We start from the raw sequence: 56983 nt of genomic DNA, 5'->3' as shown, positions 1-56983 counted from the left end.
CGGCGGACGTCTCGGACCTCCGTCGGCGCTCGCGCGGTGAGCCAGTTCGACGGCGGCGAAGGCGGCAGGCGCTGGTGGCGCCGCAGCCCTTGTTAGACGCAATGTATAACAAGGGTCAGTGGCGTGCCTACCCGCGAGTAAGGAAGTTCTGTGCGGGAAGCGTTGGGATGGTCAACCCCAGCCGTACGCGTACGCCGCGACCCAGGTGATGTCGAGCTGTGCGCTGCTTCCGGGCGCCGCCCCCGGCCCTTCCAGGGCGCTCTCGTTCTGCATCACCCACGACAGCGGGCCGTCCGGCACGCCCCGCGTGTCGCTGCCGGTCTCCCGCCCGTCTACGAAGAACCGCACCTTCCCCGGGGTCCATTCCGTGGACACCGTGTGCCACTGCGTCCAGTCGTCGCTGCCGGGGAAGGAGCCCTGCTCGCCGCCGCCGCAGGGATGGTGGAAGGCGGTGAGCGAGCCCGTCCACTCGCCCTCGGGATGGTCCATCTCGCAACCGCCGCCGTAGTGCAGCCAGGCGGACTTGTAGCCCGGGGCCAGTTTCGTCACCTTGATGCGCGCGCTGTACTTGCCGTAGGTCATCTGCATGACCGCTCGCGGTACGACTGCGGCGGCATGCACCGGGCCTCCGTCGGAGGGCCGCCACATCCGGATGAACATCCTCCCGTCGCCATCGGCCGCAGGACCGACGCTCACGGTGTCCTCCGGGTGGTACACACCCACCACGTCGCGGCCCCGGCTGTTGGCCGTGTCGCGCCAACCGGTCGGGTACGCCCACCAGTTGTCCCGGAACTTCCCCGTCAGCCCTTCGCAGTAGGCGCCCGAGGTGTCGACGTTGTGATCACAGTCGCTGAACGAGCCGAGCGGTACCCGGTCGCCGTTGAAGTCCTCCGCGAGGACCTGCCAGAACGGCCCGCAGTCGCCCCGGGGCAGACTCGCGCTCGTCGTGTGACAGGCGTCGGCGGACGCGGGCGCGGCGTCGGCCCGGGGGAGCCACAGCAGTGCGGCGACGAGCATGAGGCCCGCGGACAGAAGCAGACCTCGCCTCCTGTGGTGCGGCGCTGCGTGCGAACCCATCCCAGGCTCCTCGAGGCTCGGCTGCCGGCCGTGTCCGTGCGTCGTCGCGAAGGGACATCGTCGCTCGCGAGGCCGCGCGACGCCATCCCCGGGGAGGACACCGAACCGGACGCCGATGCTCCGACGCACCTACCGGCAGCCGGGTTCACCCGCAGGACAGCAGGCCCTCCTGCTGCTTCGCCGTCAGGACGCGATGGACGCTCCCATTCACCTGGGAGCGGAACGCCGGGCTCTCTGCCATCCGGATCTGAACCGCCTTGGCCATCGTCGGGATCAGGTTCGGGTCGACGGTCAGCACCAGGTCCCCGCCTGCCGACAGGAAGTTCAGGGCCCTCCTGGCCGGGGGCACGGCCTTCACGGCGACCGCCTGGCCGAGGTCGTCCGAGACGACCACGCCCTTGAACCCGAGGTTCTTGCGGAGCAGTCCCTGGATCACCGTGGAGGAGAACGCGGCCTGACGTTTCGGGTCGATCCTGCTGTAGATGGCCGAGGAGATCATGACGAAGGGCGCACCGGCCTTGATGCCCGAACGGAACGGGTCCAGGCTCGAACTCGTGCTCGTCGTCACCGAGTCCACGACGTTCGCCGTGGTGTCGGTGTTGCCGCGGACGTTGCCGAGCCCCGGGAAGTGCTTCAGCGTGGCCAGCACCTTCGACTGGGCCATGCCGGCGGCGAACGCGTTGCTGTGGGGGGTCACCGTCGCGGCCGTGTGGCCGAACTCGCGGTCGTAGAAGCCGATCGGGGCGTTGTTCCTGCCCAGGGCGGCCGGGACGACATCGGCGACGGGTGCGAGGTTCAGATTCACACCGGCCGCCCTGAGCTGCCCCGCCCATGTGGCGGCCTGACTGCGCAGGTACGACGTCGACCAGCCTCCCTGCACCAAAGCGCTCGGCATGGTCGAGAACCCGGGACCGGACAGCACCTGTACGCGCCCGCCCTCCTGGTCGGTCGACACCAGCAGGGGAACGCGACGTCCGGCCACCGTGTCGGCCTTCGCCTGGAGACCGTCGACGAGTGTCCTGATCGCCTGCGTGCCCGCGCTGCTGCGCCCGGCCAGGAACACCGATCCGACGTGGTACTGGCGCATCAGCTGGATCTTGTGCTGGTCGGGCTTCGACGGGGTGACGGCGCCCATGAAGAGCTGACCGACGCGCTGCGGGACCGTCATCGCCCCGAAGGTCTCGTCGACGCAGGTCGTGGCCGCGTTCCTGGCCGCGGGGGCCGGCGCGTGCGGTTCGACGGCGGCGTGCGACGTGCACGCGCCGGCGAGGCTTGTGGCCGCGAGCGACAGCGCCACCACGGGAACGGGCCAGACTGCCCGCATCTTGCCCGACCGACGGTTCTGCGCCTGCTGAGAATTCATGGAAGGTCCCTCGCGGCGCGCCCAGTACGGACCGGGTACCCCTGGGGTGGCCGCCGACGACGGTCTCTCGTCCCGTCCGAGAAACCTACATCCATTCGGCGGTATGCGCCTGCGCGGACGTCGCCGTGAGGAGGGTGGTCGGGCGCCGTTCTCTTCTGCAGGGCCGAGAGCGCTCTCCGGTTTGCTGGGTGCCCGCTGAGTGCCCGCTGAGTGATCGCTGTCGCATGTCTATTGACCTGCGCAGATTGGTTGTGTTTGGCTCAGTGGATCTAGGGGGCGAAGTGAGTCAGGGTATGGGGAGATTCATCCGAATCGTGGGCGCGGTGGCCGGCGTACGCAGGCACGCGCCTCCTCTCGGCGGCCCGTAGCGGCCTCCGTCCGCCGAGCCCGTTCCGTACGTCGAGTACGCCCGCCAGGCCCAGCACGTCCTATGTGTCTGCCTTCGCCGGATTCGCCCGGTGAACAGGGTGCGAACGAGGCCGGAATCGATCCGGAACCCCGGGGTACTTCTTTCCGTCCTACTCGAACGGGTGGGTGGGACAGGTGGGGCGCGTGACATGGCCAGGATCTAGTGAAGCGGTTCGGAATTGATAGACAGACGGTCTCAACTGGGGGCAAGACTCTGGGCCGTGGCGGCGGTCGCGGTTCTCGGATTCCTCATAGCGCTGGAATTCGCCGTGCGCCACTACGGCCTGCCGGGGCCGATCACCGCACAGGCACGCGAGGTCATATGCCCGCCGAAGTCGGGTGGACTGCTGTACGCCGGCATGGCGTTGATGATGGTGGTGCTCACCTGGCGGCAGCGTTTCATGGCGCTCGGCGCGGCGATCGGCATTGACATCGTTATCTGGGTGGTGCGTTGGCTCGCCGACATAAGAGTGACCCATGGCCACCCCTTCGGCAACGGTGCGCTCTGGGTGATCCTGGGCTGTGCGGTTGTCGCCGTCACCCGCCGCACCGGCCCGGAACGCGTCCTGCTGCTGAAGGGTGTCGGACTCGCCCTGCTGCTGGTGGCGGGCCGCAAGACCGGCGACGCCTGGCTGTTCATCACCTCCAAGACCCGTCCCATGGTGCTCGACCAGTACGTGGCGACCGCCGACCACGCGCTGGGCAACCCGTCCTGGCTGCTGGGGCGGATCGTCACCGCCTCCGGCCCCGTCGGCTTCAACTTCCTCGACTTCGTCTACGGCCAGCTCCCGGTGGCCGCGGTCGTGGTCGCGCTGTACCAACTGCGCCATGTGGCCGCCGAGCGCCGCTTCCCGCGCCACCACCTGGTGCGCACGTTCCTCGTGATAGGTCTCGTCGGGCCGGTCTTCTACATGATCTTCCCGGTGGTCGGCCCGGTCTTCGCCTACGGCACCGGCGCCGAACACTGGGAGGGGGTCAGCCTGTGGGCACCGCACATGCCGCCCAGTGCGCCCTGGGCCGTGGCCGACCTGTGGCCGGGGACGCTGTCTCCGATCGGTGCCCCGCAGTCGATGTCGTTCGATGAGATCACCCCGCGCAACTGCATGCCGAGCCTGCACACCGCGTGGGCCACGGCGATCTTCATCCACTCCCGCAAGGGCCCGCGCGCACTGCGCTACGCCGGCACGTTCTGGCTCATCGCCACCCTCGCCGCGACGCTCGGCTTCGGTTACCACTACGGCGCCGACCTCATCGCCGGCGTGGTGTTCACGCTCACGATCGAGGCGGCCCTGCGCGCCTTCGACCACGGCTGGGACCGGTCGGGGGTCCGGCTGGTCGCCTACGGAGCGACCGTCTTCGCCGCCCTCCTGGTGTCCTACCGCTATCTGCCGCTGAAGATGGCCGGACACCCCTGGCTGGCCGGTCCCCTCCTTCTCCTCGCCATGGTGTCGGTCGTCTACGGCTACGTACGGACCACCACGTCATGGGAGCCGGGAATGGTGCGTGGGCCGCGGCCGGCCCCGCAGCCCGAACTGATCTGACGCGACGCCGTATCGGCCAGGGACCGGCAGCTGCCGGTCCCTGGCCGACTCTTGACTGTATTGGTCCAGTCCAATAGCTTCACTTCGCACAGAACCGCACAAGGCACAACACCCCCCACCCGCCACATGGTTGGCGGGACATCCCCCATCCGGGAGGGCCCCTGTGGTTTCGCGACGTTCCTTCCTGGCCGCGGCAGGTTCCGTCACCGCCGCGACTGCGCTCGGCCCGTTCTCGCCGTCGGCCTCCACGGCAGCGGCAGCGGGCGTCTCGCTCCCCGTGAAACTGGCGAACAACTCCGGCCAGGACACCGTCTACGCCTACATCTCAGGTTCCGACAGCAGCGGCTGGCCGGTCTTCGTCTCGGCGAACGGCGCCCTGAACCGGCTGCCCAATCCGTCCTCCCCGGTGACCCCCATCGCCGACTACTCCATCGCGCTGGGCGCCTCAGGCTCGGCCGGCACCACCGTCAACCTGACCGACTACATCATCGGCGGCCGTGTCTGGTTCTCGGTCGGCAAGAAGCTCCAGTTCTTCGTCAACCCGGGCACCGTGCCCGGCGTGGTGCAGCCCGCCCTGGTCAGCTCCGACCCCAACTGGGCCACCAACTGGACGTTCTGCGAGTTCACCTTCAACAGCGCCAACCTCTACGCGAACATCTCCTACGTCGACATGGTCGCGCTGCCGATCTCGATGGCCAGCACCGGCAGCGGCGGCAACCAGTCGGTCAGCCCACTGCCCGCCGGCGCCCTCGCCTCCATCGCCACCGGCCTGCAGACCCAGCACGCCTCCGACGGAGCCCCCTGGGACAGACTGGTGGTCACCGACTCCTCCGGCGCGGTGCTGCGCGTCATGTCGCCCTCGCACGCACCGGTGGACTTCGGCGGCTACTGGGACGACTACCTGAACCGGGTCTGGAGCCACTACGCCTCCACTCCGCTGACCATCAACGGCCAGGGCAGCATCGGCTCCTACACCGGCACCGTCTCCGGGAACGCCATCGTCTTCTCCGGCCTCAACACGAACGGCGTGCCGTTCACCAAGCCGAGCGCCGTCGACATCTTCGGCTGCGCGTCCGGTCCCCTCTACAACTCCGGGGCCGACGCACGCGGAGCGATAGCCGCCCGGCTCGCCGCCGCGCTCAACCGCAGCTCGCTCCTCGTCTCCGGCGGGAACAACCAGCCGGACGGCGTGACGCCCTCGCAGTACTACCAGGACTCGATCACGAACCACTACGCACGCCTCGTCCACAAGTACGCGAACATCGGCTACGCCTTCCCCTACGACGACGTCGGCCCCACCGGCTCGGCCCCCGTCGACGGGCACATCCAGGACGGGGCGCCCACCTCGTGGAGCATCACGCTGGGCGCCGGCGCCTCCGGCGGAGGACCGGGCGGCGGCTCGGGCACCAGCGCCTACGGCACCATCCAGGCCGAGTCCTATTCGGCACAGAACGGGACCACCACCGAGAGCTGCTCCGACACCGGCGGCGGCAGCGACGTGGGCTACATCTCGAACGGCGACTGGCTGAAGTTCTCCTCCGTCGATTTCGGTTCGGCCTCCCCGAGCCAGTTCAAGGCCCGGCTGGCGTCGGGTGCCGCCGCGGGCATCAGCGGCGCCATCCAGGTGCGGCTCGACAGCGCCGGCGGCACGAAGATCGCCGAGATCGACTTCGCCAACAACGGCGGCTGGCAGAACTGGCAGACCGTCCCCGCCAACATCGTCGCCTCCGCCACCGGCGTCCACGACGTCTACCTGGTCTTCTCGGGCAGCACTTCGGACTTCACCAACATCAACTGGTTCACCTTCGCCCGCTGACCCTCCGGCCTCCTGGCTCCCCCCGGCCCCGGCGTCCCCGGCGTCCCCGGGGCCGCCGGAGGACCGACGGCTCTGAACCGCCCTACGCGGCTCAGCCGTTGGGAAGTCAGCCGTTGGGAAGTCAACCATTGGGAAGGATGACCGCCCGGCCGTTGATCTTCCCCGCGTGCAGGCGCTCGTAGGCGAGCGGGGCCTCGTCCAGGACGTAGGTCTCGGTGTGCACCGACACCGCACCCGAGCGGCCCAGGCCCAGCACCTCGATCAGCTCGCTCCGGCTGCCCCAGTAGGGCGCGGTGACCGACACCTCGAAGGGCAGGGACCCGAAGCCGACCGGCAGGGCGCCGCCGCCGATGCCGACGATCGTGACGTCGGCCTCCACGGCGGCGACGGCACCCGCGGTCCGCACGGTGGGCTCGGCGCCGACGAAGTCGAAGACGGCCTCGGCACCGAGCCCACCGGTCAAGGTGCGCACGGCAGCCGCCGCGCCGGCGTCGGAGAGCACCGCCTCATGGGCGCCGACCTCCCTTGCCAGCCGCAGCTTGTCCTCGCTGACGTCGAGGGCGATCACCCGGGCCGGCGTGAGCGCGCGCAGCAGCTGGATGGCGACGTGCCCGAGGCCGCCGGTGCCGATGACCACGGCCGTCGAACCGGGGAGCAGCTTCGGCAGCGACCGCTTGATCGCGTGGTACGGGGTGAGGCCCGCGTCGGTCAGCGGGACCGCGGCGACCGGGTCCAGACCGTCCAGCGGTACGAGGTGGCGCGGGTCGTCGACGAGCAGGTACTCGGCGATGGCGCCCGGCGAGCCGAGTCCCGGCGGCCGGATACCCAGGGCGTCCGCCCGCAGGCAGTAATTCTCCTTGCCCTCCGCGCACTTGGCGCAGGTGCCGCAGCCCCAGGGCCCGTACACCGCGACCGAGTCACCCTCGCTGAGCCCCGTGACGCCGTCACCCAGCGCGGCGACCGTGCCCACGCCCTCATGGCCGAGGGTGAGCGGAAGCTCGTAGGGGAAGTTCTCGGCGGGCCAGCTCATCACCGCGATGTCGGAGTGGCAGACGCCCGCAGCGGTGACCTTCAGCAGGACCTGTCCCGGTCCGGGCTCCGGGTCGGGGACCGTGACCACCTCGGGGGCGGCGCCGATCGTGCGGTACTGCAGTGCCTTCATGATGTGGACTCCTTTCAGCGGCTGCTTCTCAGAGGGCGGTGTAGGCGCCGTCGACCAGGTGGTAGCTGCCGGCCACGAAGGAGGCGCGGTCGGAGAGCAGGAAGACGATCAGCTCGGCGACCTCCTCCGGGCGGCCGAGGCGGGCGATCGGGTGCAGGCCGACCAGACCATCGTGGGCCTCCTGGTCCATGCCCTTCAGCAGCGGGGTCTCGATGAAACCGGGGCCGACGGCGTTGATGCGGATGTTCTTCGCCGCGTACTCGGCGGCGGCGGTCTTGGTCAGGCCGACCACGCCGTGCTTGGCGGCGACATAGGCGGAGGAGCCGGCGAAGCCGACCGAGCCGAGGATGGAGGCCACGTTGACGACGGCGCCGCCCTGGCCGGCCGCCTCGATGGCGGGGAGCTCGTAGCGCAGGGAGTAGAAGACACCGTCGAGGTTGGTGCGGATGACCCGGCTGTAGGCGTCGAGGTCGTACTCGCCGGTCGGGGCGCTCGGGCCGCCGATGCCGGCGTTGTTCACGGCGAGGTGCAGGGCGCCGAAGGTGTCCACGGTGAAGGCGACGGCGGCGGCCACGGACTCGGGGTCGGTCACGTCGAGCTTCACGGCGGCGGCCTTGACGCCCTCGGCCTTGAGGTTCTCGGCGGCCTGCTCGGCGCCCTCGGCGTTGTAGTCGGCGATGACGACGTTCGCCCCGCCGGCTCCGAGACGGCGGGCGGTGGCCAGGCCGATGCCGGAGGCGGCGCCGGTGACCAGGGCGGCACGGCCGGCGAATTCACTGCTGTAGGTGAACTCGGTGCTGGAGGTGGTGCGCATGTGCTGTTCTCACTGTTCGGAAGATGGTTCGGCGGCCGCGGTGGCGGCCTCCGAGATCAGGGCGTCGTAGGCCCGCTCCACCACGGCGGCCAGGTCTGCGGCTCCCGAGTCGTGGTGCTCGCCGCCGCGCGCCCAGACGCGCAGCGCGGCGGTCAGGACTCCGGCGGCGGCGTCCACGACGACGGCCGGGCGCATGTCCCGCACGTCGTCGGTGCCGAGCCGTTCGGCGATGATGCGGATCGACTCCTCCTGGGCGTCGACCCGGATGCGTTCGTAGGCGGCGAACAGGGCGGGCTCGGCGTCCACCAGGGTCAGCAGCCGTCGCATCCGGGGGCGCAGGTGGTGGGCCGGGTTCTCCTGGTCGGCGAGCCACGCGCGTACCGCCCGCCGGTAGGCGAGCAGCGGTGGTTCCCCGGCCGGCCGGGCGCGCAGCAGGTCGTTGATGCGGTCGCCGTCACCCCGGACGAAGTCGAGGGCCGCGTCCTCCTTGCCGGTGAAGTGCCGGCTGAAGGTACGGCGGGTGACGTCGGCCTCCTCCGCGATCGCCTCGACGGTCGTGGCTGCCAGCCCCCGCTCAAGGATCAGCTCCACGGCCGCGGCGGCCAGCGCGTTCCGCGTCTGCTGCGCCTTGCGGTGCCGCCGGTCCTGCGTCGGGGGGAGGGGCTTCGTCACCTTCATGGTGACGAACATACGCCTTGATGTCCCATGGGGACACATGTCGCATTGAGACATAAGTCGCATTGAGACATAAGTGATCGCGGTGTCGTGGACGTCGTAGGGCGGCCCGGGTCAGGAGGAGGCAAGGAATGTTCAACTGGTCGCGCACGGCGCTGAGGTGAGGTTCAGGGGCGAGCTTCGGCTTCGGTGCGGAAGTGATCTGCAAGACGGCGTCGGCCATTCGTAGGCGCGATGACGTCGTGGGTGAGGACGGTCAGGGGAAACTCGAGCACTGCGTGGATACGTACCGGGGTGAACCGGCGCAGCAGCATCAGGCCGAACTTGAGTGCCGAGGGCGGGAGGTGGGTGATCCGAGCGGGTCTGCCAAGGGCCTCGAAGGCGGCTCGGGCGATCTGCTCGTGGGTGAGCACCTCGGGGCCGCCGAGTTCGATGCTCCGTTCCCCGGTGCTGACGGCGTCCGCGAGAGCCGCCGCGACGTCCTCACCCGCGATGGGGTTGATGTCGAAGCCGCCCTTGCCGAAGACGAAAGCCCGGCCCCGGCGCGCCATCCGCAGATAGTCCTCCATGTCCGAGAAGTAGCCGTTCGGGTAGAGGATGGTGTGTCTCATCCCCGAGGCCCGGAGTTCGTTCTCGAAGGCGCGCTTCGCCCGGACGAGCGCCAGGTCCTCCAGCGCGGGCGCGTGGACCACGGAGACGTAGACGAACTTCTGGACGCCAGCCCGTTCAGCCTCCCTCAGCAGGTTGAGGTTGGCGCCGTAGTCGACGTCCCAGCAGCTCAGTCTGGCCGGCTTGCCCACGAGTCCCACGGTGCTGACGAGTACGTCGATCCCGTCGCAGCAGCCGGCGAGGGCGTGGACATCGGTGGCGTCCGCGGTGATCACTTCGTCCACCGTGTCACGGAGCGGGCCCAGCCGGTCCGGGTCGCGCACCAATGCGCGGACCACATGGCCGCGCGCCTTGAGGTCCGGGACAACGTGCCTCCCGAGGTGGCCTGTCGCCCCTGCCACGAGCACCTTCACTGCCGTCCCCCTTCTGGACCGCTTTTGGGACGTCGATCGGTGCGACGCCCGCTCACAGCCTGCCTCGGACCGGGCCGTGCCGCGGCTGCCAGAGTGCGTTTCGGCCGACGGGGACATCGCAGGTGCGCTGCTTGGAAAGATTGTCCCCGCTGTCCCCGCTGTGCCCGTTCGCGTGGCAGCCGGCGCCGTCGGTCGGAGGCCGTGAGGTGAAATCACCAGCTCCGCGGGCGGCCACAGGCCCCTGATCAGCGTCTTTGTGTGTATGGCTGCGGCAGTCGACCGGTCGGCACGGCGGTCCGTTCCGACAGGCGTTGGGTACCGATCCGCCTGGCCCCTGGCCAACGCCCCACCATTGCGTGCCTCTTGATGCCGGCAGGTGGCGTGATGTTGCTGCTTGGGGGCACTCGAGCGCTAACACGGGTCACTAGGAGGTACGTCATGATCGCCCTCGGCATCATTCTGCTTGTCGTCGGTTTCCTTACCGGCATATCGATCTTGTGGACCATCGGCATCATTCTGGCCGTGGTCGGGGCTGTCTTCTGGCTCCTGGGGTCCATGGGGCACGCGGTCGCCGGTCGACGCCACTATTGGTGACGGTGACGGCAGTCGAACGGCACCCGACTCGCGGCCTGGTCCTCAACGACACCAGGCCGCGACGGGTTTTCGGCATAGGCGGGTTCTCCGTACGGGCGCTGCGCCCGCCCTCCACCCACGTCTACATCCTTCGCGGGTACGACGTCTGACGAACAGTCACCGAGTGCGTGGGCGTCCGGTGTGACGGCGTGGATGCGGCGCAACCCCTCGAAGAACACTGTGCAGTCGGGCCGATGGGACCCGGCGCGGGGCCGACCGGCCCTCGCGCGGGCCGTGCCACACCAGGTATGCAGAGAGGAAGCGACGGGCTCCAGGCCGAGGCCCCTCGCGCGAAGCGCCGGCCGCGGGTGCGGAGAAGGACCCCTCACCCGCATCGGCGACCGCCGCTCCGCGTTGTCCGGCACCCTGCCGGCGACCACCGGTGCGCGGCCCGTCCATCCCCGTGCACCGGTCTCGTGCCGTACGGCCTGGAGGTCTGTCACACCAGACCCGCTCCCAGGTGGCCAGGGAGGACACGATGTCCCAGCAGAAATCATGCCGACGGCGACCGGGGGGCCGTCTGCTCCCCTTCATGGCGGCCTCCGCCGCGCTGGCGCTCTACGCGCTGGGGGTCCGGCCGCGGCTGCTGACCTGGGGTGCGACACAGGGCGAGACCGCCCGCGCCTACCCCGGCGACGAACTCGTCCCCGACGCCGACGGCACCTCGACCATGGCGACCACCCTTCCGGCACCGCCCGAGAGGGTATGGCCCTGGCTGGTGCAGATGGGAGTCGACCGGGGCGGCTGGTACAGCTGGGACCTCCTGGACCGCTTCGGCGAAGCCAGCGCGGACCGCCTCGCGCCCGAGTGGCAGACCCTGGAGGAAGGGCAGCGGCTGCAGGCGACGCGGGACGGCCGGTCCTGGTTCACCGTGGCTCGCCTGGAGCCGAACCGGACCCTGGTGCTGCGTTCGGACCTCAGCCTGCCCTCCGGCCACTCCTTCGATCCGCAGTGGGACGTTCTCCCGGTGGCGCGCATGGACGGTGTATGGAGCTTCCACCTGCGGCCGACCGCCGAGGGCACAACCCGCCTGGTGGTCCGCACTCGCGGGCAGAGCCGCCCGCGTGGCCTCACCCGGCCGTTCGACCTGCTTTTGGGTGAACCCGCCCACTTCATCATGCAGACCCGTCAGTTCCACAACCTGCGTACCCGGGTCGCTGCGGCAGCCTGATGGTGGCCGAGCCGCCGGGGTCGGCCGCGAACCCCGGGATGCCGAGGGCCGGCGCCTGCCCAAGCGCGCGTCGGTCCCCGGACGGAAGCCCGCGATGCCTCTGGACAGGGGGCTTCCTCGTGGTCAGTGCGTCGATTCGACGGCTCCGGCGGTGTCGTCGAATTTCTTGTCCCCGCGCATGGGCAGCCGCAGCTTGCGGCCGTCACGGTGTGCCCAGATGTCGCGGAGAACGACCTGAATCATGCCGGCGACCGGAATGGCGAGGAGGGCGCCGAGAATTCCCGCGATTTCGACCGCCAGCAAGATGGAAACGAGGACGGTGAGGGGATTGAGTCTTACCGTCCGGGACAGAATGACCGGTTGCAGAAGGTGATTTTCGATCTGCTGATAAACGATGAAGAAGACGACGGCGGCGATGCCGGCCGGTATGGAGTGGATGAACGCCGCCAGGGAGGCGACGACCGCTCCCAGCGTGGCTCCCACCAGAGGAATGAGGTCGGCGATCGCGACGAACAGGGCGAGCAGGCCGGCGAACGGCACCCCGGCGATCAGCAGCATCACGTAGGTCAGAACGCCGCAGACGACGCTGATCAGCAGGTTGCCGGTCAGGTAGCCGTTGACGGTGCGGGCGCAGGCGGCGCCGACACGGCGGATGCGCGCGGCGCGTGCCTCGTCGGTCAGGGCCAGGGTGCCGTCGATCATCTTGGGGCCCTCGAGGACCATCAAATAGGCCAGAACGAAGATGGCGACGGCTCCTGCCACAGTGGTCGCCGCGCTGCGTACGAACGCCAGGGCGGGTGTGCCGAGTCCGGTCGCGAAGGAGCGGATCTGATCGCGATGCTGCTGGACGTAACGCAGGGCGTGCGTGCGCTGCAGCAGATCGCCGATCGGCCCGCGGCCGGTGCGGGCGTCCTCGACGATCGTGGGCAGACGGCCGGCGAGTCGGGTTCCCTCCTGGGCCAGCGGCGTGACGAACAGGGCGACGAGGGCGCCGATGACCACGACCGTGACCGTGAAGACCAGCAACGTGGCCACGGAACGACGGCAGCGCGTCAGCCGTCGCTCCACCGCGTCGACCGCGGGATAGAGCGCGATGGCGAAGAACAACGCGATCACCATCCACACCAGGACCCGGCGAGTCTGCACCACCAGTTGCAGTGCGACGTAGGCCGTGAGCACCAGAGCGATGGCGGTGACAATGGTCCGTACGGGGACGGGACGCCTCTCCATGGACACTGGGTGCCCGGCGCCTCGTAGAGGAAACGGACCGTGTCCGTCTGCCGGGTGGAGGAAGCGCCCTCTCGGCCGATGACCGGCTTGGCGGACGTTCGGGGCGGTCAACGGCCCCGGCCGTGGCGTACGACTGCCAGTTCGCCCGGGTCGCCTCAGCGGTGTTCTCCCGCCCCATTGTGTTGTGCCTTGTGCCCCTTTACTGTTCGGCTTTGCCTGAGTCTGTTTGACTCTGATCGCTCAGGCGGTATGGAGGGCGCAGTGCGGGGTAATCGGATCGGTCCGGAGATGGCGAGACCCGGGCGCCGTCGGTGGTGGAGGGCGGTCCTCGCGACGGCCGCGACCCTCGCCCTGGCCACGGGCATGACCGCGCCCGCCGCGGCGCGGGAGGCCGGCGGGCGGACATCCGCCACCGCGCCGGCCGCCAGTGCGCGGGCGCACACGGTGACTCTCGACGGCTACTCGTTCCTCGTCGACGGGAAGCGCACCTACCTGTGGTCCGGCGAGTTCCACTACTTCCGGCTGCCGAGCCCGGACCTGTGGCGCGACATCTTCCAGAAGATGAAGGCCGCCGGCTTCAACTCCACCTCGCTGTACTTCGATTGGGGATACCACTCACCGAAGCCCGGTGTGTACGACTTCAGCGGGGTGCGGGACGTCGACAAGCTCCTCGACATGGCCGAGGAAGCCGGCCTCTACGTGATCGCGCGCCCGGCGCCGTACATCAACGCCGAGGTCGACAGCGGCGGCCTGCCCGGCTGGTTGACCACCAAGGCCGGGAACAACCGCAGCGACGACCCGCGGTTCCTGAAGTACGCGGACGAGTGGCTGACGCAGATCGACCGGATCATCGCCCGCCACCAACTGACCAACGGCACCGGGTCGGTCATCGCCTACCAGGTCGAGAACGAGTACTACAACGGCTCGGCCGCCGGCCGCTCCTACATGAAGCACCTGGAGGACAAGGCCCACGCCGACGGCATCACCGTACCGCTGACCGGCAACAACAACGGCACCTTCAACTCCGGCACCGGCGCGCTGGACGTCGACGGCCCGGACTCCTACCCGCAGGGCTTCAACTGCTCCAACCCCGCGAAGTGGAACGGCGTTCCCGACATCAGCTACGACCATCCGGCCGGCAAGCCGCTGTACTCGCCGGAGTTCCAGGGCGGTGCCTTCGACCCCTGGGGCGGACCGGGCTACGACAAGTGCGCCCAGCTGATCAACGACCAGTTCGCCAACGTGTTCTACAAGCAGAACATAGCCGTCGGCGCCACCGCGCAGAGCTTCTACATGACCTACGGCGGCACCAACTGGGGCTGGCTGGGCATGCCGGAGAACTACACCTCCTACGACTACGGGGCCGCGATCCGCGAGAACCGCCAGCTCGACCCGAAGTACGACGAGGACAAGCTGATCGGGTACTTCACGCAGTCGGTCGCCCCGCTGACCAAGACCGAGGCGATCAGGGCCACGCCACCGGACAATGCCGCGGTCGTCGACACCGCACGGATGAACCCCGACACCAAGACACAGTTCCACGTCCTGCGGCACGGGAACTCCACGTCCACGGCCGTCGACAAGACCCACATCTCGCTGGACTTCAACGCCCAGCCGACCGCGGACACCACCTACACCTGGGACGACCCCGACTCCGCGCTGCAGTACACCGGTTCGTGGTCGCACGTGGCCGACCAGAGCTACACCGGCGGCGACTACAAGCACACCGAGTCGTTCTCCAACAAGGCCGGTGACTCGGTCACCGTCCCCTTCGACGGCACCGCGATCCGCTGGATCGGGTCGAAGACCGACAACCACGGCAACGCCGACGTCTACCTCGACGGCACCAAGGTGGCGACGGTCGACGACTCCGGCGGCGAGAACCAGGCGGTCGTCTTCCAGAAGTCCGGCCTGACAGCCGGGGCACACACCCTGAAGATCGTCGTCGACGGGACTCACAGCTCGGGATCGTCGGACAACTACGTGTCCATCGACGCCATCGACGTGCCGACGGCCGCCGCCGCGACGCCGACCTACCCGGTCGTGCCGCAGCAGCCGGGCACCGCGATCACGCTCGACGGACGCGACTCGCACGTGATCGTGGCGAACTACCGCCTCGGGGAAACGCAGTTGCAGTACACGACCTCGGAGATCATGACCAGCGCGACCATCGGCAACCGGGACGTCGCCGTGCTCTACGGCGACCTGGGCAGCGACGGCGAGACCGTCCTGCACTACTCCTCAAAACCCACCGTGACCACCAACGGCGGTACAGCGAAGACCACTTGGGACGCCGCCACCGGTGATCTGCGGCTGAACTACACCCACAAGGGCCTGACCCGCATCAGCATCAGCGGTGGCGGAGAGCGCCCGCTGCTGCTCCTCGTCGGCGACAAGGCCACGGCAAAGAGCTTCTGGCGTCAGGACACGGCGAGTGGCCCGGTGCTCGTACGCGGCACCCACCTGCTGCGGACGGCGACCAGCCTGGACGGCGGCCGCACCGTGGCGCTCACCGGCGACAACGCCGACGACAAGAACATCGAGGTCTTCACCTCCGCCCTCCGCGTCACCTGGAACGGCAGGCCGGTGGACACCCGGGCCACCGACACAGGAAGCCTCACCGGGAAGATCCCGGTGGCTGCGCCGGTACACCTGCCGACACTGACCAACTGGAAGCACGCCGGGGAATCCCCCGAAGCGGCCCCCGGTTTCGACGACACCAGCTGGCAGGTGGCCGACAGGACGAGCACCAACAGCGTCTCCGGCATCAACTCACAGCCGGTGCTCTACGCGGACGACTACGGATTCCACACCGGCAACACGTGGTACCGCGGACGCTTCCACGCCACCGGCAAGGAGAGCGGCATCCACCTGGTCTCGGACTCCGGCGGAAACGCGCAGGCGTTCTCCGCCTGGCTCAACGGCACCTTCCTGGGCAGCTCCACCACCGGCAGTGCCGACTTCACCTTCCCGGCCGGCTCGGTGGACTCCAAGGGCGACAACGTCATTTCCGTACTCACCGTGAACATGGGGCACGAGGAGGACTACAACTCGACCAACGGCAACAAGACCGCGCGCGGCCTGACCAACGCGTCCCTCGTCGGAGCGCCGCTGACGTCGGTCACCTGGCGGCTGCAGGGCGTACGGGGCGGCGAGGACCTCAAGGACACGGTGCGCGGCCCGCTTTCGACCGGCGGTCTGTACGGCGAGCGGGCCGGCTGGTCCTTGCCGGGCTATCCGGACGGCACCTGGAAGTCGGTGTCCCTGCCGACGAGCGATACCCGTCCCGGGGTGTCCTGGTACCGCACCGACGCCGTCCTGGCCCTCCCGCACGGCCAGGACACCTCGCTGGGGCTGACGTTCACCGACGACCCGTCACGCAAGTACCGTGCCACGATCTTCGTGAACGGCTGGCAGGTCGGCAACTACGTCAACTACCTGGGCCCGCAGCACACCTTCCCGGTTCCCAACGGCATCCTGAATCCGAACGGCCGCAACAGCATCGCCATCGCCGTGTGGAATCTGGACGGCAGCACCGGCGGGCTGGGCAAGGTCTCGCTCACCGACTACGGCAGCTACGCCTCCTCCCTGCGCGTCGCGCAGAACGACAGCCCTCGCTACGACCCCCGGACGTACGCGATGCCGAAGCGTCCGGGAGTGGATGTCACCCTGGACGTACCGGACACCGCTCAGTCAGGACGGTCCTTCACGGCCCGGGCGACGGTGCAGGTGCCGAAGGACAGACGGTCCGCCTCCGAGGTGACGGCTTCGCTGTCCGCGCCCGACGGCTGGAGCGTGAGTGCCCCGAGCCCCGCGTCGGTCAAGCGCCTGCAACCCGGCCGATCGGCCACCTTCACCTGGGAGGTCGAACCGCCCACCGGCAAGCTGCCTTCCGCCTCGGCTCTCACCGCCACGGTGCACTACCGGCAGAACGGACGGTCGGCTGCCGCCGGTGACGAGCGCATCGTCGGCGGCATCCCGCCGGCCCCACCGGCCGGGAAGAGCGCCGTGAGCGACCTGCCGTTCCTGTCGTCCACCAACGGGTGGGGCCCGGTCGAGCGGGACAGCAGCGTCGGCGAGCAGGCGGCCGGGGACGGCCGTGGGATCAGTATCGCCGGTGCCGGCTACGCCAAGGGCCTGGGCACCAACTCGGTCAGCGACGTGGAGTTCTACCTCGCCGGCAACTGCTCCCGGTTGACGGCGGACGTCGGTGTCGACGACGAGACAGGTGGTGCGGGGACGGTGACGTTCTCCGTGATCGCCGACGGCAAGACCTTGGTGACCACGCCGACGATCCGCGGCAAACAGGCCGCGGTGCCGATCGATGTCGACGTCAGCGGCGCCCAGGTCCTCGACCTCAAGGTCGGTGACGCCGGCGACGGCAACGGCAGCGACCACGGTGACTGGGCGAAGCCGACGCTGACCTGCGGTTAGCGCCTGCCGGTGCACGGGACGTGCCCTGAGCAGCAACGGGGCCGGACGGACCGCCGTCTCATGGGAGGCGGCGGTCCTGTCCCGCTGGTGGGGGAGTGCGTTTGACGGCGCGACTGACGACCGCCGTCTCGACGTGGGTGATGCCCAGCCCGACCAGGTCGCTTGAGAGGAAGCCGTACAGGGCCGTGAGGTCCGGGAAGTACGCGGCCGCGTGCAGGTTCGAGGGTCCCGATGTCGCGAACGCGCCGTGCACCGAAGGGTGTTCGGCCAGCGCCTTCCCCGCGGCGGCCAGATGGTCGGGGGCGACGTGCAGCAGGAGCTTGGCCTCGATGGACAGCCCGAGGCGGCGCGGATCGACCAGGACCTGGGTGATCAGGCGTCCCTGGGCGGTCAGTTGGGCGAGGCGGCGGCGCACCGTGCTCTCCGGGTGCCCGGTGTGGGCCGCCAGGGCCGCCGCGGTCAGGCGCGCGTCGGGCGTGAGGGCGTCGATGAGGGACTGCTCCAGAGGGTCGGTGTCCACGCCGTACAGGCCGGGAGAACCGGAAGCCGTCGGCGCGATGACCGGCTCGGCATGGCTGAGCGCCGCGCGTTCGGGCGCGGTCAGTACCTGGTGACGCCACTCGGAGGTCAGCCGGAACACGTGCAGGATCGTGGCGCTCTCGACGGACGTCACCGCCTGGGTGGAGGGCAGCTGGCGAAAGACCAGAGGGTCGCGTGAACCCGGCTCGGTGCGGGCGACCGCGAAGATCTCGTCACCCGAGGTGGTGACGTCGATGAACGGGATGTCCTCGCGTGCCGCGAGTGCGGCCACGATCGTGTCGAGCTTTCCCCGCAGGACCCGGATGCGCAGGAACAGGGCCCCGGCCGAGCCTCCGTTGCGTGGTCGCGCGACCGGTGAGATCACCACGCGCACGGTGCCGTCGGCGCTGAGCGCGTGCAGGCGGCGACGCACCGTGGCGGGGTTGAGCCCCAGCACGTGGGCCGCCCGTTCCGCGGTGAGGCGGCCGTCGCACTGCAGCGCGGCCACCAGCCGCTGATCCACGAGACTCAGTACGGAATCCGCCGCTGCGTGCGCCATGAGGACAAGTTTCGCTCATTACGTCGCCGTACGGAGCCCATGTCGGGAACTGCGGACCAACTATGGAGGGCATCCACTCCGTCCCGTCCGTGAGGCGCGTCAGCGTCGGCGGGCCGGGGACGGGCCGGCGACGGGCCTATGGCACGACGACGCCGCAGGCCCGCGGTTTTCGGAGCACCACGACAACGACGGCTCACCATGGAGGTCCATGTGCCCGCGTTCATGCAACGGGAGAAAGTACGCTTCGCCAGCGGTGACACCTCGTGTGCCGCCTGGCACTATCCGGGGTCCAACGGCGGCTGCGTGATCATGGCCGGCGGAACCTCGGTGACGAAGGAGCCGGCCTCGGACCAATTCGCCGCGCGGTTCAACGACGCGGGTTTCGCGGTCCTGGCCTTCGACCACCGACGGTTCGGGGAGAGCGGCGGAGCGCCGCGCCAGATCGTTCGCTTCGACGAACAGGTCGCCGACTGGCATGCCGCGATCGAGTACGCGGCCGGCCTGCCGGACGTCGACCCGGAGAAGATCTCGGTCTGGGGCTTCTCGCTCGCGGGCGGTCACCTCTTCCGTGTCGCGGCCGACCACCCGCAACTGGCCTGCGCGATCGCGCAGACCCCGCTGGTCGACGGCCCCGCGGTCGCGCCCCACGCGCTGCGCTCCATGACGCCCCTCGCGATGCTCCGTCTGTTCGGCCTTGGCATCGCGGACACGCTCGGGGGCCTCGCGGGGCGTCCGCCGCTGCTGGTCCCGACCGCCGGACCGCGCGGCGCGGTCGCCTCGCTCACCACGGCGGACGCCATGGACGGCGACCGGGCCCTCGATCCCGACGGTCGCCACACGAACTGGGAGCAGACGGTCGCCGCACGGATCGTCCTGCAGATCGGCGGGTACCGGCCCGGCCGCCAAGCCTCCCGGATCCGGTGCCCGCTGCTCGTCGTCGTCTGCGACGAGGACCAGAGCGTGCTCTGCGAGCCTGCCGTCCGGGCCGCCCGGAACGCACCCCGGTCCGAGGTCGTGCATCTGACGGGCCGTCATTACGCCCCGTTCCTGGAGTCGCACGAACAGGCCGTGGCCGCGGAGATCTCCTTCCTGGAGAAGCATCTGTTTCCCGCGGTCCCAGGTGAGGCGGAATCACCCGCTCGGTCAACCTGACCACGGGGATCGCCGCAGCCGTCACCGCCGCCTGCCTCGCTGGTATCGCCCCAGGCATGCATGCATGCCTGGCTCCAGCCCGGCATCAGGGGTGTTCGTACAGCTGCAGGAGGCCGCCGGCGCAGAAGCACAGTGCGCCGGCGAGGGTGCCCCAGTTGGCGATGTCGGTGTTGATGAGGCTGCCGGTGGAGTGGCGGGTGTAGGCGGCGAGTGCCGAGACCATGAAGAGGACGGAGCCGAGCTGGTTCACGGCGACGATCCACCAGCCGAGGCTGCGCCGGTGGAAGCAGGGCCGGCCGTGGCAGACCTCGACGAGCGCCAGGTGGCCGGAGATCAGGAAGAGGACGCAGCCCACGATGTCCGGAGTCCAGATCAGCCTGTTGATCTGCTGGACGCTCAGACCCTGCAGGAAGGAGTCCACCAGGTTCACTCCGAAGACCAGGGTGCCGGTGAACAGCACGAACGTGCTCAGCCAGTCGAGTCGCGTCGGCTCGTAACTCCACCAGCGCCAGCGCTGGGTGACCAGTCGGGCTTCGCCGCCGGGGATGTGTCGCGGTGCGTTGACGACCTGAAGCAGCGAGAGGTAGCCGCCGGTGTTGAAGAACAGCCCGCCGGCGAAGTAGATCGAGGCGCAGGTGGTGGCGTCGCCGGAGCCGAACTGGGCGACGGCGGCACCGGCCATGAAGAGGACCCCGCCGATGATGAAGGCGGTGGAGGCGCTGGCGTTGAGCCTGCGCAGCCGAGTGGTGGCGACGTCGTCGGCGCTGGTGTGCCGGCTCGCGGCGGCCCCTGGTGGGTGGACCAGGAGCACACCGCGCCGTCGGGCGAGGCGTGATTCCCAGACCGCGCTGCCACCATCGGGGAGGTGCCAGGTCAACCGGGTGATGAAGGGTCCGGCGCCGTCGGCGCGCTGTTCGGGCTGCCTCACGGATCAACACTAGAGCTCTGTTCGGTCCCACAGCGCGCGGCACACCACGGGACGCGCCTGGGGTGAGCACGGAACGGGAGGCCCGGGCAAGGCGTCAGTCGACGAAGTCGGCGACCAGGGCGGCGAATTCGGCCGGGGTGGCCAGTCGGATCCCTAGGGTTTCGGCCTTGGTCCGCTTGCTTCCGGCGCCCTCGCCGGCGACGACGAGGGTGGTCTTCTTCGAGACGCTGGAGGAGGAGCGGCCGCCGGCGCGTTCGATGAGCTCGTTCGTCTGGTTGCGGGTGAGCTTTTCCAGTGGGCCGGTCATCGTGCCGGTGACCACGACCGTCATGCCGGCCAGCGGCCCGCCTGACGCGTCCGCGCTCCCGTCGCCGTCGCCGTCGCCGTCGTCGTCGGCATCGGTGTTCTCGGTCTGTCCGGCGACCGGTACGGGGGGAGTGGCACCGGGCTCGGTCATGTTCACCCCGGCCGCGGCGAGCTTGTCGATGAGCGGGGCGAGGTCGGCGAGTTCCGCGACGATCGAGGGAGCCTTCTCGGTGCCGATGCCCTCGACGTGCTGCAGGGCGTCGGCATCGGCGGCGCGGATGTGGTCCATGGTGGCGAAGTGGCGGGCGATACGGCGGGACATGGAGCGGCCGGTGCCGCGGACGCCGAGCGCGCACAGCACCCGCGACAGCGGTTGAGACTTGGCCGCGGCGATGGCGGTCAGCAGGTTGTCGGTGCTGGTCTCTCCCATCCGTTCCAGCGCGAGGAGCTGGTCGCGGGTGAGGGCGAACAGATCGGCAAGGTCGGTGACCAGGCCGGCGTCGACGAGCTGGACGATGCGGGTGGCGCCCAGGCCTTCGATGTCGAGCTGGTCGCGGCCGACGGCGTAGGAGAGGGCGGCCACCAGGTGACAGTTGCGGCCCTGTTCGCACCGCCAGCGTTCCTGGCCGGTGTCGATCGCCGATCCGCAGCGCGGGCACACGTCGGGGAAGACGATCGGCTGCTCGTCGCCGGTACGCAGGTGCGCGACCGGTGCCTCGATCCGGGGGATCACGTCGCCCGCCCGGTGGACCATGACGTGGTCGCCCACTCGAAGGTCGCGGCGGGTGATGTCGGCCGGGTTGTGCAGGGTCGCGTACGTGATGGTGGCGCCGTCGATCTCCACCGGTTCGAGTACGCCGCGGGGGGCGATGATGCCGGTGCGGCCCACGTTCCACTCCACCCCCACCAGGCGGGTGATCTTCTCCACGGCGGGGAGCTTGTAGGCGATCGCCCAGCGCGGCGCCCGGCTACCGGATCCGGCGGCCTGCTGGTCGGCGGCCAGATCGGCCTTGATGACGATGCCGTCGATGCCGAACGGCAACTCGGCGCGCAGTCCGGAGATCTCGCGCACACGGTCCAGCACGTCCTCCACGCTCGCGGCGACGATCCCGGGGACCGCGGTGCCGACAGTGGTGTGCACCCCCAACTGCGTGGCCAGGTACATGAGTTCGCTGTGCGCGAGCTCGTTCAGCCGTCCGGCGAGTGCGGGGTCGGTGTCGGTCAGCGGCAGGAGGGCGTAGCCGAAGAACGTCATCGGCACCGTGTAGGCGCGGTCCTTGGCGCGCAAGGTGCCGGCGGACGCGCCGCGCGGGTTGGCGAACGGAGGCCCGCCGTGCTGGGTGCGCACCTCGTTGGCGTGCTCGAACTGGGCGTTCGTCATGAGGACTTCGCCGCGTACCTCGACGGTGACCGCCTCGGACAGCCGAGCCGGCAGGCCCTCCAGGGTGCCGATGGCGTGCGAGACGTCCTCCCCGGCGATGCCGTCGCCGCGGGTGATCAGCCGGGTCAGCCGGCCCTGGACGTAACGGGCCGCGACCGCGAGACCGTCGAGCTTGGGCTCGACACTGAAACGTTCCGCCTCACCGCCGATCCGCCGGGCCAGCGAGGCCGCCCACGCCGTGAGCTCCTCGGGCGAGAACACATTGTCCAGGCTCAGCATCGCCACCGTGTGCGGCACATCGCCCACCACCGCCCCGCCCGCGACCTTCCCGGTCGGTGAGTCGGGCAGCACCTGGCCGGGATGAGCGGCCTCCCACGCGGCAATGCCCCGCACCAGCCGGTCGTAGGCATCGTCATCCAGCGGGGAGGAGCCGCCTGCGTAGTAGGCGGCCGCGGCCGTGACCGCGTCCTCGACCGCCTGCGCGTAGGCGGCGGCATCCACGATCTGCGCAACGGGTGTCGTCATGCCCGCCATCCTGCCTGCCACCACTGACAACGCCCTCGCAACTGCTCCTGATGACTCTCGCGCGCCGGTGAGCCGGTGGTCGCGACCATCCGGTCCGCCAGGCGGCCTAAGCCGATCAGCCGGAGCAGCCATCGACAGGGCACCCCCGTCGTCACGTGACCGTCCAACGATCACTGAACAACGTGGCAAGGCCGTTCGTATCTCCCATAGAGGGCCTCTCCCGGCAGACGCGGACAAGCCCGACGTCTCGTGAGTGGGCTCCGAAGGGGATGAGCCACATGGCAATCTCGGCACATACGAGCCGCGCAGCATTTCGTACGACCGCGGTGGCCTTTTCTGCCGCTCTCGTCCTGGCCGCCTGCTCCAGCGGGGGCGGCGGTCAGGCGAAGGGTTCGGCAAGCTCCGCCGCGAGCAAGGCCGGCTCAGGGACTCGGGTGACGGTCACGGAGACCGAGTACGCGCTGAAGCTGTCCCAGTCGTCCTTCACGCCCGGCACCTACACCTTCGTCAGCGACAACGCCGGCAAGCTCACGCATGCCCTGTCGATCGACGGTCCCGGTGTGCAGGACGCCAAGACCAAGAACATCCAGGGCGGCCAGCACGCGACGCTGACGGTGACGCTGAAGAAGGGCAAGTACGACCTGTACTGCCCGATCCCCGGCCACAAGCAGCTCGGGATGAATCAGCCCATCCAGGTCGGCTGAGCGGGCAGCGATCACTGTCGGCCACCCTCTGCGTACGCAGCCGAGGAGGTGCAGGCCGGGAGGGTCCTCAGCGCAGCAGGAGGCCGACAGCGACCTTCAGGCGGTCGACGTAGAACTCGCGTGATGCGGCCTGATGCTTGAGGCCGATCGAGGCGCTGATCATCGTCTGCGCGACGGCGGAGACCGCCTCTTGTTCCGACTCGAGGGCGATCGCGTCTGTGATCAGTTCCTCGAAACGCCGCGGCGTGGTCTCGACGATCTCTCCGAGAAGGCCGGGGTTGTCCTCGATGACCGCAGCGATGTCACGCGACAGCGGACCGACGTAGCGGCCCGCCCACTGGTCGAACGCCTCCACGAGGCGTTCCGGCAGAGGGCGGCCGGTGTCCGCCAGGACGCGTTCGACTGCTGTGATGTCCCGCTCCAGGGCCTGGGTGACCGCGGCACGGAACAGGGTCTCCTTCGAAGAGAAGAGGAAGTAGAGACCGGGCCGGGAGATGTCCGCCGCCCGCGCCACCTCCTCCATCGAGGTCTTCCGGTAACCGAATCGCGCGAAGGTGACCATGGCGGAGTCCAGAACCAGGGTCCGGCGGTCGGTATCGGCGCCTGTCGACGGCGGACGGTCGGCATCGGGACTGGTCATGGAGCGAGCATACGAGCGCCGTACTATACAAATCAAGTCTAGTTCGTATAGTCGATGTCATGGCCACTCACCAACTCATCACCACGCCCTTCACCGCCTCCAGCACCGCGGACGACGTACTGCGGGGCGTCGACCTCGCCGGCGTCCGCGCGATCGTGACGGGAGCCTCCTCCGGACTCGGGATCGAGACGGCTCGTGCGCTGACCGCCGCCGGGGCGGAAGCGACGCTCGCCGTCCGGAACACGACCGCGGGTGACGCCGTCGCCGAGATGATCGCCGGGTCGACGGGAGGGATCCGGCCCCGAGTCGTCCGGCTCGACCTTGCCGACAGGGCTTCCGTCAAGCGATTCGTCGACGCGTGGGACGGCCCGCTGCACCTGCTGATCAACAACGCCGGTGTGGTCACCGGCGGCCTCGAACGCACGCGTGAGGGCTGGGAGCTGCAGTTCGCGACGAATCACCTGGGGCACTTCGCGCTGGCCACCGGACTTCATGACGCCCTGACGCTGGGAGCGGCCGAGCGCGACGGAGCACGCATCGTCTCGGTCAGTTCGACGGCGCACATGCGTTCCGGCATCGACTTCGACGACCTTCACTTCGAGCGTCGCAGCTACGACCCGCAGATCGCCTACGCCCGGTCGAAGACGGCGAACTCCCTCTTCGCCGTCGAGGCGAGCTGCCTCTGGGCGTCCGACGGCATCGTCGCCAACGCGGTGAACCCCGGCGGTGTCGCGACCGGACTCCAGCGGAACTTCACGCCGGAACAGAAGGAGTCGCTCGACGCGGCCGAGGCCGCCGGAGTCTTCACGTACAAGACGGTCGAGCAGGGGGCCGCCACCAGCATCGTCGCGGCCGTCGCCCCGGAGTTCGCCCACACCGGAGGCCACTACCTCGACGGCGCACAAGAGGCCCACACCGTGCCGGACGACGCCGACCTCGCGCAGCACCCGCACGGCGTCAAGGAATGGGCGCTCGATCCCGCCACCGCCAGGCGGCTGTGGACTGTCTCGGCCGGCCTGCTTCGCACCTGATCTGTCGACACCGCAGCGTCCCGATCAGCGGTCAGGACGCTCCTGACGTCGTCTGTGACGGCTGGGTGGTGGAGCCCGGCGCGTTGGCCGGGGCCTGGGGCTGCTGGTGGCTGCGGGACGAGTGCTCGACGGCGTCGGACGCCAGCGAGGAGACGCTCGGCAGTACGTGGGCGTAGCCCGCTCCGAGCAGCAGAGCTGCGGCCGTCGCGGCGGTGGCGGTCCTGCGGGTTGTGGTGCCTACCCGCAGGAGCCCGCGTTCGCGCTGCCGCACCGGGTCGGGCTCGCGCTTGGGTTGGGACATGGGCCGGGCCTCCTTCGGGTGAAGTCGGTGCCGCGAAGCAGCCGTCCGGGCTCGCGGACGCCATGTTCGTCCGGGCTCGCGGACGCCATGTCTTAAGGGTGCGCCGCTCCGCGTCTGAAGGACGTCCGGGAAAGCTTCAGATGTGGCAAAGCCGGGCGACCGCGGCGGTGTCTGCCGCGCGCGCCCTGTCCTTGAGCCGATCCGGGGAGTCGTCGGCGTCGTCCTACGCTTGGTGCCGTGGAACAGGAAAGCGGCCCTCGGGCCGATCCCGACGCACTCACTGTGCTCATCGTCGAGGACGACCCCGGTCTCGCCGGGTCGCTGCTGCGCGGTCTGGACCGGGCTGGGTACCGGGCCAGCACCGTCGCCACCGCCCGGGGTGCACTCACCCACACGCCGTCGCCCGACGTGGTCCTGCTCGACCTCGGCCTGCCGGACATGGACGGCATCGAGGTCTGCCGCCTGCTGCGGCGCCGCTCGGACATGGCGATCATCGTGGTGACCGCACGCGGCGAGGAGGGCGACCGGGTCGCGGCCCTGGACGAAGGCGCCGACGACTATCTCGTCAAGCCCTTCGGGCTGGCGGAGCTGCTGGCGCGGATCAGGGCCGTGTTGCGGCGTACCCGCCCGTCCGGGCCGGAACTGCTGACCCACGGCCCGCTCGTCGTCGACCCGCGCACCCGCAAGGTGACGGTCGACGGGGAGGACGTCGCGCTGACCCCCAAGGAGTTCGACATCCTCCAGTGCCTCGCCGCCGATCCCGGCCGGGTCGTCACGCGCCAGGAGATCCTGGAGCGTGCCTGGGACGCGCATTGGTACGGGCCCACGAAGGTGCTGGACGTCCATATGGCCGCGTTGCGCCGCAAGCTGGGCGTGCCCGGACTGGTCGAGACGGTCTACGGGCGGGGTTTCCGTCTCGGCGACGGGGGCCGAGTGCGGTGACCCGCCGTATCGCGCTCAGCGTTCTCGCCCTGATCACGGCGATTCTGGTGCTCGCGGTGGTGCCGCTCGGGCTGCTCATGACGGAGCGGGAGCAGACCTCGTTCCGGGACCAGGCGGCCGCCAAGACCAGGTCGATCGCCTCCGCCGCCGAGGAGCACCTGTCGGACCGCAAGTCCGACGCGGCGGCGCGCGCCCTGCTCGAAGAGGCCCACGAGAGGGGCGACTGCGCGACCGTCTACGACAGCTCCGGCCATGTGCTGCTGTCGACTCCGTGCTCCGAAGTGGCCGAGGACGACTCCGCGGGGCTCGTCTCCTCCGAACTCGCCCACCCCGACACCCGGGTACTCCAGGACGATCAGTGGCTGACGACCGCCGTGCCGATCGGTGACGCCTCGGATCCCGTCGGAGTCGCCGTCCTGAGCCGGCCCGCGGATCCGCTGCACGACCGGATCCTGGCGATGTGGGGCTGGGTCGCGTTGATCGGCGTCGGCGGCCTCGGTACGGCCGTACTGATGTCCGTGCTGCTGGCCCGCTGGGTCGGCCGTCCGCTGCGGGTGCTGGACAAGGCGGCACAGCAGCTGGGGGAGGGGGCGCTCGACGCGCGGGCACCGGGTGAGGGAGGACCCCAGGAGGTGCGCCGCCTCGCGGCGACGTTCAACACGATGGCCGCGCGCACCGAGGCCCTGGTGCACGGTCACCGTGCCGTGGTCGCGGATGTCTCGCACCAGCTGCGCACGCCGCTCGCGGCGCTCAGACTGCGGCTCGACCTGCTCGCCGCGGATGCCGAAGGGGACACCGCGACGGAACTGGCCGACGCGCAGGGCGAGATCTCCCGGCTGTCCCGGCTGGTGGACGGCATGCTGGCGGTGGCGCGCGCCGAGCACGCGGTGCCGCGGCCGGTGCCGGTGCGGGTGGACCGCCTGGTGGCCGAACGGGTCGCGGCCTGGGAGCCCGTCGCCGACGCGGGCCGGGTCCGGCTCGCCGCCGACTGCCGGCCCGGGCTCTCGGCGTTCCTCGGCGAGGGCGATCTGGAGCAGGTGCTCGACAACCTGGTCGCCAACGCTCTGGACGCGGTTCAGGAGGGCGGCCGGGTCCTGATCACCGGCAGTCGGCAGGGCGGGACGGTTCAGCTGCGGGTCGTCGACAACGGTCCCGGGATGACGCGGGCCGCGCGGGAGAGCGCGTTCCGCAGATTCGGCAACCACGAGGCGACCGGCACCGGGCTGGGCCTGGCCATTGTCCACCGGCTGGTCACCGCCAACGGCGGCACCGCCGAATTGCTCGATTCGCCCGGTGGCGGGCTGACCGTCGCGCTGTCCCTCCCCGAGCCCCGACGGGGGCGTGACCGCGGAAGCGGCCGGTCCCAGCGCAGCGGCACGGCGACGAGCGACACCTGAATCCTTCGGGGGCGTGCAAAGGCGTGCCGGATCGTGCCGGGCGGTGCGGGTCGTGCCGGGCCGGCCCTTGATCCGTTCCCTCGTCCCCGGAACGCCCGTCGGCTCGCCCGGGACAGCTCGTGACACCTCGTGCCGCGGCCCTGACCTGCGTGTCTGCGGATCTTTGCGGGTTCTGAAGGATTCCTGAACCGGTTCCCGACGTCCGCTTGCGCAGTCTGGAGGGCGGATACCCACAGGTGTGGCCGCCGGAAGCGGAGCGCTTTCCGACGGCTCACCGACGGCCGAGGAGGAACCATGTCCCACCCCGACCACCCCACGCGGGCCGGTGCCGTGCGGCGCCGGGAGCGCGGCCTGAGCCGGGTAGGAAGCACAACCCGCTGGGTGGCCGTCGCGGCCGCGGCCGGTTCCGTGGCGCTCGCCACCGGATACGCCCAGGCACTGCCCGGAAAGTCCGCTCCGGCGTCCGGGCACGCTTCCCGGCCGTCGACGCCCGCGTCCGGCACGCCCAAACCTGCGTCGAGTACGCCCACCGCGTCGCGGCCCGGGGCGCACACGGCTGCCCCGTCCGGGACCCCCCGGCCCTCACGCACGACGCCGCACGCGACCGCGCCGAAGCGGCCGGCGACGACACATTCTGCAAACCCCGCACCCACCACCAAGAGCCCCACACCGACCCCGAAGGCCTCTCACACCACGTCGGGTGCGTCATGACCGCCGCCACGCAACCGGCGTCGGTCTCCTTCCGTGCGCTGGGCACGACCGCCTCGCTGCTCGTCACCGACCCGGGCGCGCTGGACGAGGCACGGCGTGTCCTCGACGCGGAACTGGCCGCGATCGACGAGGCGTGCAGTCGCTTCCGGCCCGACTCGGAGCTGTCGCGTGTCAACGCCGCGGCGGGCGCCGTCCGCCAGGTCGGCGCGCTGTTCGCCGAGGCGCTGGACGTCGCGCTGCACGCGGCCGAGACGACCGGGGGCGTCGTGGACCCCACGGTCGGAAGCGCCGTGAGTGCGCTCGGCTACGACGTGACGTTCGCCGCGCTGCGACCGCAGGATGTGAGCCCCGTCCGCGTGGCCGGACCGTCCGCGGGCTGGCGGGCGGTGGAATGGGACCGCGCCGCCCGGCGGCTGCGGCTGCCCGCGGGCATCTCGCTCGACTTCGGGGCGACCGCCAAGGCCCTCGCCGCGGACAGGGCTTCCCGCCGCGCGGCCGAGGCCACCGGCTGCGGTGTCCTGGTCAACCTCGGCGGAGACCTCTCCGTCGCGGGCCAGGCGCCGGCGGGCGGTTGGCGGATCGCCCTCGCCGACGACCATGCGGCCCCCGACACCGAGGACCGGCCCACGGTGAGCGTCACCGGGGGCGGACTCGCCACTTCCGGCACCACCGTGCGCACCTGGCGCCGCGGAGGACGCCAACTGCACCACATCGTCGATCCGGCGACCGGCGACATTCCCGCCCCGGTCTGGCGCACCGTCAGCGTCGCCGCCGGCAGTTGCGTGGCGGCCAACACCGCCAGCACCGAGGCCGTGGTCCTCGGTGAACGTGCCCTTGCCCGGCTGCGCGGGGCGGGACTGCCCGCGCGTCTGGTCCGCGTGGACGGAAGCGTCGAGCGGGTGTGCGGCTGGCCCGAGGACGCCGTGGGAGGTACCCGGTGACCGGACTCGCGACGCTGGCCGCCGCCGGCCCCAGCCCTCTGTGGTACGCCACCCGGGCGGGCGGCACCGTCGCCCTGGTGCTGCTCACCGCCACCGTCGCGCTCGGTGTCGCCGTGGGCGGCCGGTACGCGCCGCAGCGGATCGCCCGCTTCGAGGTGAGCGCGCTGCATCGCAACCTTTCGGTGCTGACCCTGGTCTTCCTGGCCCTGCACATCGTCACCGCGATCCTCGACACCTTCGTCCATCTGGGCTGGCTGGTGACGGTGGTGCCGTTCACCTCCGCGTACCGGCCGCTGTGGGTGGGGCTCGGCACGGTCGCGTTCGACCTGCTGCTCGCGGTCGCTCTCACCAGCGCGGTGCGGCTGCGCATGGGGCAGCGCCGCTGGAAGGCCGTGCACTGGCTGGCCTACGGTGCCTGGCCGGTGGCGATCTTCCACGCCGCCGGGACCGGCACAGACACCCGGCTCCCCCAGCAGCTCGCCCTGTACGCCGGGTGCCTCGCCCTCGTGGTGGGCGCCGTCTGGTGGCGGCTGTACCGGGCGGGTCCGGGCCGGGTCGCGGCACGGCTGTGGGCGGGGGTCACCGCGGCGGCGGTGCCGGTGGTGCTGGCCGCGTTCATGAACTCCGGCCCGCTGCAGCCGGGTTGGGCACACCGCGCGGGAGACCCCGCGCCCGCGCCCACGGTCGCCGTACACCCGGCGCCCGTGCCGGCCGACGACGGGGAAGGCTCCGAATGACAGACGCAATGACAGACGCGATGACCGACGCACGGACCGCCCTGCCGGTCGGCGACGGGAGCGACGGCAGGCTGGGCCCGTACGGCTCGAGGCTGCTGCACGGGTGGTACGCCACCGGCGGCGCGGCCGGACTGGACGAGCACCTTGGCCGGTACGGCCCGACTCCCCTGCCCGGTAACCCCGACGCGGCCGACCGGCTGGTGCGTGCGGTGGAGGACGCCGGGCTGACCGGCAAGGGCGGCGCCGCCTTCCCCACCGGCCGCAAGCTGCGCACCGTCGCCGCAGGCAAGGGCACCGCCGTGGTGGTCGCCAACGGCATGGAGAGCGAACCGGCCAGCAGCAAGGACGAGACCCTGCTGGATCTCGCCCCCCACCTGGTACTGGACGGTGTCGCACTCGCCGCCGCCGTGGTCGGCGCCGACGTGGCGCACCTGTGCCTGCCACGCACCAGGCACGACCAGGCACGCGCGCTGCGCGAAGCCGTAGAGGAACGCCAGAGGCTGGGCCTCGACCCGGTGCCGGTCCTGGTGCAGGAACTGCCCCACCACTATGTCTCCAGCGAGGAGACGTCCCTGGTGCGCTGGCTCAACGGCGGCGACGCCCGCCCCCTGGCCACCCCGCCACGCCCCTTCGAGAAGGGAGTCGGCCGCCGCCCCACTCTGATCGACAACGTGGAGACCCTCGCCCACCTCGCCCTGATCGCCCGCTACGGCCCCGACTGGTTCCGGGGCGCCGGACGCCCCGACGCCCCGGGCACCACCCTCGTGACCCTCTCCGGCGCGCTGCATACCCCGGGTGTGTACGAAGTGCCGATGGGCCTGCCGCTCGGCGAGGTGCTGGACGTCGCCGGCGGAGCCACCCAACCGCTCGGATCCGTTCTGCTGGGTGGCTTCTTCGGCAGCTGGCTGCCGGCCCAGCAGGCGCTGCGCGTTCCCTTCGCCAAGTCGGACCTGGCGTCGCTCGGCGCGGGACCCGGTGCCGGGGTGCTCGTGGCGCTGCCCGCCCACGTCTGCGGACTCGCCGAGGCGGCCCGGGTCCTCGGCTACCTCGCGGCACAGAGCGCACGGCAGTGCGGACCGTGCCAATTCGGGCTGCCGGCCGCCGCGGCGGACTTCGCGGAACTCGCGCACGGCCGTTGCAGCCCCGGCCGGCTGCAGCGGCTGGAGAGCCGGGTGGGGCTGCTCGCCGGGCGCGGCGCCTGCCGGCATCCCGACGGCGCGTCACGATTCGCCGCGACCGCCTTGCGGGTCTTCGCCGACGACGTACGGCATCACCTGATCCACGGGCCCTGCGCAGCGGCCGGATACGAACCTGTACTGCCGCTTCCACCTGCACCGGCACCGGACGACCGGGACTGGAGGTGATCGACATGACCGCCGCATCCAATTCCGGGGCGCGCACTCTCGGGATCGACCGCATCGCCTGCGACGGCTACGGCCTGTGTGCCGAACTCCTGCCGGAACTGGTCGAGTTGGACGAGTGGGGCTATCCGATCGTGGGATCGGCCCCGCTGACGGGCGAAGCCCTGGCGCACGCGCGGCGCGCGGTGGCGGCCTGCCCGGCACTGGCCCTGCGCCTGGACCGGGCACCTTCCGGCACACGCACCGGTTCGTGACCGTCCCCACCGCGCCACCGCTTCGTCCACCGCTGCCGCGTGACCCCGCGGAGTGGCGCTTTTCACAGGGGACTCTCACTGTCGGCGGAATCTCCGTGTGATGCCACCACTGCAACGCTGGATTCAGAGGACATTCAGAGGTTGACCACAGAACCGACTCAAACGACACACCAAAAGGGGCAACTCCCGGCATTTCCATGGTGTTTGGCTTCTTGAAGACCCGGATCGGCCGTCAGGATTCGTGTAGCGTCTGCCGCCAGCAAGCGCACCGCCTGTGCGGGATCGGGGGCATTGGTGTCACCCCCGCGCGAACGCACTCCTGGTGCGGCGGCTCCGACCGGCCTGCCCGCCCTGTGTGTTCCGCGGGCATGTCGATGCGAGGAGCTCACAACATGCTGAGGGACAAGGTGCCCACCGGGTGCAGTCCTGTCACCGCCCGATATGCCAGGTGGCTGGTCGTGGTCGTGACAGTGCTCGGCCTCACCGCCCTCCTGGCGCCCGAGGCCGTGGCCGCCGCGCCACCGATACCGGGATCACCACTGGACGCGTACCGCGAGCACGTGCCGTACGACGTCGGTTCCCACAAGATCGCACGGCTGGCCGCGCTCATCGCCTACGTGCTGATGGTCTCGACCGTCGTCCTCGGGGTGATGCTCAGGCTGCGGTTCATGCAGCGCGCCGTCAACAGAGCCACGTTCTACGGCGCCCACATGACGCTGGCGCTCTCGGCGATGATCTTCGGCGGCATCCACGGCCTGACCTTCCTCTACCAGCCGATCTGGCGGATCGGCTGGGCGCAGCTGACCCTGCCCTTCGAGGGCGGCGTCCAGCGAATACCGGTGGGCATGGGCATTCTCGGGACGGAACTGGCGATCGCCGTGGCCTGCTCGGTGTGGCTGCAGAACCGCCTCGGCTACCACCGCTGGCTGCGGGTGCACCAGTTCGCCTACGTGTCCTTCGCCCTGATCTGGCTGCATGTTTTCCTGGTCCACCCGGAACCGCGCCATCTGAACCTGGTCGCGGTCGGCGTGGCGTCGGGTGCCGGCACGGTCCTGGTGGCTTTCCTCATCCGCATCTTCCCCTCGCGCTCCAGGCTGCGCCAGCGGGCCTTCCCGAGTGAGGCCGGAGCCGCCAGGTGAACCCCTCTCATGCCGGGCAGCCGGCGGAACACTTCCCACCCAGGGCCCAGGAACACGGTCATGGGGTCGTACCGTTCATTCCCCATCAGGCACAGTCGGGCGTCGTGTACCCGGCGGTGGTGCCGAGCCCGCGGCAGGCTCCGGCCGAGCTCCCGGCCGTACCGGCGATTCCTGCCGAGTCGTTCGATCTGCCGCGTCCCGTACTGGTCCCGGAGGACGAGCCCGTCCGGATCAGCGTGGACAACAACCGCTGCCACATCTACGGGATCTGCCAGCAGGAGGCGCCCGAGGTCTTCCGGATCTCCGAGGGCGGTTCGCTGCACTACACCCGCGCCGTGCCGGCCCAGTTCGCGGCCAAGGCGCGTCAGGCCGCGCGGTGCTGCCCCATGCAGGCGGTCAAGATCGAGGGAGGGCGCACGCGCGCCCCAGGGACCGCCGGCGAGCGGCTTCCGGGACGTCCGCTGCGCAGCGGGGCGTCGGCGCGGGCGAGTCGCAGGCGCATCGTCGTCGCGGGCGCGGGACTGGCCGGCCTCAGCGCGGCGAGCCGGCTCAGGGAACGCGGCTTCGACGGGGAGATCGTCATGGTGGGCGAGGAGGCGCACCGCCCCTACAGCCGCCCGCCCCTGTCCAAGCAGTTCCTCTCCGGTGAACTGGCGGCGGAGCAGCTGGCGTTCAGGGCGGAGGAGGATCTGGACGCCCACTGGCTGCTGGAGACCGGCCTGGTCGGCCTCGACCTCTACGGATCGACCGTGCATCTGCGGGGCGGCGAGCGCCTCCCCTTCGAAGGGCTGGTGGTGGCCACCGGGGTGGACGCCAAGCGGCTTCCCGAGGCGCCGCTGTTCAGCGACCGCATCCGCACGATCCGCACCCTGGGGGACGCGGCCGCCGTCCGGCGGGCGATGGATGCCGTGCAGGCCCGCCACGTGGTGATCCTGGGCGGCGGATTCGTCGGCTGCGAACTGGCCTGCACACTCCGCGACCGCGGCCTGGACGTCACCCTCGTCGTGCACAGCGCGCCACTGCTGCGCAGAGTCCTCGGCGAGCGGGTCGGCACCGTGGTCGCCGACATCCAGGGCCGGGCAGGCGTCGACGTACGGCTCGGCACCAAGATCACCGACTGGCAGGACCACGGCGACATCATCAGGCTGCGCCTGGACGACGGCGATCTGATCGACGCGGACTTCGTCGTCCTCGGCCTGGGCAGCGAACCGCGCACGGAATGGCTGCGCGACAGCGGACTGGACGTCTCCGACGGTGTGCTGTGCGCCCCCACCTGCCACGCGATCGACCACTGGGGCCGGCCGACTCCGCATGTCGTCGCCGCGGGCGACGTGGCCCGCTGGCCCAACCTGCGCTTCGACGCCGAGCCGCGCCGCACCGAGCACCTCATCCACGCCGTGGAGATGGGCCAGCATGCCGCGGACGCGCTGCTGCGCGGTCCGGAGCGCGCAGCCCGCTTCGCGCCGGTCCCGCGCTTCTGGTCCGAGCAGCACGGCACCCGTATCCAAGCCGTGGGCATCCCCTCTCTCGGAACCGACGTGGAGATCACCGAGGGATCGCTGCGCGCCGAACGCTTCGTCGCCCGCTACACCCGCGACACGCCCCACGGCCCGCAGATCGTGGCAGCCGTCGCTTTCGACATGCCCCTGGAACTCCTCGACTACCGCGACCAGATCGGCCGCTCCCGTCCGCGCTCGCGGGCCTTGAACAGAAGGAGCCGACGATGAGCCGAGCCGGACGTTCTCGCAGCCGCCGCGCAGGCAGCCCGCCATCGGGTGGGCTGCTCCGCTGGTTCCTGAGCCTGCCCGCCCGCCTGCATCTGCGCTGGCTGGTGATCATCGTCGTGACCGCGGCGGTCATGGGCGCGTACGCCAGAGTCCTGGTCACCGCCGCGCCGATGCCACCGAGCAAGGCGCCGACCGCCCCCGCGGCCGCCGGGGAACACTCCGGCGCGGGCACCCCGAAGCCGACGAGGACGGGCCGGGACCACACCAGGCGGTGAGCCGTGTGCCGCGCCTCATCAAGCCGACGTCCGAAGCCCTGCCGGCCGCTCAGGTGGCCCGGCAGGGCCGGGAACAGGCCCAGCCCCCTCTGCCGCGGCCCTGGGCAGACGGAGGATCATCCGCGTTCCGCCACCCGGCCCGGGTGCCGCGGTGGCCGTGCCGCCGTGGGCGGTGACCAGTTCCCTGACCACGGCGAGGCCGATGCCGCTGCCGCCTCCCGATCGAGCGCGGGCGCCACGCCACAAGCGGTCGAAGACGTGCGGCAGTTCGTCGGAGGGGATGCCGGGACCGGTGTCGGCCACTTCTACGAGGGCTTCGGTGGGCGTGGCTGACGTGGTGACGGTGACGGTGTCGCCGGGGCGGCAGTGGCGGGCGGTGTTGCTCAGCAGGTTGCCGAGGGCCTGGTGCAGCCGGTCCGCGTCCGCGCGGACCGGCAACGGAGTGGGACCCGGGAGGGTGTGCACGGTCAGCCCCGCGGTGCGCAGCTCGGCTCCACGTTCGGCCACGGCGGCGACGGCCAGCGCGGTCAGATCGACCTCGGTCAGGTGCAGGGACAGCCGCGCCGACTCGGCCTCCGCCAGTTCCCCGAGGTCGCCGACGATGCGGCCCAGCCGCAGCGTCTGGTCGTGCAGGATGCCCAAGCGCTCGGCCGACGGCTCGGCATAGCCGTCGCGCAGCTCCTCGAGCCCGGCCTGCAACGAGGCCAGAGGCGTGCGCAGCTCGTGGGCGACGTCCGCGGCGAGCCGGTGGCGGGCCTGCTCGACCCGGCCGACGTCGTCGGCCATGGCGTCGAAGGCGCGGGCGAGGTCGCCCAGTTCGCCGGGCGCGTCGATCCGGGCACGCGCGGTGCGGTCGCCCGCGGCCAGCGCACGGGCCGAGGCAGCGACGCGGATCACGGGAGCGGTCAGGCGCCGCGTGACGAACCAGCTCACGGCCAGCGCCAGAGCCAGCGCACCGACGGCGGCCGCGGCCACCCAGCCCCAGGCGACGGACAGACCCGCGGACCCGGAGCCGGACGGGAAGACCAGGCGCACTGAGCCGACCGTGCTGCCGCCGACCACGACGGGGGCGCTCGCGCCGGGTCCCGAGCCGGTCATCTGCCCGTGATGCCCGTGCCCCGGGCCGGGCATGCCGTCCTCCGGCCCGGAACCGGATCCGCCGGAGACCACCTCGTCGTCCGCGTTGCGCACCGTGAGCACCGCCCCTGCTCCGGCGGCGATCGAACGGGCCGCCGACAGGTCGGCCGACGGCCATCCGTCCACGGCCCGGTAGGCGTCGGCGGCGGTCGCAGCCACCCGGGACGCGACGCGCTGACGGTCCGCCTGGTGGGCACTGCTCAGCCCGAGGCCGGCGCCGACGAGCGCCGCGACCGTCAACAGGGCCACGGACGCGAGGGCGACCACGGCGAACGCGGCGAACAGCCGTCGCCCGAGCGGCCCGAGGCCCCCGGACGGCCGCACGCCGGAGCGCGCCGAACCGAGCTCACGGATCACGGGCCCACCCCAGCCGGTACCCCACACCCAGCACCGTCTCGACCAGCTCGGAACCGACGTCCCCGAGCTTGTGCCGCAGGTTCTTCACGTGCGAGTCGATCGTCCGCTCGTACCCGGTGAACTCGTAGCCGCGCAACCGGTTGACCAGCTCGTAGCGCGAGTACACCCGGCCCGGCACCGAAGCGAGGGTGGTCAGCAGCCCCCATTCGGTGGGCGTCAGCTCCAGCGGTGTCCCGTCCAGCACGGCCTCGTGCCGGGCCTCGTCGATCCGCAGCCGGTTTCGGCCGTACGACAGGATCGGCGCCGCACCCGCCGCCGTACCCCCGGTTCGCTGCAGCACCGCGCCCACCCTGAGCACCACTTCGGTGGGGCTGAAGGGCTTGGTCACGTAGTCGTCGGCACCCAGCCGCAGCCCGTGGATGCGATCCTCGACGGTCGTACGCGCGGTCAGCACCAGCACCGGCATCCGCCCTCGCGCACGGGCCTCTCGCAGCACCTCCTCGCCGTCCACGTCCGGCAGTCCGAGGTCGAGCAGCGCCAGATCGACATCGCCCTCACCCAGCAGCCGCACGGCCTCGGCGCCCGAGCCGGTCGTGAGCACGCCGTATCCGGCGCGCTCCAGATAGCGGCGCAGCAGCTCGCGGATCTCCTTCTCGTCCTCGACGACGAGCACGGTGGCGGCCATGTCCCACATCTACCCGCCCCGCCTGCCTCCCGGCAGGGCCGAACAGTCCCGATGCGCCGGTCGGTTGGTCTCCATGCCGTCTCCACACGCGCCGCACAGCGACTGCAGGACCCGGCGCGACGGTGATGGTGCGGGACGCGAAGAAGCTCCCGCGGAGTCGAGGAGGTTCGCCATGAAGCGCAACACCAAGATCGCGACGGCGGTCGGCGCCGGCGCCCTCGCCGTCGGCGGTCTGCTGGCCGTAGGCCCGGTGGCGGCGGGCACCGACACCCCTCCGGCGCCGGGTTCCACCCTGCAGCAGCACATGATGACGGGGCGTCAGCACCACGCCCGGCAGCACAGTGACGGCATGCACGACACCCGCCGGCAGGGGGGCTGCACCAGGTACACCGTCCTCGCCCCGCAGGGCACCCTGACCGGGGCCCAGAAGGCCACACTGGCGCGGATGGCCGAGGAGGAGAAGCTGGCCCACGACCTCTACACGAGCTTCGCCGACCGTTACGACGTGCGGATCTTCGACCGGATCGCAGCGGCCGAGACCAACCACCTGACGGCCGTACGCACCCTGCTGAACCGCTACGACGTCACAGACCCGACCACGGGCAAGGGGACCGGCGACTTCCGCGACCCGGCCGTCCGGGCCACCTACGACCGGCTTCTGCACCAGGGCGACCGCAGCCTGTCCGCAGCCCTGAAGGCCGGCCGGACGGTGGAGGCCGACGACATCACCGCCCTGCGCCACGCCCTGACCGGGCTCACCGCCCCGGACGCACGCCAGGTCTACGGCAACCTGCTCGCCGCCTCGCAGATGCATCTGGAGATGTTCGAGCATGGAATGAGCGGCCCGTGAGCCGGTCACGGTCCCGACGTACGTCACTCCGGGGCGAGGAGGTCCTGGAGGGGGAGCAGGTCCCGTACGGCACTGTGCGAGAGCATGCCCCGGACCGGTGGGCTGGGGTTGGCCAGGGTGAGGCTGCCGCCGGTGTGGTGGATGGCCTGGCGGATGCCGAGGAGGGTGAAGAAGCTGGCGTCGTCGCAGCGAGTCACCTCGGACAGGTCCATGACGAGGTGTCGGCTGCCCTCGGCCAGCACCTTGGAGGTGAGCTCGCAGAGAGCGGCGATGGTGTTGGTGTCCAGCTCGCCGGTCAGGGCCAGTGTCATGAAGTAGTCGGGGGTGACGGGGGTGCGTTTCAGGGTCATCCGCAGACCCTTTCCCTCCTGATGCGGATCGGTTCCCACACCTGTCACCTCCTTCGGCCCGCGACCGGTTGCGCACCGCAACGTAGCTGCGAAGCATCCGGTACGAAACCCCTCAGCCCCTGCCTGGTCCGCGTCGTTCTCGCCAGACTGCGACGGACTACGGCCGCAAGCGAACATGTGCGAACGGCACGCAGCCAGTTGATGGCAGATGAGGGCGAAGACGGCTGACATGCGTTGGGATGGGCCAATTGACTCGAGCTGACTGCCAGTTAGGGATGCTATGGGCGATATGGCCACGTCAGCGTCGGCCGGCCGACGAGAAGCCGCCGAGCGCGCTCAACCCGAACACGCCGCTGTGAGCCGCGTGAACGGGTCCGAGACGGCCGAGGACCGCTTCCGAGGTCTTCTGGAAGCCGCCCCGGACGCCATGGTCATCGTGGACGACACCGGCACCATCAAACTCGTCAACGCACAGACCGAAGCCCTCTTCGGCTACCAGCACGACGAACTCCTGGGCCAGCCCGTCGAGATCCTCATTCCCGGTCGGTTCCACGGCCAGCACGCCGCCCACCGTGACGGTTACGCCGTCAACCGGCAGGTGCGTCCCATGGGAGCCGGTCTCGAGCTGCACGGACTGCGCAAGGACGGCAGTGAGTTCCCGGTCGAGATCAGCCTCAGCCCGCTGGAGACCTCGGAGGGTCTGCTGGTGTCCGCCGCCGTGCGAGACGTCAGCGAGCGCAAGGCCGCCGACGACAGGTTCCGTGCGCTGCTGGAGGCGGCCCCGGACGCCATGGTCATCGTGGACGACACGGGGACCATCAAACTCGTCAACGCACAGACCGAAGCCCTCTTCGGCTATCGGCGCGACGAACTCCTGGGCCAGCCCGTCGAGATCCTCATTCCCGGTCGGTTCCACGGCCAGCACGCCGCCCACCGTGACGGTTACGCCGTCAACCGGCAGGTGCGTCCCATGGGAGCCGGTCTCGAGCTGCACGGACTGCGCAAGGACGGCAGTGAGTTCCCGGTCGAGATCAGCCTCAGCCCGTTGGAGACCTCGGAGGGTCTGCTGGTGTCCGCCGCCGTGCGAGACGTCAGCGAGCGCAAGGCCGCCGACGACAGGTTCCGTGCGCTGCTGGAGGCGGCCCCGGACGCCATGGTCATCGTGGACGACACGGGGACCATCAAACTCGTCAACGCACAGACCGAAGCCCTCTTCGGCTATCGGCGCGACGAACTCCTCGGCCATTCGGTCGAGTTGCTCGTCCCCGCGCGGTTCCAGGGTCACCACACCCAGCACCGTGACGGATACGCCGTCAACCGGCAGGTGCGTCCCATGGGGGCCGGTCTCGAGCTGCACGGACTGCGCAAGGACGGCAGTGAGTTCCCGGTCGAGATCAGCCTCAGCCCGCTGGAGACCTCGGAGGGTCTGCTGGTCTCGGCCGCCGTGCGAGACGTCAGCGAGCGCAAGGCCGCCGAGGCCCGCATCAACCAACTCGCCGCGCTGGTCGAGTCCTCCCAGGACGCGATCCTCGCCAAGACCCTCGACGGCCGCATAACGTATTGGAACGCCGCCGCGCAGCGGCTGTACGGCTACTCGGCCGAGGAAGCCATCGGACAGCACGTGTCCATGCTGGCGCCGCCGGAACGCAAGGCCGAGATCACCGAACTGCTGGAGCAACTGCGGCACGGCGAGAGGATCGAGCACTTCGAAACGCTCCGCCTCACCGGCACCGGCCAGATGATCGACGTCGACGTCACCCTCTGGCCCACCCGCGGCCCCGATCACACCGTCATCGGCGCCTGCGCCATCATCCGTGACGTCAGCGACCGCAAGCGTGCCGAGGCCGAGCTCACCGCCCTGTACGAGCAGCAGAAGCACATCGCCCTCACGCTGCAACGCAGCCTCATGGGCACCCCACCCGCCATCCCCGGCCTCACCGCCGCCAGCCGCTACCGGCCCGCCACTCAGGGCGCCGGCGTGGGCGGCGACTGGTTCGACCTCATCCCGCTGGGCGCCGGGCGTGTCGGCATCCTGATCGGCGACGTCATGGGCCGCGGCCTGGAAGCCGCTTCCGTCATGGGCCAGTTGCGCTCCGCCGGGCACGCGCTGGCCAAGACGGGCATGCAACCCCGCCAACTCGTGCAGGCTCTGGACACGGCCGTCGCCGACCTCGGCGTCCCCGACCAGCTCGTCACCTGCTGCTACCTCGTCATCGCTCCGGACGCCGGATCCGTGACCCTCTGCTCCGCCGGCCACTTGCCCACCCTCGTCGCCAGCCCCAGCGGTGGCGTGTCCAGACTGCCCACCCCCGTGAACCCGCCCCTTGGTGTGGGGGACATCCTCTACCAGCAGTCCAGTGCGGCCATGCCGCCCGGCGCCACCCTCGTGCTCTACACCGACGGCCTGGTGGAAACCCCGGGCAGTGACATCGAGTGCCAGATCGACAAGCTCACCGCCGCTCTCAGTACCGCCTTCGCCCGCGTCACCACCCTCGAGGAAGCCGCGGACCACCTGCTCGTCAGCCTGCTTCCGGATGCCGAGAGTCACAACGACGACGTCACCCTCCTCCTGACCCAGCTCCCTGACGCGCCGCTGCACACGGCCCGCGCGGAACTGCCGGCCACCGCCTCCACGGTCTCCGTGGGCCGCACCTTCGTGACCGAGGCTCTTACGGGCTGGGACTGCTCCCACCGGGTCGACGACGCGCAGCTCCTGGTCTCCGAAGTCCTCACCAACGCCATCCAGCATGCGTCGGGTCCCATCACCCTCAACCTGAGACACACCGTCGTCGAACTCGCCATCGAGGTGAGCGACCTCAGCCCTCACCTGCCCCAGCCACGGCTGGCAGATCAGGATGAGGAGTCAGGGCGCGGCCTCATCCTCGTCGACGCCCTGGCCGACGCCTGGGGCGTCCGACCCGACGAGCGGGGCAAGACCACCTGGCTGACCCTCCGCCTGTGAAGGACGGCCTGCCCACCTGTGTCAGTCGGCCGCTTCGACGTACGACGCCAGATTGGCCAGCGAGGAGGCGATCCCGGCCTCGTGGGCCGCTTGGTCGATGCCAGGTGGCACGTCCGTCGCGGTGACGGTCACCTCGGTTCCGGCACCGGCGGAAGCGAGGTGCCAGGTCATCGTCATGGTGCCCGCGTACGAGGGGTCGTCGGCCTCGAACCTCGCTTTCTGCACCATGCGCTCCGGCGGCACCAGCTCCGCAAAACTGACGTCGACGACATCCGTCGCGTCTGACGTCTTGCCGGGGCTGTCCAGGGCGTCCAGGTAGGTGAGGACCATCCGAAACCCGCCACCAGGCCGGGGATCCCACCGCTCGACCCGCCCCCGCATACCCTCCGGTGGCAGCCAGGCCTCGAGGGACTCCCGGTCGAGGAGAGCGCCGTAGACGGTCGCCGGTGGTGCCGCGATCAGCCGGCTGGCGCGGTCGCTTCTGCTCATGGCCCGAGTCTAGGGCTGCAGAGGTTGCGGTCGCTTTGCGTCGACGGTGAACTCTTGTCCAGCGCGGACGTGCTGTGACGGTCGGCGGATCGGCCGGCTCACGCCTGGAACTCGGTGAGATCGATGGCGTGAACGTGCAGTGGGTAGCCGTACACCGGGTGTGTCGTCTCTCGCTCGGGCGCCATGCCGAGCTTGCGGATGACGTTCTCGGAGGCGTCGTCCCCCATCCGGTTGATGCTGATGACGCGGTCCAGGCCGCGGTCCTGGAGCGCGAACTCCAGCGTGGCGTGCGCGGCTTCGGAGGCGTATCCCTGGCCCCAGAACTGTGAGCCGAGCCGCCAGCTGATCGCCACCGCGGGTATCACCTCCGGCAGGAACTCCGGCACGGACAGTCCCGTGAAGCCGATCAGTTCGCCCGAGGCCAGCAGCTCGACGGCGAAGAGCCCGAAGCCCTCCTCGTCCCACTCCTCCTCCCAGCGCTCGATGGCCTCGGCCGTGTGGTCCAGGTCGCGCACCGAGCCGTCGTCGATCCAGCGCATCACACGCGGGTCCGCGTTGATGTCCGCCATCGGCGCCAGGTCGTCGTCGTGCCAGCCACGGAGGAGGAGACGGGGTGTACGGATCTCGGTCATGGGCCCATCCTGCCCAACGCAAGGACCTCATCGGTAATCGGGCGCTCGCCCGCGTTCAACGAAGCGCCGGCCCCTCGCAAGCGTTTTGGACGAAGACCTCGAAGGGTTGCTCACGCCGGAGCCCGAGGCTCGGTGGTCCCGCTCGCGAGGTGTCTGCCGACGGCCCAGCGGCCGACCAGAAGGTCAGTTCAGGCCATGGACGCCGCGCGCCGCCTGCGTACAGGTGCGAGGGCCTCGGTCCACTCCACGACGCGATCGAGCAGTCCGCTCAAGGCGTGCGTGCTGAACTCACTCGGCGCGAACACGGAGAAGTTCTCGAAGTCCGTGGCCAGGTGAAGCGAGACCTGTGCCGGGACGTCGGCGAGTCCGAGCAGGCCACACATCTGCCGCAACTGGGCCGCCGAGCCTGCGCCCCCGACGACACCGTAGGAGACGATCCCGGCGGCCTTGTCGGCCCATTCGGCAAAGACGAAGTCGATGGCGTTCTTGAGCACGCCCGGCATCTGGTGGTTGTACTCGGGCGTGACGAAGACGAATCCGTCGAACCCGTCGACGGTTCGCACCCACGCCTGCGCCTCGGGCCCACCCGCCCCACCCCGGGCGGGTGGAACCGCCTGGTCGAAGTGGGGAAGGCGGAAGGCGGCGAGGTCGACCAGTTCGAACTCGGCGTCGCCGCGCCGCCCCGCGATGTCGTGGACCCACCCCGCGACCTGGTCGCCGAGCCGGCCCGGGCGGGTGCTGCCGAGGATGATGCCGATCCTGTTCACTGTCCTGTCTCCTGTCGCGAAGGTGGGGCGACCCGTGGAGTGCCCTGGAGCACCCGGTCGCCGTCGTGTTCGGCAGTTCGCCGTCACGCAGACCTACGGGGCAGCGCCCGCGATCGTCAGGACGACGGCCGGCCCGCGTCGCCGGCTGACATTCGTGAGTGCTGTGTCGTCGTACGAACGAGGAGACGCGTATTCGGTGAGTGAAGGGAACGGGACCGATGAAGACCACAGGCGGACGCGACGAGCCCCCGGCGCGGCCGGACGACCAGGTGCTCGAGTCCGAGCGCCGCGCCCTGGCCAACGTCGCCTATCGCCTCCTCGGCTCGCTGACCGAGGCGGAGGACGCGGTCCAGGAGGCGTACACCCGCTGGTTCGCGCTTGCCGAGACGCGACGTGAGGCGATCTCCTCTCCAGGCGCCTGGCTGACCACCGTCGTGAGCCGGATCTGCCTCGACCAACTCCGTTCGGCACGCGTGCGTCGCGAGCGCTACGTCGGCGAATGGATCCCCGAGCCGCTGCCGGTGCGCGCGGAGTGGAGCGAGCTCTCCCTCGGATCGGTGGCGAACGATCCGGCCGACCACATCACCTTGGACGAGTCCGTCGAGATGGCGTTCCTGGTCGTCCTCGACTCGATGACGCCGGCCGAGCGCGTCGCGTTCATGCTGCACGACGTGTTCCGTGTGCCGTTCAGCGAGGTGGCCGGCATCGTCGGCCGTACACCCGGGGCCTGCCGCGAACTGGCCTCCGCGGGTCGCCGGCGAGTGGCTGCTGCACGTAGCCGTGGTGCGGCGGCGCCGCGACGTGCCGCGATCGTGCGTGACTTCCGGCAGGCGTGGCAGGCCAAGGACGTGGATGCCCTCGTCCGGCTGCTCGACCCGTCGGTCGTCGCGGTCGCGGACGGTGGGGGTCGCGCGATGGCGTCGCCGGTTCCGGTCCAGGGACGGCGGGCCGTGGCGGAGTTTCTGGTGCGCCTGGCGGGTCTCGCCGATCGGCTCGACCTTCTCGAACGGACCGTCAACGGCCAGCCGGGTCTCGTCGCGATGAAGGACCGCGACGTGCTGACGGTCTACGCCTTCGACATCGACGACGACCACATCCAGCGGATCTGGGCGATCCGCAACCCGGACAAGCTGCGGCCTTGGGCCGGATGACCGCCTGGCCCGGCCGGCCCGCCTGCTCGGCTCGGCCCGACGGGCGCTGACAACTCGCCCTGCTGCTCCGTCGACTTGGCGGACCGGTCGCGCGTCTCGCCGGAGCGGTGTCCGAACCGGTCTCATCCAGATCTCAGAAAGGGACCACCATGGCATTCACCGCCCACACCCTGCACCTCACCGCTCGCGGCACGGACGAAGCCTCCGGCTGGTATCAGAAGGCGTTCGGAGCCGAGGAACTCACCAGGCTCGTGGTGCCCGGCGGCCGGCTGATCCACGTCCAGATCCGCATCGGGACACTCACCCTGATGCTGGCCGACGAGTTCCCTGAGCTGGAGTCCTACGGACCACAGCACTTCGGCGGCACCTACGGTGCCATCTACCTGCATGTCGACGATGTCGACGCCGCCTGGCAGCGGGCCGTGCAGGCCGGCGCCACCGTCATCCGTCCGCTGAACGACACCTTCTGGGGCGAGCGGGAGGGGCAGCTGCTCGACCCGTTCGGTCATCGCTGGGGGCTGACGCAGCATCTGCGCGACGTACCGCTCGCTGATCTCCAGGAGCTCACCACCGAAGCCTTCTCAGGGCTCAGCCGAAGGTGAATCTCTGCCTGGCCACGGGCGGGCTGTCGGCCGCGGCAGCGGTCAACGGCAGTCCCGATACGCGTCGCACACTCCCACCACCTGCGAGGATGCGGCGCCGACAGGGCTCGCGGCGTCGTCGATCCGTCCGCCCGGCGTGTGACGGCCGGGGCGCGGTGACCGGAAGTGACACCGGTAGGGGGCTGTGCCGCAACCGCTCTGGCTGAAAATGTGTCTCATCACGCGTGGTCCAGCCGCTCCGGAGCTGGTCATGCACGGCGGCACGCCGGCCAGGGGGACGATGTGAGCACATGGGTAGTGCCCGGATACACCGAGTCGCTCGAGCTCGGGTCGGGGGCGAGCGGGCGTGTCGTACTGGCCGTGCACGCGGAGACCGGCGTTCCGGTCGCGGTGAAGTACCTCAGCGAGTCCCTGCGCATGCGGCCGGGCTTCGTGCACGAGTTCCGCGCGGAGGCGCGCCTGCTCGGCGGGCTGCAGAGCCTGCACGTGTCCGACTTGTACGAGTACGTGGAGAGCCCGTTCGGCGCCGCCATCGTGATGGAGCTGGTGGACGGTGTCTCGTTGCGGGCGCTGCTGACCCGGCAGGGCCCACTCGAACCCGAGGCCGCGCTCGTCGTCCTCAAGGGATCACTGCTGGGTCTGGCCGACGCGCACGGCATCGGCGTCGTCCACCGCGACTACAAGCCCGAGAACGTCCTGGTGGGGACGGACGGATCGTCCAAGCTCGTCGACTTCGGCATCGCGGTGGACGCCGGAACCAGCGCCGGCGTGGCCGGAACCCCGTCCTACATGGCCCCCGAGCAGTGGACCGGAGCGCCCGCCTCTTCCGCCGCGGACGTGTACGCGGCCACGGCCACCTTCTTCGAGTGCCTGACGGGACGCAAGCCGTACACGGGCGACAACATCGCCGAACTGGCTCTGCAGCACGTCGACGCCCCCGTCCCCGTCGAGGAGGTCCCCGCGGCGGTGCGTGAGCTCGTCCGCCGCGGTCTGGCCAAGGAACCGGCGGAGCGGCCGGCGCAGGCCGCGGCCTTCGTGAGGGAACTGGAGGCGGTCGCCGGCGCCGCCTACGGACCCGACTGGGAGCAACGCGGCCGCGCCCGACTCGCCGCCCTGGTGGCACTGCTCGCGCTGCTGCTGCCCTCGGCCCGCACCCCCCGGACCACTACGGACACCGCACGTACGGTCCTCAGCGGGCAGCCGCGCCACGGCTGGGTCCGATCGTGGCTGCCCGGCCGGCCCGGGATGCTCGTGGCAGGTGCCGCCGCGCTCCTGGGCATCCTTCTCACCTACGGCATGCACTACGCCTCCGGAGCCGCTGCGCAGCAGGCGGCGCAGGCCCTGGCCACCACCAGTGCCCAGCCCGGCACCCAGTCGGCGGCGCCTGCCGCTCCGCCCACCGCACCCACCGCGTCCGGTGCCCTGTCGCCGTCACCCGCGCTGTCCCCCTCGGGTGCGGCGGCCACCGACACCGGTGAGCCGCCCCAGGCTTCCGCCACCGCGTCCGTCGCCCAGTCGACGACGCCCAGTGGGGCGGCCACGACCGCGGCACCGACGACATCCCCCGCCACCTCGCCTGCCGCTCCCGCCGTCAAGGACGTCGCGGTGTCGGCCTTCCAGCAGACAGGACCCACGACCGCCACGGCAACCGTCGACGTCACCACGGACGGGACGGGGCCGCTCTCCATCACCGTGTCGTGGTTCACGAGCAACATCGGCATCCAGCTCGGCTCACCGGACGGCACGTCCCAGACCTTCCAGCGCAGCGGGGCCACCCACTACACGATCACCGTCGACCACACCTTCCAGAACGACGGCTGCTACTGGGCGGTTCAGGCCACAACCGCCCCCGCGGCCGCCGGCGGAGGGGCTTCGCAGCAGATCCTGACCAGACAGTGTGAGATCCGATGACCGCTCAGAACGACGCCAGTCCCACGCCCGCCGAGGAGGGGGAGCCGACCCAGGTGCTCGCACCCGCCGACGCACACGGCACCACCCAGCAGCTCGGCCCTGCGGACGGCCACGCCCCGAACGACGAACTCTCCCGCACCGACTCCGAGTACAGCGCCACCGTGCTGGCCAGCCACTGGATCCAGCGGCCCGAACCGGACGACACCCTCGTCGAACAGCCCTCGACGGAGACTGTGTCGGCGCGGCCCGACCGTGTCGAAGGCACCGTGCTGCGATTCGGCCCGGGCGTGACCGCCGCCATCGCGCACCGCACCCTCCGGACACTCCCCACCATGTCCACGCCTCCCACACCCCCGAGGCCGAGACTGCGCAAACACGTTCTGCCGGCCCTGGTGGTGCTTGCCGTCCTCGCTCTCCTCGCGTGGCAGCGTTCCGGGCAGTCCGTGGTGGTCGACAGGGTTGCAGCCACGGCCCGGCCGGCGGTTCTGGGATGCGACGACACCGCGGACGTCGTGGGCCTTGTCACCACGAACGGCCGTGCGGGCACCCTCACTTATCGCTGGGTGCGAAGCGACGGTACGGCGTCCGGCGTCCTGCGCGAAGTGATGGTCCGGGGGCAGACACAGGCACACCTTCACCTGCGGTGGACCTACCGGGGCAAGGGCCACCGCACGGCACAGGCCGAACTGCGCATCCTCACCCCTGTCCACCGGGCGGTCACCACTCACTTCACGTACGACTGTCCCTGACCGTTGGCGCAGGACATCCAGGAGTGTCGCGCCGGCCGGTGGCCGCACCGCGGAGCAGGGCAACGTTCGGGCCGGTTCGGCAGTCGTAGGGGGTGACATACACCGGCCTGCCGTGCTTGCCGCCAACTGCCGTCGCTCGGCGGGTGGTTGGGAGCACGATGCAGCATCCCGTGGAGGAATCATGAGCCGCTTCGCCGAACCGATGGGCGACAGACAGGCCGGCGGTCGCGAGACCTCCCCGCCCGTCCCCGCGGTGGGTGTCCTGTTGCGCAAGCCTGCCGGGATCGCGAGTCGGCGCGCTGCCGTGGTGGGGGCCGTCGCCGTGCTGCTGGCGGGAGTCGGGGCGTCGGCTGATGCCGCGTCCGGCACCGTGCTCAGCGAGCCGGTGGTCAGCGGAGCCGTCGTCAACTCCGGGCATGACGTCATCGTGGGGATCACGCGCAACGTGGTGTTCCCGGTGACGGTCACCGGATCCGATGACTCCGGCCTGTCGTTCGTCGATGTGGATCTGAAGGGACCGCACGGCGGTTTCTACACCACCGACGCGTTCTGCGAGACCGCGACGGCGTGCACGACGACCTTCACTGTCAACGCGCACCCGGCCCCAGGCAGCGACGATCCGGTGGACCTGGCCAACGCCAACGCGGGAACCTGGTCGGTGGACGCCTTGGCCGACGCCAACGGCGGCGATTCCGTCTTCGCCCCGGGTGTGGGGTCGTTCGGCCTCAAGCGTGCCGCGCGTCTCACGGCAAACGCCGCACCCGAACCAGTGGCCAAGGGCGCCCGTATCACCGTCACCGGCAAGCTGGTGCGGGCCAATTGGGACACCTACCGGTATGCGGGATACGCGGGCCGAGCCGTGAAACTGCAGTTCCGTCCGAAGGGCAGCAGCACGTACACCACGGTGGCCACGGTGAACACCAGCAGTACCGGAACCTTGCGTACCACCGTCAAGGCGGTCAAGGACGGCTACTGGCGTTGGAACTTCACCGGCACCGCCACCACCGGGCCGGCCAAGGCCCCCGGTGACTACGTAGACGTACGCCCCTGAACCGGGTGCGCAGATGCTCGGCTCCCCTCAGGAAGCGGCGGCCGGACCACGCGTGCCCGGTCCGGCCGCCGCTCGTCCCTGAGCGGCGATCAGGCCGTGGTGTCCTCCTCGGGGGCGAGCAGAAGCGCTGTTCGGCCGGCGTGCGCCACGGCGTCGCTGACACGCGGGTTGAAGAACGCCTCGACGGATCCACGGTGATGAGGACTCAGAACGATGAGGTCGGCCGAGAACTCCTCGGCCGACTCCGAGATCGCGGTGGCTATCTGGGTGGTCAGGCCTCTGACCAGGACGCCCTCGGTCTTGACGCCCTTGTCACGCAGGATCGCCACGGCCTCGTCGAGGACGGCCTTGGCGTCGGTGTCGTCTTCGAGGGGCACGACCGTGGCCAACGAGGCGGCGGATGCGACTACATGGAGGACCCGGACCTCGGCGCCCGACGACTCGGCCATCTCTGCGGCGAGACGTACGGCGGAATACCGGGCGGGGCTGGGATCGACGGCGACCAAAATGCGCTGGAACATGAGCTCGTGCTGCCCTTCTGGAAGGCATGGATGATCTTCGGGTGATCAAAGACGCCGGGAGTGGCGTCGTGGAGATCAACATCCGGCACGGTCCGATGCTTCCCGGGGTACCGCGTCGTGCTCGTCCTGTACTTCAGGAACTCAACGGCGGACGAGCGCCAGCACCTCGTCCCGCACCCGGGCCAGCGTCGCCCCGTCCGCCGCTTCCACATTGAGCCGCAGCAGCGGTTCGGTGTTGGAAGGGCGCAGGTTGAACCACCAGGCGGGGGTGGAGACGGTCAGCCCGTCGAGTTCGTCGACGGTGGCCGCGGTGTGCGCGGTGAAGTGGGTGCGTACGGCCGCGAGGGCGGAGCCGGGGTCGGGGACGGTGGTGTTGATCTCCCCGGATGCCGCGTAGCGCTGGTAGCGCTCGACCAGGTGGGACAGCGGCTCCGGCTGTGAACCGAGGGCGGCGACGACGTGGAGTGCGGCGAGCATGCCGGTGTCCGCGTTGTAGAAGTCGCGGAAGTAGTAGTGCGCCGAGTGCTCGCCCCCGAACACCGCCTGCGTGCGGGCCATTTCGGCCTTGATGAAGGAATGGCCCACCCGTGTGCGGACCGGGGTGCCACCCAGCTCGCGGACCACCTCGGGCACGGTCCGTGACGTGATCAGGTTGTGCAGCACGGTGCTTGCCGGGTGGTCGGCCAGCAGCCGTGCGGCGATCAGCGCGGTGATGGCGGAGGGGCTCACCGCCTCGCCGCGTTCGTCGACCACGAAGCAGCGGTCGGCGTCGCCGTCGAAGGCCAGGCCCAGGTCGGCCCCCGTTTCCCGTACGACGCGCTGCAGGTCGACGATGTTGGCGGGCTCGAGCGGGTTGGCCTCGTGGTGGGGGAAGGTGCCGTCGAGTTCGAAGTACAGCGGGACGATCTCCACCGGCACGTCGTGGAAGACGGCCGGCACGGTCAGTCCGCTCATGCCGTTGCCGGCGTCCACCACGATGCGCAGCGGGCGGACGGCGCTCACGTCGACCAGGTTCAGCAGGTGGGCCGCGTAGTCCTTCAGCATGTCCCGCTGCGTGATCGAGCCCGTAGGGCGGCGCGGGGCGGGCAGTCGTTCGCCGGACGCCCAGCGTTCGACGAGCGTGCGGATGGCGTGCAGCCCGGTCTCCTGGCCGATCGGTGCCGCACCGGCCCGGCACATCTTGATGCCGTTGTAGCGGGCCGGGTTGTGGCTGGCGGTGAACATCGCGCCGGGCAGGTGCAGGGCGCCGCTCGCGAAGTACAGCTCGTCCGTCGAGCACAGGCCGATCTCGGTGACGTCGGCGCCCTGTCCGGTGGCGCCCTCCGCGAAGGCGCGGGCCAGCGCGGGTGAGCTGGACCGCATGTCGTGGCCGGTCACGATGGCGGCGGCACCGGTCGTCTCGACGAAGGCGGCGCCGAACAGCCGGGCGAGCCCCTCGTCGAGCTGGTCCGGGACCAGGCCGCGGACGTCGTACGCCTTCACCAGGGCGGACAGGTCGACGCCGGGTCTGTCGTTCATCGGGGGTACTCCTCGTAGGTCGTCCATACGGCGGTGTCCTGGGGGACCTCGCGGCCGTCGAGCGGTGCGCTGGACAGCAGCACCCGCGCGCCGTCGTCCAGCGGGACGGGGCGCGGCGAGAAGTTGACCAGGCAGCGCAGCCGGTCCGACCGGTCGAAGGCGAACCACTCGCCGCCCGCGGGGCCCTGAAGGTGCAGCACGGTGTCCGGGGCGGGGTGGTCGCGGCGCAGACGCAGTGCCGTCCGGTACAGCGCGAGCATGGAGTGTTCGTCGGCCTGCTGCGCCGCGACGGTGAGTTCGGCCCAGTCGGCGGGCTGCGGGAACCAGCAGTCCTCGGGCGCGGCCTCGGTGAAGCCGTACGGAGGGGCGGTGCCGGACCAGGGGAGCGGCACCCGGCAGCCGTCGCGTCCGCGATGGCGGTGCTCGGAGCGTTCCCACAGGGGGTCACGGAGCCGGTCGTCGGGGATCTGGGCCTGCGGCAGGCCCAGTTCCTCACCCTGGTAGACGTAGGCCGCGCCGGGCAGCGCCAGCATCAGCAGGGCCGCCGCACGGGCACGCCGCTCACCGAGGCGGCCGCCCCCGTACCGGGTGACCGGACGGATCGCGTCATGGCTGGAGAGGACCCAGGTGACGGGAGCGCCCACCGCCTGCATGGCGCGTGCCGACTGCTCGACCACCTCGCGCATCGCCGGTCCGTCCCAAGGGCATTCCAGGAAGGCGAAGTTGAAGGTCTGCTGCATCTCGCCCGGGGCGACGTAGCGGGCCAGCCGCTCGCGGTCGAAGATGCCCGCCTCGGCCACCATCACGCGCTCGGGCGGGGCCACCGCCCCTGCGGGAGCGGGGTGTTGGTCCAGCAGGGTGCGCCAGGTCCTGAAGAGCGGGTGCAGTTCCTCCTGGTCGTAGTAGGGCATGAGGTGGTTGCGGTGGACGTCCTGGTGCTGGCCGGGGCCGGCGTCGGGCAGGCCATCGGCCTTGAACAGGGTGTGAGCCACATCGACGCGGAAGCCGTCGACACCATGGTCCAGCCAGTGCCTCAGGATCCGTTCGAAGTCGGCGACCACCTCCGGGTGGCGCCAGTTGAGGTCGGGCTGCTCGGGCGCGTGCAGGTGCAGGTACCACTGCCCGGGGAGGCCGTCGGCCTCCTCGACCCGGGTCCAGGCGGGGCCGCCGAAGGCGGACTGCCAGTCGTTGGGCGGCAGTTCGCCCTTTTCGCCGCGCCCTTCCCGGAACATGTACCGCTGCCGGGCGGGGGAGCCGGGTGTGGCGGTGAGCGCCTCGCGGAACCAAGGATGCCGGTGGGAGGTGTGGTTGGGGACCACGTCGACAAGGACCTTGATCCCGAGGGCGTGTGCCTTCGCCACCAGGGTGTCGAAGTCGGCCGGTGTGCCGAGGTCTGCCGCGACGCCGGTGTGGTCGGCGATGTCGTAACCGCCGTCCGCCAGTGGCGAGGGGTAGAAGGGGGTGATCCACACCGCGTCGACGCCCAGCTGTGCCAGGTGATCCAGCCGGGCGGTGGCTCCGGGCAGGTCGCCGGTGCCGTCGGCGTTGCCGTCCGCGAAGGCGCGCGGGTGGATCTCGTAGCAGACCGCCTCCCGCCACCACGGGACGGGACCGGCGGGTTCGGGTACCGCCGTCATCGGGCGCCTCCGACGGGAACGGGGGTGGTGAGGGACACGGTGCGGCCGCTCTGCGCGGACCGGGTCGCCGCCCGGGCCACGGCCACCGCGGTCAGCCCGGCCGTGGCGTCGGCCTGCGGGGTGCCGCCGTGCACCGCGCAGTGCAGGAGGTCTGCCATGGCCGCCCGCACGCTCTCGGCGTACACGTGCTGTTTGCGGTCCTCCCCGCCCAGGTCCACGACGCAGTCGACCCGGTGCGGGACGCTGCGCGTGACTCCCCGGCCGCTGGCCGGCCGGGCGGGGCCGGCGTCGCGCGCCACGGACACCGTGATGCGCTCCTGGCCGTGCGGCCGCAGCCCGGGAACCGCGAGCAGTTCGCCGGCCCGTGCGGGCAGTGCCTCCCAGCGGGCCGCGCCCGCCTCGTCGGTCCACGCGGTGATCGTGGCGTACGTCGGGATCCAGCCGGTGACGCGGGCCTCGGCGAAGCCGTAGTCGAGCCGCATCAGCTGACGCTCGGCCCGGTGGGCGTGGGTGAAGGAGTGGGTGTGGGTGGCGACCGCGCCGCCGGGGTGGACGGCGGTGGCCACCACGATGTCCACCGGTCCGCCGTCCCGCCGCACCTCGGTGCCCTGCACCTGGAGCGGGTCGCTGCCCATCAGGGCGTTGGCGGCGTCGAAGAAATGCACGCCGTGCTCGACGTGGATGCCGCCGCTGTGCGCCGCGTCCCAGAACCAGTGGCCGTCGTCGAGGTCCTCGTCGGAGGCGTCGTTCTCGAAGGCGAACCGCCGCAGCGGGTCCAGGAGTTGCTCCTGTCCGAGCCGCTTCAGCAGCCGCAGGACCGGGTTGTAGCGCAGCACGTGGTCGACCACGAACACACCTGGCGAGCGGCGGCTCTCCACCTCGACGCGCACGGCGTCCTCGACGGTGAGCGCCATGGGTTTCTCGCAGAAGACGTGCTTGCCCGCGCGGAGGGCGGTCACCGCGGCGTCCGCGTGCGCGGCCGGCGGGGTGGCCAGGACGACCACGTCGACGTCCGCCAGCGCGACCACCTCCTCCACGCTCGTGTGGACGGCCGCGCCGCAGCGGCCGGCGAGCGTCTGCGCCCGCTGCCGGTCGGCGTCGGCGCAGGCGGCGACCCGGACATCGGGAAGGTCGCGTACGGCGTCCAGCACGAACGTGCCGAAGGCTCCGCAGCCGACCAGTGCGACGGCGTGCCCGGCGGGGCCGTGCATCATTCGGACCGGTCCAGTCGGGCCACGCCGATGTGCGCGTCCGCCATGCCGTAGAAGACGTAGCGCACGCCGTCGATCTCCTCGATCGCGGTCGGGAAGACCACGTTGGGCACGGTGCCGGATCGTTCCTCCTCGGTCTCCGGGGCCATCAGCGGCTCGGAGGTGCGGGCGATGACGCGGCTGGGGTCGGCGGGGTCGAGGATCATCGCGCCGGCGGCGTAGTTGACCGTCTGGGCCTGCGCGAAGGGGTCCTCGATGGTGCCCGAGACGCCGTGGTGGATCAGCAGCCACCCCTCGTCGACCCGGATCGGAGCCGGACCGGCGCCGATCTTGAGCTCTTCCCAGGCGTACTCGGACAGGGCGACCAGGCGGTGGTGGCGCGGCCGGGTCAGGGCGCTCAGGTCCTGCTTGACCTCGTCGACGGATACGTACGAGATCCAGATGCCGGGGCGCTCGTCGCTCACGCCGGCGGGCAGGTGCACGCCCTCGCCGGGACGGAACCAGCCCAGGTCCCACATCGGGCGGTGCAGCATGGCGTAGCACATCGTGCCGTCCGGGCCCGGCACGGGCTCGGGGAAGTGCACGACGTCCTTGTTGGGGAAGAGGTTGAGGTCGGTGTCCAGGTCGGGCTGGTAGGCGAACTGCAGGGGGCCGAGGCGCTCCCAGTCGACCAGGTTCTCGGAGACGGCGAGGGCGGGCTTGGGGCCGAGCGGCCCGTAGGCCACGTACGACATGACGTGCCGGCCCAGATCCTCGATCCAGGTGGTGCGGGGGTCCTCCACGCCGGCGTTGTTCTTGCCGCGTTCCCAGCCTGCGTCGGGTGCGAGGACGACGCCGCGGCGCTCGACGCCGGTGGGCACGCCGTTGTCCAGGGTGACCTCGGCGAGGCCGACGCGGGAGACGTTGCCCTCGGACACGAGCCGGGGCAGCAGGTGCAGCCGGCCGTCGGGCGTGCGGCCGGAGGCCGGGTTGAGCACGCCCTCGACCTCGTCGGCCTCGCCGGGCAGCGGGGACATCACGACGCCGACTCGGGTCAGGGTGTAGGGGACAGGGGCGGTGGTGCTGTGGGACACGAAAGTTCAGCCCTTCGTTGCTGAGTCGATGTCGGTGGAGTTGAACCGGCTCTGGAAGACGAGGTAGAGGGCCACGGCGGGCGCGGCCAGGACGCAGGCTCCGGCGAGGATGGCGCCGAACGGGTTGGCGGCGGCGGAGGCGACGGTGCTGATGTAGTTGGCCAGCGAGACGGCAAGGGGCTGCATGTCCTGCTGCTTGGTCACCAGGAACGGCCAGAGGAACTCGTTCCAGGGCCCGGTGAAGCTGAGCAGCACGACCGACATCAGGGCCGGTTTGCACAGCGGCAGCGCGATGCGGAACAGGATCTGCAGCTCGCCGGCGCCGTCGATGCGGGCCGCCTCGAACATGGCGACCGGCAGTTGCAGGAAGAACTGCCGGAAGATGAACACGGCACTGGTGTTGATCGCGAACGGCAGGATCATGCCGAGGTAGGAGTCGGCGAGACCGTAGTCGCGGACGATCAGCACGTAGAGCGGGATCAGCAGCAGCTGGAACGGCACCACCTGGACCAGCAGGACCAGGGCGAACGTCGAGCCGCGGCCGCGGAAGTGCAGCCGGGCCAGAGCGTAGCCCGCGAGCAGGCCGAACACGGTGGTGCAGATGATCACGCCGCCGGTGAAGATGCCGGAGTTCACCAGCGAACGGCCCAGCGAGATCGCCGAGTCGATCTGCGCGTAGTTGTGCAGGCTCAGGTTGGACGGGGTGGGGAACGCTCCGGAGGGGCTGGGGTCGGGCTCCTTCTGGAGGGAGCCGACGATCATGTAGTAGAAGGGGAAGAGGAACGCGAACGCGCCGATGAGCAGCGCGATGCGGGAGCCGATCGACCGGGTGCGGGGCCGCGCGGCGTGGTCGGTGGTGCGGCGCCGGCCGGTGGGCGGGGCTGCGAGGTCGGTGGTCATCTCAGTCCCTCTCCACGAGGCGCCGGTAGACGAGTGAGATGGCGGTGATCAGCACGACGAGGATCACGCCGATGGCCGCCGCCTCGTCGGGGTGGCCCTGCTGCAGGCCCCGCTGGTACATCAGCAGGACGGGCGAGGTCGTCGCGCCGTCGGGGCCGCCGCCACTGGTGAGCAGATAGGGCTCGGTGAAGAGGTTGGCGCCGGTGATGGTGGCCAGGATCAGGACCAGGAGGGTGGCCGGGCGGACCGCGGGAACGGTGATGGAGCGGAACATGCGCAGCCGTCCGGCGCCGTCGATGGCCGCCGACTCGTAGAGCTCCTGGGGCACGTTCTGCAGTGCCGACAGATACAGCACCACGAAGAAGCCCAGTTGCTTCCACGCCACGAACACGGCCACGACCGGCATGGCGAGGTGGGAGTTGACCAGCCAGGACGGATCCGGAGCCAGCGGGCCGAGCGCCTGGTTGACCAGCCCGTCGCTGTTGAACAGGAACAGCCACACACCGACGACCGCGACACTGGCCGTGATGTAGGGGATGTAGTAGGCGGTGCGGAAGAAGGACCGGAAGGGCAGCTTCTTGTTGAGTGCGTTGGCCAGGACCAGGGAGCCCACGGCGGTCAGCGGCACGTTGATGACCAGGAAGACGGCGATGTTGAGGAACGAGCGCCATACCTCGGGGTCGGTCAGCACCGTCGTGTAGTTGTCCAGGCCCACGAAGGGGCGGTCGACCTGGACGCCGGGGGCGGTGAAGAAGTAGTCGTGGAAGGACATCCACACGGCGAAGCCGAGGGGATACACGAAGATCGCGGCGAGGTAGAGCAGGTACGGGGAGACGAACAGCATGCCGATGGGCTGATGGCCGCCCAGCCGCAACCGCCATCGCTGCCGGGGCGCGGGGGCCTTCGCCGTGCTCCCGGCGGCGGGCCGGGGCCGGTGGACGTCAGACGTGGTGGAGGACATGACGGCTGCTCACTGGCCCTGCGCGAGCTTGTCCACCTTGGCCGCGGCGTCCTTGAGGGCCGCGGCGAGGTCACCCTTGCCGAAGATGACGGCCTTGGTGTAGGCGTCGCGGAAGGTCTGCCAGACCTCGACGGAGTTCGGCACGTTGGGGGCCTCGATGGTGTGCTCCGCCTGCTGTGCGAAGACCTTGTAGTCCTGGTGCGAGGCGAAGTAGGACGGGTAGGCGCTCGCCAGGCCGGTCCGCATGGGCATCTGCCCGGTCGCCTCCAGCAGCTTGCCGTCCTGCTCCTTGCTGGTGGCGAACTTCATGACGTCCCAGGCCGTCCCGCGGTTCTTGCAGGAGGTGTACATGCCGATGGACTTCTCGTCGCTGAAGGTGCCCTTGCCGGCGGCTCCCGCCGAGGTGGGAACCGGTACGGCCCCCCACTTGACCTTGTCGCCGTAGACGGAGATCGCCCAGGGACCGACGGTGGCCATGGCCGCCTTGCCGTCGGCGAAGGCGTCGCCGTTGTACTTCTCGTTCGGCGCCAGGTGCTCGGCGTACATGGTCTTCCACAGCTGGGCGGCCTTGATGCCGTCGGCCGAGGCGAACT

General features: G+C 70.6%; 51 protein-coding genes (1 of these 51 only partly in view). 25 read left to right on the top strand and 26 right to left on the bottom strand.

The genetic code is table 11. The features are described from left to right. Window positions 1-171 precede the first annotated feature (171 nt). Entirely contained in the window at window positions 172-1077 is a 906-nt protein-coding gene (locus ACIBN2_RS37660) for a glycoside hydrolase family 16 protein (RefSeq protein ID WP_399141399.1), read from the bottom strand. A 145-nt stretch (window positions 1078-1222) separates the two neighbouring features. Continuing rightward, window positions 1223-2440 carry a glycoside hydrolase family 3 N-terminal domain-containing protein gene (locus tag ACIBN2_RS37655; protein WP_399141397.1) on the bottom strand — a complete coding sequence of 406 codons (1218 nt, stop codon included), beginning with the start codon at window positions 2438-2440 and terminating at the stop codon, window positions 1223-1225. A gap of 629 nt (window positions 2441-3069) precedes the next feature. Here ACIBN2_RS37655 and ACIBN2_RS37650 point away from each other — a divergent pair. Then, window positions 3070-4389, top strand: a complete 1320-nt coding sequence (locus tag ACIBN2_RS37650; RefSeq protein ID WP_399141395.1) for a phosphatase PAP2 family protein — start codon at window positions 3070-3072, stop codon at window positions 4387-4389. Window positions 4390-4552: 163 nt separating this feature from the next. Then, window positions 4553-6205: a beta-1,3-glucanase family protein gene (locus ACIBN2_RS37645; protein ID WP_399141393.1), complete on the top strand. Its 1653-nt coding sequence runs from the start codon at window positions 4553-4555 to the stop codon at window positions 6203-6205. A 121-nt stretch (window positions 6206-6326) separates the two neighbouring features. Here the strand turns inward: ACIBN2_RS37645 and ACIBN2_RS37640 are convergent, their stop codons facing one another. The 4 genes from ACIBN2_RS37640 to ACIBN2_RS37625 form a co-directional block, all read right to left on the bottom strand. Then, window positions 6327-7367, bottom strand: coding sequence for an NAD(P)-dependent alcohol dehydrogenase (locus ACIBN2_RS37640; RefSeq protein ID WP_399141392.1), 1041 nt, complete (start codon window positions 7365-7367; stop codon window positions 6327-6329). A 28-nt stretch (window positions 7368-7395) separates the two neighbouring features. Continuing rightward, a complete protein-coding gene (locus ACIBN2_RS37635; RefSeq protein WP_399141390.1) occupies window positions 7396-8181 on the bottom strand; it encodes an SDR family NAD(P)-dependent oxidoreductase in 786 nt (261 codons plus the stop codon). 9 nt (window positions 8182-8190) lie between these two features. After that, on the bottom strand, window positions 8191-8859 hold the full coding sequence (locus ACIBN2_RS37630) for a TetR/AcrR family transcriptional regulator (RefSeq protein ID WP_399141389.1): 669 nt from the start codon (window positions 8857-8859) through the stop codon (window positions 8191-8193). A 164-nt stretch (window positions 8860-9023) separates the two neighbouring features. Continuing rightward, window positions 9024-9866: an SDR family oxidoreductase gene (locus ACIBN2_RS37625; RefSeq protein WP_399141387.1), complete on the bottom strand. Its 843-nt coding sequence runs from the start codon at window positions 9864-9866 to the stop codon at window positions 9024-9026. Between the two features lie 450 nt (window positions 9867-10316). Here ACIBN2_RS37625 and ACIBN2_RS37620 point away from each other — a divergent pair, with 450 nt between their 5' ends. The 3 genes from ACIBN2_RS37620 to ACIBN2_RS37610 all read left to right on the top strand — a co-directional run bounded on the left by ACIBN2_RS37620 (window position 10317) and on the right by ACIBN2_RS37610 (window position 11682). Next, window positions 10317-10472, top strand: coding sequence for a DUF6131 family protein (locus ACIBN2_RS37620; RefSeq protein ID WP_399141386.1), 156 nt, complete (start codon window positions 10317-10319; stop codon window positions 10470-10472). A gap of 2 nt (window positions 10473-10474) precedes the next feature. Then, the gene (locus ACIBN2_RS37615) at window positions 10475-10621 is read left to right on the top strand and encodes a hypothetical protein (protein WP_399141384.1); all 147 of its coding nucleotides are present in this window, start codon (window positions 10475-10477) and stop codon (window positions 10619-10621) included. A gap of 422 nt (window positions 10622-11043) precedes the next feature. Further along, window positions 11044-11682: a hypothetical protein gene (locus ACIBN2_RS37610; protein ID WP_399141383.1), complete on the top strand. Its 639-nt coding sequence runs from the start codon at window positions 11044-11046 to the stop codon at window positions 11680-11682. Window positions 11683-11805: 123 nt separating this feature from the next. Here the strand turns inward: ACIBN2_RS37610 and ACIBN2_RS37605 are convergent, their stop codons facing one another. After that, on the bottom strand, window positions 11806-12861 hold the full coding sequence (locus tag ACIBN2_RS37605; protein WP_399141381.1) for an AI-2E family transporter: 1056 nt from the start codon (window positions 12859-12861) through the stop codon (window positions 11806-11808). 312 nt (window positions 12862-13173) lie between these two features. Between ACIBN2_RS37605 and ACIBN2_RS37600 the strand changes: the two genes are divergently transcribed. Continuing rightward, a complete protein-coding gene (locus ACIBN2_RS37600) occupies window positions 13174-17346 on the top strand; it encodes a beta-galactosidase (protein ID WP_399141379.1) in 4173 nt (1390 codons plus the stop codon). 58 nt (window positions 17347-17404) lie between these two features. Here the strand turns inward: ACIBN2_RS37600 and ACIBN2_RS37595 are convergent, their stop codons facing one another. Further along, window positions 17405-18424 (bottom strand): Lrp/AsnC family transcriptional regulator, encoded by a 1020-nt coding sequence (locus ACIBN2_RS37595; protein WP_399141378.1) that lies wholly within the window; start codon window positions 18422-18424, stop codon window positions 17405-17407. Between the two features lie 222 nt (window positions 18425-18646). Here ACIBN2_RS37595 and ACIBN2_RS37590 point away from each other — a divergent pair, with 222 nt between their 5' ends. After that, complete coding sequence (locus ACIBN2_RS37590; RefSeq protein ID WP_399141376.1) at window positions 18647-19576, top strand: alpha/beta hydrolase; 930 nt, start codon at window positions 18647-18649, stop codon at window positions 19574-19576. 85 nt (window positions 19577-19661) lie between these two features. Here the strand turns inward: ACIBN2_RS37590 and ACIBN2_RS37585 are convergent, their stop codons facing one another. After that, window positions 19662-20504 (bottom strand): hypothetical protein, encoded by an 843-nt coding sequence (locus tag ACIBN2_RS37585; RefSeq protein ID WP_399141374.1) that lies wholly within the window; start codon window positions 20502-20504, stop codon window positions 19662-19664. Between the two features lie 94 nt (window positions 20505-20598). Then, window positions 20599-22716 carry an NAD-dependent DNA ligase LigA gene (ligA, locus tag ACIBN2_RS37580; protein ID WP_399141372.1) on the bottom strand — a complete coding sequence of 706 codons (2118 nt, stop codon included), beginning with the start codon at window positions 22714-22716 and terminating at the stop codon, window positions 20599-20601. Window positions 22717-23150: 434 nt separating this feature from the next. Between ligA and ACIBN2_RS37575 the strand changes: the two genes are divergently transcribed. Next, window positions 23151-23420: a plastocyanin/azurin family copper-binding protein gene (locus tag ACIBN2_RS37575; protein ID WP_399141370.1), complete on the top strand. Its 270-nt coding sequence runs from the start codon at window positions 23151-23153 to the stop codon at window positions 23418-23420. A 67-nt stretch (window positions 23421-23487) separates the two neighbouring features. On the opposite strand, the gene ACIBN2_RS37570 is transcribed toward ACIBN2_RS37575, so the two are convergent. Further along, window positions 23488-24060, bottom strand: a complete 573-nt coding sequence (locus tag ACIBN2_RS37570) for a TetR/AcrR family transcriptional regulator (protein WP_399141368.1) — start codon at window positions 24058-24060, stop codon at window positions 23488-23490. A 59-nt stretch (window positions 24061-24119) separates the two neighbouring features. Between ACIBN2_RS37570 and ACIBN2_RS37565 the strand changes: the two genes are divergently transcribed. Then, entirely contained in the window at window positions 24120-25091 is a 972-nt protein-coding gene (locus ACIBN2_RS37565) for an SDR family NAD(P)-dependent oxidoreductase (RefSeq protein ID WP_399141366.1), read from the top strand. A 31-nt stretch (window positions 25092-25122) separates the two neighbouring features. Here ACIBN2_RS37565 and ACIBN2_RS37560 read toward each other — a convergent pair whose 3' ends face one another. Continuing rightward, window positions 25123-25392, bottom strand: a complete 270-nt coding sequence (locus tag ACIBN2_RS37560) for a hypothetical protein (protein WP_399141364.1) — start codon at window positions 25390-25392, stop codon at window positions 25123-25125. Between the two features lie 237 nt (window positions 25393-25629). On the opposite strand from ACIBN2_RS37560, the gene ACIBN2_RS37555 reads away from it, so the two are divergent. The 9 genes from ACIBN2_RS37555 (at window position 25630) to ACIBN2_RS37515 (ending at window position 34876) form a co-directional block, all read left to right on the top strand. Next, a complete protein-coding gene (locus ACIBN2_RS37555) occupies window positions 25630-26334 on the top strand; it encodes a response regulator transcription factor (protein WP_399141363.1) in 705 nt (234 codons plus the stop codon). Next, window positions 26331-27731, top strand: a complete 1401-nt coding sequence (locus ACIBN2_RS37550) for a sensor histidine kinase (RefSeq protein ID WP_399141361.1) — start codon at window positions 26331-26333, stop codon at window positions 27729-27731. The genes ACIBN2_RS37555 and ACIBN2_RS37550 overlap by 4 nt, the downstream gene beginning before the upstream one ends. Before the next feature lie 707 nt (window positions 27732-28438). Then, window positions 28439-29383, top strand: a complete 945-nt coding sequence (locus tag ACIBN2_RS37545) for an FAD:protein FMN transferase (protein ID WP_399141359.1) — start codon at window positions 28439-28441, stop codon at window positions 29381-29383. Next, a complete protein-coding gene (locus ACIBN2_RS37540) occupies window positions 29380-30120 on the top strand; it encodes a ferric reductase-like transmembrane domain-containing protein (protein ID WP_399141358.1) in 741 nt (246 codons plus the stop codon). Before ACIBN2_RS37545 ends, ACIBN2_RS37540 begins: the two co-directional genes overlap by 4 nt. A gap of 20 nt (window positions 30121-30140) precedes the next feature. Continuing rightward, window positions 30141-31484, top strand: a complete 1344-nt coding sequence (locus ACIBN2_RS37535; protein ID WP_399141356.1) for an NADH-ubiquinone oxidoreductase-F iron-sulfur binding region domain-containing protein — start codon at window positions 30141-30143, stop codon at window positions 31482-31484. Window positions 31485-31489: 5 nt separating this feature from the next. Then, window positions 31490-31735, top strand: coding sequence for a ferredoxin (locus ACIBN2_RS37530; RefSeq protein WP_399141355.1), 246 nt, complete (start codon window positions 31490-31492; stop codon window positions 31733-31735). Between the two features lie 392 nt (window positions 31736-32127). Next, window positions 32128-32874, top strand: a complete 747-nt coding sequence (locus ACIBN2_RS37525) for a ferric reductase-like transmembrane domain-containing protein (RefSeq protein WP_399141353.1) — start codon at window positions 32128-32130, stop codon at window positions 32872-32874. A gap of 104 nt (window positions 32875-32978) precedes the next feature. Next, window positions 32979-34601: an FAD-dependent oxidoreductase gene (locus tag ACIBN2_RS37520; RefSeq protein ID WP_399141352.1), complete on the top strand. Its 1623-nt coding sequence runs from the start codon at window positions 32979-32981 to the stop codon at window positions 34599-34601. Beyond that, the gene (locus ACIBN2_RS37515; protein WP_399141351.1) at window positions 34598-34876 is read left to right on the top strand and encodes a hypothetical protein; all 279 of its coding nucleotides are present in this window, start codon (window positions 34598-34600) and stop codon (window positions 34874-34876) included. The genes ACIBN2_RS37520 and ACIBN2_RS37515 overlap by 4 nt, the downstream gene beginning before the upstream one ends. Before the next feature lie 18 nt (window positions 34877-34894). On the opposite strand, the gene ACIBN2_RS37510 is transcribed toward ACIBN2_RS37515, so the two are convergent. Next, on the bottom strand, window positions 34895-36370 hold the full coding sequence (locus ACIBN2_RS37510) for an ATP-binding protein (RefSeq protein ID WP_399141349.1): 1476 nt from the start codon (window positions 36368-36370) through the stop codon (window positions 34895-34897). After that, on the bottom strand, window positions 36360-37055 hold the full coding sequence (locus ACIBN2_RS37505; protein WP_399141347.1) for a response regulator transcription factor: 696 nt from the start codon (window positions 37053-37055) through the stop codon (window positions 36360-36362). Before ACIBN2_RS37505 ends, ACIBN2_RS37510 begins: the two co-directional genes overlap by 11 nt. Window positions 37056-37227: 172 nt before the next feature. Between ACIBN2_RS37505 and ACIBN2_RS37500 the strand changes: the two genes are divergently transcribed. After that, window positions 37228-37905, top strand: a complete 678-nt coding sequence (locus ACIBN2_RS37500; protein WP_399141345.1) for a DUF2202 domain-containing protein — start codon at window positions 37228-37230, stop codon at window positions 37903-37905. Window positions 37906-37928: 23 nt separating this feature from the next. Here ACIBN2_RS37500 and ACIBN2_RS37495 read toward each other — a convergent pair whose 3' ends face one another. After that, window positions 37929-38255 carry an STAS domain-containing protein gene (locus ACIBN2_RS37495; RefSeq protein WP_399141343.1) on the bottom strand — a complete coding sequence of 109 codons (327 nt, stop codon included), beginning with the start codon at window positions 38253-38255 and terminating at the stop codon, window positions 37929-37931. 364 nt (window positions 38256-38619) lie between these two features. Here ACIBN2_RS37495 and ACIBN2_RS37490 point away from each other — a divergent pair, with 364 nt between their 5' ends. Further along, window positions 38620-41217, top strand: a complete 2598-nt coding sequence (locus ACIBN2_RS37490) for a PAS domain S-box protein (RefSeq protein ID WP_399141339.1) — start codon at window positions 38620-38622, stop codon at window positions 41215-41217. Window positions 41218-41238: 21 nt separating this feature from the next. On the opposite strand, the gene ACIBN2_RS37485 is transcribed toward ACIBN2_RS37490, so the two are convergent. The 3 genes from ACIBN2_RS37485 to ACIBN2_RS37475 all read right to left on the bottom strand — a co-directional run bounded on the left by ACIBN2_RS37485 (window position 41239) and on the right by ACIBN2_RS37475 (window position 43105). Beyond that, the gene (locus ACIBN2_RS37485) at window positions 41239-41706 is read right to left on the bottom strand and encodes an SRPBCC family protein (protein WP_399141337.1); all 468 of its coding nucleotides are present in this window, start codon (window positions 41704-41706) and stop codon (window positions 41239-41241) included. 98 nt (window positions 41707-41804) lie between these two features. Beyond that, the gene (locus ACIBN2_RS37480; RefSeq protein ID WP_399141336.1) at window positions 41805-42338 is read right to left on the bottom strand and encodes a GNAT family N-acetyltransferase; all 534 of its coding nucleotides are present in this window, start codon (window positions 42336-42338) and stop codon (window positions 41805-41807) included. Window positions 42339-42526: 188 nt separating this feature from the next. After that, window positions 42527-43105, bottom strand: a complete 579-nt coding sequence (locus tag ACIBN2_RS37475; protein WP_399141335.1) for an NADPH-dependent FMN reductase — start codon at window positions 43103-43105, stop codon at window positions 42527-42529. Between the two features lie 218 nt (window positions 43106-43323). Between ACIBN2_RS37475 and sigJ the strand changes: the two genes are divergently transcribed. The 5 genes from sigJ to ACIBN2_RS37450 all read left to right on the top strand — a co-directional run bounded on the left by sigJ (window position 43324) and on the right by ACIBN2_RS37450 (window position 48569). Continuing rightward, a complete protein-coding gene (gene sigJ / locus ACIBN2_RS37470; protein WP_399141333.1) occupies window positions 43324-44256 on the top strand; it encodes an RNA polymerase sigma factor SigJ in 933 nt (310 codons plus the stop codon). Window positions 44257-44405: 149 nt separating this feature from the next. Next, complete coding sequence (locus ACIBN2_RS37465) at window positions 44406-44858, top strand: VOC family protein (protein WP_399141331.1); 453 nt, start codon at window positions 44406-44408, stop codon at window positions 44856-44858. A 282-nt stretch (window positions 44859-45140) separates the two neighbouring features. Further along, window positions 45141-46769 carry a serine/threonine-protein kinase gene (locus ACIBN2_RS37460; RefSeq protein ID WP_399141329.1) on the top strand — a complete coding sequence of 543 codons (1629 nt, stop codon included), beginning with the start codon at window positions 45141-45143 and terminating at the stop codon, window positions 46767-46769. Continuing rightward, window positions 46766-47518 (top strand): hypothetical protein, encoded by a 753-nt coding sequence (locus ACIBN2_RS37455; RefSeq protein ID WP_399141328.1) that lies wholly within the window; start codon window positions 46766-46768, stop codon window positions 47516-47518. The genes ACIBN2_RS37460 and ACIBN2_RS37455 overlap by 4 nt, the downstream gene beginning before the upstream one ends. Window positions 47519-47699: 181 nt before the next feature. Beyond that, window positions 47700-48569, top strand: a complete 870-nt coding sequence (locus tag ACIBN2_RS37450; RefSeq protein WP_399141326.1) for a calcium-binding protein — start codon at window positions 47700-47702, stop codon at window positions 48567-48569. 89 nt (window positions 48570-48658) lie between these two features. Here ACIBN2_RS37450 and ACIBN2_RS37445 read toward each other — a convergent pair whose 3' ends face one another. The 8 genes from ACIBN2_RS37445 to ACIBN2_RS37410 all read right to left on the bottom strand — a co-directional run. After that, window positions 48659-49090, bottom strand: a complete 432-nt coding sequence (locus ACIBN2_RS37445; RefSeq protein ID WP_399141324.1) for a universal stress protein — start codon at window positions 49088-49090, stop codon at window positions 48659-48661. A gap of 141 nt (window positions 49091-49231) precedes the next feature. After that, entirely contained in the window at window positions 49232-50608 is a 1377-nt protein-coding gene (locus ACIBN2_RS37440; protein ID WP_399141322.1) for a phosphomannomutase/phosphoglucomutase, read from the bottom strand. Continuing rightward, entirely contained in the window at window positions 50605-52245 is a 1641-nt protein-coding gene (locus tag ACIBN2_RS37435) for a glycoside hydrolase family 13 protein (RefSeq protein WP_399141320.1), read from the bottom strand. Before ACIBN2_RS37435 ends, ACIBN2_RS37440 begins: the two co-directional genes overlap by 4 nt. Beyond that, entirely contained in the window at window positions 52242-53459 is a 1218-nt protein-coding gene (locus tag ACIBN2_RS37430) for a Gfo/Idh/MocA family protein (RefSeq protein WP_399141318.1), read from the bottom strand. The genes ACIBN2_RS37435 and ACIBN2_RS37430 overlap by 4 nt, the downstream gene beginning before the upstream one ends. Then, window positions 53456-54529, bottom strand: coding sequence for a glycosidase (locus ACIBN2_RS37425; protein WP_399141316.1), 1074 nt, complete (start codon window positions 54527-54529; stop codon window positions 53456-53458). The genes ACIBN2_RS37430 and ACIBN2_RS37425 overlap by 4 nt, the downstream gene beginning before the upstream one ends. A gap of 6 nt (window positions 54530-54535) precedes the next feature. Beyond that, complete coding sequence (locus tag ACIBN2_RS37420) at window positions 54536-55429, bottom strand: carbohydrate ABC transporter permease (protein WP_399141315.1); 894 nt, start codon at window positions 55427-55429, stop codon at window positions 54536-54538. Window position 55430: 1 nt separating this feature from the next. Beyond that, window positions 55431-56390 carry a carbohydrate ABC transporter permease gene (locus ACIBN2_RS37415; RefSeq protein WP_399141313.1) on the bottom strand — a complete coding sequence of 320 codons (960 nt, stop codon included), beginning with the start codon at window positions 56388-56390 and terminating at the stop codon, window positions 55431-55433. A gap of 9 nt (window positions 56391-56399) precedes the next feature. Next, window positions 56400-56983: the 3' end of an extracellular solute-binding protein gene (locus ACIBN2_RS37410; protein ID WP_399141311.1), read on the bottom strand. 688 nt of this gene lie beyond the right edge of the window; only the last 584 of its 1272 coding nucleotides appear in the window; its start codon lies off the right edge, out of view — the gene reads right to left on this strand; it ends in the stop codon at window positions 56400-56402.

The sequence above is a fragment of the Streptomyces sp. NPDC050534 genome, from assembly GCF_044457745.1.
GTDB lineage: Bacteria > Actinomycetota > Actinomycetes > Streptomycetales > Streptomycetaceae > Streptomyces.
This window is presented reverse-complemented; position numbering and strand designations above follow the sequence as displayed.

Excerpts from the sequence above, each read along its gene's own strand:
- ACIBN2_RS37545 (WP_399141359.1), top strand. The coding sequence starts at position 28,439 with ATGACCGCCGCCACGCAACCGGCGTCGGTCTCCTTCCGTGCGCTGGGC.
- ACIBN2_RS37620 (WP_399141386.1), top strand. The coding sequence starts at position 10,317 with ATGATCGCCCTCGGCATCATTCTGCTTGTCGTCGGTTTCCTTACCGGC.
- ACIBN2_RS37515 (WP_399141351.1), top strand. The coding sequence starts at position 34,598 with ATGAGCCGAGCCGGACGTTCTCGCAGCCGCCGCGCAGGCAGCCCGCCA.
- ACIBN2_RS37450 (WP_399141326.1), top strand. The coding sequence starts at position 47,700 with ATGAGCCGCTTCGCCGAACCGATGGGCGACAGACAGGCCGGCGGTCGC.
- ACIBN2_RS37525 (WP_399141353.1), top strand. The coding sequence starts at position 32,128 with ATGCTGAGGGACAAGGTGCCCACCGGGTGCAGTCCTGTCACCGCCCGA.
- ACIBN2_RS37535 (WP_399141356.1), top strand. The coding sequence starts at position 30,141 with ATGACCGACGCACGGACCGCCCTGCCGGTCGGCGACGGGAGCGACGGC.
- ACIBN2_RS37630 (WP_399141389.1), bottom strand. The coding sequence starts at position 8,859 with ATGAAGGTGACGAAGCCCCTCCCCCCGACGCAGGACCGGCGGCACCGC.
- ACIBN2_RS37595 (WP_399141378.1), bottom strand. The coding sequence starts at position 18,424 with ATGGCGCACGCAGCGGCGGATTCCGTACTGAGTCTCGTGGATCAGCGG.
- ACIBN2_RS37415 (WP_399141313.1), bottom strand. The coding sequence starts at position 56,390 with ATGTCCTCCACCACGTCTGACGTCCACCGGCCCCGGCCCGCCGCCGGG.
- ACIBN2_RS37485 (WP_399141337.1), bottom strand. The coding sequence starts at position 41,706 with ATGAGCAGAAGCGACCGCGCCAGCCGGCTGATCGCGGCACCACCGGCG.
- ACIBN2_RS37655 (WP_399141397.1), bottom strand. The coding sequence starts at position 2,440 with ATGAATTCTCAGCAGGCGCAGAACCGTCGGTCGGGCAAGATGCGGGCA.
- ligA (WP_399141372.1), bottom strand. The coding sequence starts at position 22,716 with ATGACGACACCCGTTGCGCAGATCGTGGATGCCGCCGCCTACGCGCAG.
- ACIBN2_RS37430 (WP_399141318.1), bottom strand. The coding sequence starts at position 53,459 with ATGATGCACGGCCCCGCCGGGCACGCCGTCGCACTGGTCGGCTGCGGA.
- ACIBN2_RS37570 (WP_399141368.1), bottom strand. The coding sequence starts at position 24,060 with ATGACCAGTCCCGATGCCGACCGTCCGCCGTCGACAGGCGCCGATACC.
- ACIBN2_RS37440 (WP_399141322.1), bottom strand. The coding sequence starts at position 50,608 with ATGAACGACAGACCCGGCGTCGACCTGTCCGCCCTGGTGAAGGCGTAC.
- ACIBN2_RS37495 (WP_399141343.1), bottom strand. The coding sequence starts at position 38,255 with ATGACCCTGAAACGCACCCCCGTCACCCCCGACTACTTCATGACACTG.
- ACIBN2_RS37560 (WP_399141364.1), bottom strand. The coding sequence starts at position 25,392 with ATGTCCCAACCCAAGCGCGAGCCCGACCCGGTGCGGCAGCGCGAACGC.
- ACIBN2_RS37640 (WP_399141392.1), bottom strand. The coding sequence starts at position 7,367 with ATGAAGGCACTGCAGTACCGCACGATCGGCGCCGCCCCCGAGGTGGTC.
- ACIBN2_RS37610 (WP_399141383.1), top strand. The coding sequence starts at position 11,044 with ATGGCGGCCTCCGCCGCGCTGGCGCTCTACGCGCTGGGGGTCCGGCCG.
- ACIBN2_RS37445 (WP_399141324.1), bottom strand. The coding sequence starts at position 49,090 with ATGTTCCAGCGCATTTTGGTCGCCGTCGATCCCAGCCCCGCCCGGTAT.
- sigJ (WP_399141333.1), top strand. The coding sequence starts at position 43,324 with ATGAAGACCACAGGCGGACGCGACGAGCCCCCGGCGCGGCCGGACGAC.
- ACIBN2_RS37660 (WP_399141399.1), bottom strand. The coding sequence starts at position 1,077 with ATGGGTTCGCACGCAGCGCCGCACCACAGGAGGCGAGGTCTGCTTCTG.
- ACIBN2_RS37420 (WP_399141315.1), bottom strand. The coding sequence starts at position 55,429 with ATGACCACCGACCTCGCAGCCCCGCCCACCGGCCGGCGCCGCACCACC.
- ACIBN2_RS37435 (WP_399141320.1), bottom strand. The coding sequence starts at position 52,245 with ATGACGGCGGTACCCGAACCCGCCGGTCCCGTCCCGTGGTGGCGGGAG.
- ACIBN2_RS37465 (WP_399141331.1), top strand. The coding sequence starts at position 44,406 with ATGGCATTCACCGCCCACACCCTGCACCTCACCGCTCGCGGCACGGAC.
- ACIBN2_RS37480 (WP_399141336.1), bottom strand. The coding sequence starts at position 42,338 with ATGACCGAGATCCGTACACCCCGTCTCCTCCTCCGTGGCTGGCACGAC.
- ACIBN2_RS37455 (WP_399141328.1), top strand. The coding sequence starts at position 46,766 with ATGACCGCTCAGAACGACGCCAGTCCCACGCCCGCCGAGGAGGGGGAG.
- ACIBN2_RS37530 (WP_399141355.1), top strand. The coding sequence starts at position 31,490 with ATGACCGCCGCATCCAATTCCGGGGCGCGCACTCTCGGGATCGACCGC.
- ACIBN2_RS37565 (WP_399141366.1), top strand. The coding sequence starts at position 24,120 with ATGGCCACTCACCAACTCATCACCACGCCCTTCACCGCCTCCAGCACC.
- ACIBN2_RS37500 (WP_399141345.1), top strand. The coding sequence starts at position 37,228 with ATGAAGCGCAACACCAAGATCGCGACGGCGGTCGGCGCCGGCGCCCTC.
- ACIBN2_RS37635 (WP_399141390.1), bottom strand. The coding sequence starts at position 8,181 with ATGCGCACCACCTCCAGCACCGAGTTCACCTACAGCAGTGAATTCGCC.
- ACIBN2_RS37505 (WP_399141347.1), bottom strand. The coding sequence starts at position 37,055 with ATGGCCGCCACCGTGCTCGTCGTCGAGGACGAGAAGGAGATCCGCGAG.
- ACIBN2_RS37590 (WP_399141376.1), top strand. The coding sequence starts at position 18,647 with ATGCAACGGGAGAAAGTACGCTTCGCCAGCGGTGACACCTCGTGTGCC.